Below are 57,671 nucleotides of genomic sequence, written 5' to 3'. Positions count from 1 at the left end.
TTTTTACTATCAATTAAACTATCATTTTGTATATAAATTACTGTAATTAGATGGCTACAACTACACATAGTTCAATATATATTTCACGTCCAAGTAATTACGAGGGAGATGGAACTGACGATAAAGAAGAATTTATTGAGACATGCAATATCCGTTTTAAAGATATGTTTAAAGATCAAAAATCAATCTCCACACTGTCTGAAATTGAAAAAAAATACTTTGAAAAGTGTGTTTCAGCTTCAAATGATAAATATGCTGCTGAGGAAGTTATTTATGATATTGGAGTTGGTTTTGTGGTACTAATTGTTTTGCTGGGTATAGGCTGGGGATTCTATGAGGCAAAAAAATCTTTAAATACCCCAATGATAATTAATCCCAAGGAAAACACTGAGAATGGTACCAATGGAGACCATATCACTAACGGAGTCATCATAGTCCTTTTTTCCATAATTATTGCTGCATTTATTTATCTAATTTTTAGTTTTGTTTCCGGAATATGGATATCAATTAAATATTAAAGTTTGCAGAGATGTATATGGGCTTGAAAAGGATAAGCCGATTAGTTCTAGTCTTGGTGTGGCTAAATAAGTAGAAGATAAGGTAAAGAAAATCACTATGAGGGTCGTGAAATCTTTTGTGGTCTCTATTGTAGGTATTGATGCATATCAAACATCTCATATTGGTTCAATCAGGTCTAGTGTGTATGGGGTAGGGCGCTATATGAACTGATAGTTTTTTATTTTCTGAACTGTTAAGTTTTAGTCATAATTAAAAGGAGTAATTTCATGAAAAAGATAATTTCATTAAGCTTAATTTTTTCATTAAGTGGATGTGTAAGCCCAACTACCCAAATGACTAATAATAAATTTAGCGAAATACAGCCTTCTATACCTTTAGTGTCAGGGGTATGGACGATTTCAATCGGCCCAAGCATATCAACCATAAAACTTGACGCAGATGGTAATGGAATACTTTGCGACGATACTAGTGGACATGTAGTATTCAATAAAGTTAAGTATTTTAATAATATAATTTATCTTCAAAATGGTATGGTTTTAGAAGTTAAGTTTCTTAACAAAGATATACTCGAAGCTAGAACAATTTTAAGTGCCTCTACTTCAAATATGATTTATAAAGCTGATAACGACTTAAAGGCAGCTTCACTAAAATGTGTTAAAGAAATATAGATACCACTTTATAAATTTGCTGCCATAAGGCCAAATAATCAACGGACCTTTTTCATCGCCCAGTCTGATACATCCATTTTTATCTGCTATAAGCTTTCCATGTGCTGAAGCCATCATTGAAATATTACTTTTCGTATTGCTTGTAATAAGTATCGGTTGAATAGAAACCTCTTCATGGTTAGTTATAGTAGGCTTTACCATGCAAGATGTTAGGCTAAAAGCAGTTAAAGAGGCTAAGATTTGAATTTTCATATAGGGGCTTTTTTCTTTAGTTTTTAGTAAGAGGTTCTATAAATTGATTGATAATAACGCCTTTACTTAAATCACATGTAGTATCAGGTTTAATTATCCATTTGTAGTTGTTCAAATTAACGGGATAAGCTTCTCCGCTGCCATAAGCAATCGTGTCACCATCTTTATATTCTTTTGAGTCAACAATTAAAAGATACTTATTGCTATTCCAATGAGCATCTTTAGTTGCAAAAATAGGAATCACTCGATCATTTGTATTCATTAAATAAACACAAGAGCCTTCAATCTTGATTTGTGCCTCACTATAGCTTTCATTATCAGCATTACCAGAGTAACCAATTTTTGGAACAATAACCTTATTTTGAGCCAGAGAAGTATCGGTACATCCATTAAGTAGGATGATCAATCCAGTTTGAAGAGTGAACAAAATATTTCTTTTATTCATAACTTATATACTAGTGAAAAGTCTAAATTATAAATTCTATCAGTAGACATGTAATAGTATTCATTACATTGTCTAACTCTAGTGACAGAAGTAGAAGTTATCTTTAATAAACAAGCGCCGTTTTCGAGTAAAGATGAGAATATTAAAAACACGACTCTATATTCCTGTTCTAATCTTTTGATGATTAAGCTTCAAATTGCTTTATTCAAATAAAGATAAAAAATTATCTGCGCAATATTTCAAAAGAATAAGATGAATTATATTTATCAAATTAATTTAAAAAATATATTATTTAATTGTCTTTATTAAATAATATAGAGATATTAATTTAATTTACTCAAGAATTAATAAGTTTTATTAAAAAATAAAGGCTTTTAAATGATGGTATTTTACCACCTAAATAAAGTAAGTTATTGTATTTTATTGGTATTTTAAAATTTAAATAAATTGCATTGTTTTTAAATATTTTAGTGATATTTTATTTTTAAGCTCATTTACCTATTACCACACATGGATATTGTGATTTTTATCATTATAGGTTTGGGATAACCTAAATATCTTTTGGTAATTTTATTGAACCTAATATCTATTCTTTAGGGAGAAGGAATATATGTGGGAATTATTTGTAATTCTACTTTCACTTGGGCTGTTAATGTATACAGCTTACAAGGGCTTTTCTGTCATTCTAATGGCACCAATTTGTGCCTTACTTGCTGTTCTTCTCATTAACCCTGCCAATGTCTTACCGTTTTATTCGGGTGTATTTATGCCCAAAATGGTGAACTTTATTAAAGATTACTTTCTTGTATTTTTACTCGGGGCAATTTTCGGTAAAGTCGTTGAGATGTCAGGAATTGCTGAGTCTATTGCACGAACTATTGTGAGATGGATTGGAGCAAAAAAAGCAATTTTAACCGTTGTATTGTTAGGTGCAATTTTAACATATAGCGGTGTAAGTTTATTTGTTGCTGTATTTGCCATTTATCCTTTTGCAAACCAGCTTTTTAGACAAGCGAATATTCCAAAACGTTTAATTCCGGGAACCATCGCGCTCGGTGCATTTACATTTACCATGGATGCATTACCAGGTACGCCACAAATTCAAAACGTAATTCCAACTACATTCTTTGGCACCAATATTTATGCTGCACCATTTCTAGGAATTATCGGTGCTATCTTTGTTCTATGCATGGGTTTGGCTTACTTAGAATGGCGTCGCCGAGCTGCTGCAAAAGCAGGCGAAGGGTATTCTGGTTTTGGTGTAGACCATACGCCGTCTCAAGAAATTGAAGCCGATATGAACTTGCAAAATAATGGAAGTACGGCACGTCAGTTCTTAGCATTTGTACCTCTTATTCTTGTTGCTGTAATGAACAAATATTTGTCTAAAGCAATCAAAGAGTGGTATCCAAATGGTTTTGATTTTGCCTCAGTTGGTCTAGCGGATTACACCGTAGATGTTGCAAAAACCGGTGCGATCTGGGCGGTAGGTCTTGCGCTGATTGTCGGGATTATTTCTGCAATTTTATTTGATTATCAACGTGTAGTGACGAACTTCAAAGAGGGCATTAATGCCAGTATTGGCGGCTCACTTTTAGCAGTGATGAATACGGCTTCTGAGTATGGTTTCGGTGCAATTATTGCGTCATTACCGGGCTTTGCTCTGATTAGCCATGCAATGAGTAGTACCTTCACAAATCCATTAGTCAATGGGGCTGTGACCACAACCGTTTTAGCAGGTATTACCGGTTCGGCTTCTGGTGGTATGAGTATAGCTTTAAGTGCGATGGCTGAACAATATAACGCCGCGATTTTAGCTGCGGGTATTCCACCAGAAGTCATGCACCGTGTGGTTGCGATGGCATCGGGTGGTATGGATACACTTCCGCATAATGGTGCTGTTATTACTTTACTTGCTGTTACAGGTTTAACCCATAAACAATCGTATAAAGATATTTTTGCAGTCACGGTAATTAAAACGTTAGCGGTATTTGTGGTCATTACGGTCTTTACCGTAACGGGTATTGTTTAAATCAGCACGTTATAAGTATTAAGGAGTAAATAAATGACAAAACTTTTAGACGGTAAGGTCGCTTTTATTACAGGTTCTGCAAGTGGTATCGGTCTAGAGATTGCTAAGAAATTTGCTCAAGAAGGTGCCAAAGTTGTCATTTCTGATATGAATGCTGAAAAGTGTCAAGAAACGGCGAACTCACTTAAAGAACAAGGTTTTGATGCATTATCGGCACCATGTGATGTAACTGATGAAGATGCTTATAAACAAGCAATTGAGCTGACTCAAAAGACCTTTGGTACGGTTGATATCTTAATTAATAATGCTGGTTTCCAACACGTTTCATCTATTGAAGAGTTTCCAACGGCAGTTTTTCAAAAGCTAGTTCAAGTCATGTTAACTGGGGCGTTTATTGGTATTAAACATGTTTTTCCAATCATGAAAGCTCAAAAATATGGTCGTATTATTAATATGGCCTCAATTAATGGCTTGATTGGATTCGCTGGAAAGGCAGGTTATAACAGCGCTAAACATGGCGTAATTGGCCTAACAAAAGTTGCAGCATTAGAATGTGCACGTGACGGTATTACGGTAAATGCTCTATGCCCGGGTTATGTAGATACACCATTGGTTCGTGGGCAAATTGCAGATTTGGCTAAAACCCGTAATGTAAGTTTAGATAGCGCACTTGAAGATGTGATTTTGGCAATGGTTCCTCAAAAACGTTTGTTATCTGTTGAAGAAATTGCTGACTATGCAATTTTCCTTGCAAGTAGTAAAGCGGGTGGAGTAACAGGTCAAGCTGTGGTTATGGATGGTGGTTATACCGCCCAATAAGTTAAGTATTTTACAAAGCCGCTTATTTTAAATAGGCGGTTTTTTTATTCGTTAAAATTTATCATAGTCTACTGTTCAAGATTATGATTTATCCCTAAGATATTTTTGATAAAAATCTAATAAAATAAGTTTGTTAAGGTATGAAATTATACTTTTAAGGTATTTAACTTATTTCCATTTTTAAAATTTAATAGAGTATGAGAAAGTAATCTTTACTCTCTTTCTTGATTCGATACTTTTCAGGAAAACTCGTCAATTAAAGGATATTAATTGGCATACAAGTTGCTTTTTTAGCAATAAGTTATTTAGCTAGGTGAAAAGGATATGATATCACTCAGCCAACAGATGGAACTCAATCATTATTCACGCAAAGCTGAATTTGCGCAGAATTTGATGTCCACAATTTGTGGGGAACACCGTCTAGATACAATTTACAAAGATACTCTCGATTTTCACTATGACGGAATGCGTTTGCCCAATAAAAAAATGGCAATCGGCACAATCAGTTATGGTGCAAACGTTGCCATTAACATCTCAAATTTAAAAGCTTATAGCATTAGTTTACCTATACAGGGGCGACAAGCTCTCAACATTCGTGGTGCACATTATCAATCTGATGAAAACAGAGGCCTAATTGTTTCAAATAATGATCAACAAGATTTGATTATTGATAAAGATTGCAGAAAATTTCAGGTGGTTATTCCTGAACGAAGTATGCAGATTGTTCTTGCCGATCTACTGAATAAACCTATAGAAACGCCTATCATTTTTAACCCTGAAATGCATCTGGACTCGGAGCAACTGATTGGTGCATGGTGGAAGAATATTCAGAATTTTTTACAGCTAAAATCGCAATATAGTAATTTTTATGGTTTGCAGATGTTATCTGAAGACTATGAAAATTTTGTAATTAAAGCCTTACTATTATCTCAAGAAAACAACTACTCTGAAGCCTTAAAGTCACTCTCACATCAAGATGAGCCAGCTTATATCCGTAAGGTTCGTAATTTTATTATTGAACATGCTCATGAAGAAATCTGTGCAGAAGACTTGCAGCGTCTGGCTGGGGTTTCAAAATCAAAATTGTATGACGAATTTCAACAGTACTACGGTACCAGTCCAATGTCATATTTGAAAAAATATCGTCTTCAACAAATTTATAAGATTTTGAGCACTACAGGAGCAGATAGAAAGGTTTCTATTTCAAAGCTTGCCTATGACTGGGGCTTTAACCATTTAAGTCGTTTTTCTCAAGAATATCGTGAAGAATTTGGTGAAAATCCAAGTGAGACCAAAGGTAAAATTTTCTGATATTTAACTTTCGAAATAAGAAACTGATTTAGGCAACTAAATCAGTTTTTTATTTATAGATTAATATTTATAGACTTTCTTCAAGCTTTAACACTTGTTTGTTTTTAGATTTCTCATAAATCACTTTGAGACTAAGTGCAATAAATGAGATGAAGGTTGGTATTGCTAGAATAAAGAAAATACCGCTTAAGCTTAGGTTAAAAGTGAAAATGAGCGATCCAAAGAAAGCGCCTAAAATTGCACCGATACGACCAATACCATGCATCCATGAAACGCCAACCGCACGACAGACCGCTGGATAGAATATAGCTGCAAGCGGCAGTAATGAAGACTGTGCACCAGCGAGTAAAGCACCAATTAAGAAGATAGTAAGACCTAACAAGAAAATATTTGAGCTTACTAGACCTGCCACAATAAATAGGGCGAAAGCAATCAGATATGAATATTTAATCACTGTAGTTGGGTTTAGTTTATCCATGTACCATCCCATAATGGTTGCACCAATCACTCCACCAAAAGGGAAAATCGCGGCAATTAAACTAAACTGTTGGGTACTGAAACCTGCTGTTTTTAAAATTGTTGGCATCCAGCTGGTTAAAAGATAGAACACCAATAGACTAGTAAAGCAGCAGAGCCAAAGCATGCTTGAACCCCATAGATATTTTCCTAGAACCACTTTAACTGGATTTTCATCTGAGACATTTTCTGCTTGAGTTAAAACAAGTTTTACAGGTTCTTGAAAAGAATGACCTTGAATATTTTCTAAAATACGTTGAGCTTTGTCTTGTTGATGACGTGTAATTAAGTATTGAGTTGATTCAGGCAATTTAAGCAATAGAGCAACCACTAAAATGAGCGGAATACTTCCGCCAATAATAATAACCTTAGCCCAGCCATAGCTTTCTAATAGATAAGCTGACAGCACACCACCACAGGAAATACCCAGCATAAACCCACAGCCAGCAAGACCTGTAAGGAATGCTTTGCGTTTTACAGGCATATATTCAGAGACAATCGTACTGATGTTTGGCATGGCTGCGCCTAAACCAATACCTGTAATAAAACGATAAATCATTAAGTCTTGGGTTGAATTGGCAAAGCCACACAAAATCGTAAATATTGAGAACAAAAGGCTTGTAAAAACAATAACGCCTTTACGGCCAAACTTATCGGCTAAGGGTCCTGAAATAATTGCACCAATCGACATGCCGACTAAAGCAGCACTTAAAACTGGGGCAAGTTGAGGCTTGGTAATTCCCCAATCATCGAGTAATGCGGGGGCGATAAAACCAATAACTCCTGTGTCTAGGCCGTCACAAAAGAAGACAAAAAAGCCTAGGATAAAAACCATCCATTGTAATGGAGACAGTTTTTCGCGATTGATAATCGTGTTTGCATCTATCGTTTTCATACGTATTCCTTATTCATTAAAATTTTTTGCTGTAATTGACGAAGAAACGGTTTTCGGAGAAATCATTTCCATGCTTAACGTCGTAATTGATGAAGATGTACTGAAGAGCTAAACCTTTGAGAAAAGGCTGTTGAAGGGCATAATTGACAATAACGTTTGCTTCACTTTCTTTGTTTTTTAAGCCATCTGCTGTTTTGAAGTGATCGCCGTATACATACTTCAAAGTGGTATTTAGGCCCGGCACATGATCTTTAAAGTCATAGCCATAAATGAAGTGATAAGACTTTTCATCTTGTTTGAAGAAACCAGTCGTGTTCCAGTTAATGAAATAAGTTTCAGGCAAGAAACCATCTGGTAACGGATAAGCAGACTCACCAATAATTTGCTGATAACCCACACCAAAGCTGTGATTTTTTACTTTAAGCGTTTCTAGTAACCCTATATTTTGTGCGTCGATGTCAAATAGATTTCCATTATCTTTAGCATTGAAATATTTGAATTTTGAATTAACTGAAAAATTAGAATTTTTCCATAGGTGGTCAACGCCGACATAATGTTTGTTATATAAATCCTCCATATTTCCAAAGTAATATTCACCCTTCAGCGTAGGCGTAAATTGATAGCGAAAATCTATATAGTTAAGGCCGTCGGAGTAACCAGTCACACCTTTTGAAGTAAAAGAAAATCGATGAAAGTCTTCTTCATTTCGCGGTGATACTTTTTCAATACGGCCAATTTCTGCGAAAAGCTTATCGTTTAGCTGGCTCTTAAGATTAGCTCCCCAATAAGACGTCAGGAGTTGCCGACTTGCATCTACTGTGGTTACGGGTAAATCCAGCCATAGTTCACCAATGCTGAGTAGTGTCTTGTTATAGCCTAACTTTAAGGTCGCGCCATATTTTAGATAATCAGGTGCTTGTGACTGCGTGGCTTTATCAAAAGGTAATACCGTATCTGCAACATGTTTATCTTGGCTTAAACGAACCGCATACTGTGCTGAAGCATTTGCGCCAATTTGAATCCGGGTTCCACCAATTTCTAACGGCGTATAATGCATATTTGAGTTGTAAAATAGAGAAACTGATTGCGACCAGCTACCTGTGTCTTTTACATCTGGATTGTCATAGTTTCTGTCTATATATGCATTTTTTAATGTAAATTTCCATTCTTCATCCGCTGAATAAGCCTGAGTAGAAAATGCACTACAACATAAAATATTGATGAGCATTAATGTTTTTTGTTGTCCGTAAATTGGCCATGGTCGATGCATAAATAAACGCCTTAATTTAGAAAATGACTGGGCTTTTTTTATGTAATCAAACGAATTACATGACTTGATTGAACTATTTTTAGCCAATCGTCACTATCCAATAAGTCCTAATCTTCATCCATTTTTTCCAAATTAGATAAAAAGCATTAATTTAATTTTTTTATTTAAAGCTATGAAATTTATTGGTTTTCTTATTCTTAGGGTTTTATCCAGTTTGATTGATTTTGATAATTGCGCAGAGATTGGATAGTGCTTGCAGCTTTTGGACAGTCTAAAAAAATATTCGGATAGAAGATAAAGCCATAACAATGTCAGGAGTTGACACTATGGCTGGTCAAACCGTTCAAATTAAAACAGCATCTGGAAAGCAGTTCAGTGCATATCTAGCGACACCAGAAACAGAAAAAGGACCTGGAGTGGTGCTTTGTCAGGAAATCTTTGGGGTTAATGCGGCCATGCGAGAAAAAGCAGAATTTCTTGCAGAAGAAGGCTATACCGTTTTAGTTCCTGATTTATTTTGGCGTGTAGCACCTAATATAGAACTGGGTTATACACCAGAAGATTTTCAAAAGGCTTTCGAGCTTTATCAGCAATATGATGAAAATCTTGGGGTTGAAGATATTCAGGACAGCTTAGCTTTTTTAAAGACTCGACCAGAATGTGACACCTCTACAGGCCTCGGTGTGGTGGGGTACTGTTTGGGTGGAAAGCTTGCTTATCTGGCAGGCTGCCGACTTCCTGATGTGGCATGTGCTGTAGGTTATTACGGTGTAGGCATTGAAAAATCGTTAGATGAGTTAGCCAACATAAAAGGACGTTTGGTTTTACATATTGCAGAACTGGACCAATTTACACCGCCAGATGCGAGACAAGCGATTGTTGATGCAGCTAACCAATATTCAAATGTACAAGCTTATGTTTATGAAGGTGTTGATCATGCTTTTGCACGCCAAAAAAGCAATCATTATCACAAACCTTCAGCACGTTTTGCCCACGAGCGTACAGTAACAGCTCTACATGACACGATTGGACCGAAATACGACCTAGTTGCCTTATGGGAAGAGCATATTCGTCATGAGTTTGATACGCGTGATGTGCCAGCAACCATGGCAACAATGGTTGCAGAACCTTATGTCAACCATATTCCAACGTTAACTGGTGGTGTAGGCCAAAGCCAGCTTGCTCGTTTTTATCAATATCATTTTGTTCACCAAAACCCGAAAGATATGAAGATCACCTCGATCTCTCGTACGGTTGGCTCAACGCAAGTAGTAGACGAGTTCATTATGAGCTTTACCCACGACGCTGAAATTGACTGGTTATTACCCGGTGTAAAACCAACCGGTAAATACGTCGAGATTCCAATGTTAGGTGTGATCCAGTTTAGAGGGGCAAAGTTGTGCCATGAGCATATTTACTGGGACCAAGCATCTGTACTTGTTCAAATTGGTTTATTAGATCCAACAGGCTTACCAGTTGCAGGTGTCGAGACAGCACGAAAACTTCTTGATGAAGATCTTCCTTCCAATACGTTGATGCCATCTTGGTCAAGTAGCGAAGGCAAGCCAATAAATTAAGGAGTATCTACAATGAATATAGATTTAAAAGGAAAAGTCGCTGTGGTGAGCGGCGGAGCAACACTCATTGGTAAAGCTGTTGTACAAGCTTTGGTGAGTGCGGGTGCTCATGTTGCTATTTTAGATATTGATGCCAAAGGCAAGGCGATTGCAGAAAGCTTTAACCATGATGTGATGTTTATTCAAACCGATTTAACCAGCGATGCGGCTATTCAACAAGCTGTTGCAAATATTCACCAACATTTAGGTGAAGTGAATTACTTGGTGAATTTGGCATGTACCTACTTAGATGATGGTTTTAAATCTTCACGTCAGGACTGGTTACAAGCACTAGATCTTAATTTGGTCTCTACAGTTGAGCTGAGCCGTGCTTTATACCATGACCTAAAAAAGCAGCAAGGTTCAATTGTTAACTTTACTTCCATTTCAGCCAAAGTGGCACAAACAGGACGCTGGTTATATCCAGTCTCTAAAGCTGCAATACGTCAACTCACACAAAGCATGGCAATGGATTTTGCTGCCGATGGTATTCGCGTCAATTCGGTTTCTCCGGGTTGGACATGGTCTCGTGTCATTGCAGAAGTCAGCGGTAATAGCCGTGAAAAAGCCGATAGCGTGGCAGCCGATTATCACTTGCTAGGCCGATTGGGACATCCCGAAGAAGTCGCCAACGTGGTTTTGTTTTTATTGTCACCCGCTGCGAGTTTTGTCACCGGAGCTGATTATGCGGTCGACGGTGGCTATTCAGTGATGGGCCCTGAAGGATCACAGCCTGCTATTCCGCGTTTAGCCGAATAGCACAGCGTTTTAAAAGCACATTTAGAAAATTATGGAGAATATTATGCGCCGTATTGCAATTGTTGGAGCAGGACAGTCTGGTTTACAGCTTGGTTTGGGGTTATTAGATACAGGTTACGACGTAACCATGATCACCAACCGAACTGCCGATGAAATCCGTCAAGGTAAAGTCATGTCAAGCCAGTGTATGTTTCATACCGCTTTACAAACTGAACGTGACTTAGGACTAAATTTCTGGGAAGAACAATGTCCAGCGGTAGAAGGCATTGGGCTGGCTTTAGTTAACCCTGAAAATGGTGGTAAAGCATTTGAATGGAGTGCTCGTCTTGAGCGCTACGCTCAATCGGTCGATCAACGCGTTAAAATGCCATATTGGATGGAAGAGTTTGAACGCCGTGGCGGTCAATTGGTGATTCAGGATGTGGGAATAGAAGAGTTAGAACAACTTGCAAACGACTATGAGCTTGTATTACTCGCTGCTGGTAAAGGTGAGGTTGTTAAACAGTTTGAGCGTGATGATGCACGTAGTGTTTTTGATAAGCCTCGACGTGCTTTGGCATTGACCTATGTCAAAAATATGAAGCCAATTTCACCATACTCTCGCGTGACTTTTAACATTATTCCCGAAGTCGGTGAGTACTTTTCTTTTCCGGCACTGACCATCAATGGTCCTTGCGACATTATGGTGTTTGAAGGAATTCCCAATGGGCCAATGGACTGCTGGCAAGATGTCAAAACACCTGAACAGCATTTGCAGTGCAGTTTGGACTTACTCAAAAAATTTGTGCCTTGGGAATATGAACGCTGCACAAATGTTGAGTTGACCGATGCAGGCGGATACTTGGCAGGGCGTTTCCCGCCGACAGTACGTAAACCCGTTTTAACCTTACCGTCTGGCAAGAAAATTTTTGGTATGGCAGATGCTTTAGTGGTCAATGACCCGATTACTGGTCAAGGCTCAAACAACGCTGCTAAGTGTAGCAAGATCTATTTCAATGCCATTTTAGCCAATGATAATCAAAGCTTTAGCGAACAATGGATGGTTCAAACTTTTGAACGTTATTGGGCTTATGCAGAAAAAGTGGTGGCTTGGACCAATAGCCTGTTAGTACCGCCGCAACCGCATGTGGTTGAACTATTAGCAGCCGCAAGCCAAAACCAAAGCATTGCTTCAATTATGGCCAATAACTTTGATGACCCGCGCTCTTTTGCCCCTTGGTGGTTTGACGCAGATCAAGCTCAAGCATTCTTGGCTTCAAAAACCGCAGCAAAAGTAGCCTAGGCCATAGTCAAAAGGAGATATGAAAAATGGACACAATTGAAACTTTAGTTTTACAAGCGATTAATGCTGAAAACCCAAGAGAAATTCGTAACTTGCTTGGGCAGTTTGCAACTGGGGTTACCGTGATTACAACTCGTGGTAAAGATGGTCGGAAAATAGGCATGACAGCCAATTCATTTTCGTCGCTGTCTTTAGACCCACCATTAATTTTGTGGAGTCTTTCAAAAACAGCGCCAAGTTTGTCTGATTTTGTAGAAGCTGAATATTTTGCCATTCACATGTTGGCACAAGAACATCATCAGCTTTCTGGACATTTTGCTCGAGGTGCTGAAGACAAATTTGCAGGCATTGCCCATCAACAATGCAATGCAGGCGTTCCAATTTTATCCGATGCACTCGCAACCTTGGTTTGCCGTAATGTAAATCAGTATGAGGGTGGAGATCACCTGATTTTTATTGGTCAGATTGAACAATACCAACAACGCCAAGGTGAACCATTGGTATTCCACGCAGGAAAGTATCGGATTGCCGCTGAGCATCCAGAATTAACACATTAATTCACCACAATCACGATCAATCCGGTCGTGATTTTTTTATAGGAAATAAGAAGATGAAAAGCACTTTAATTAAACATGGCTTTTTAGCTGGGACATTGTTGGGTTTGCCATTAGTTTCTCATGCCTATGATTTACCGACCGTAAATTTAGGTATGACCAGCTTTCTCGATGGCGGTTTACCCGCAGGGCCTGGCTGGTATGCTCAAACTTACTTTCAAAATTACGATAGTAATAAACTGGTCGATGCCAATGGACAAAAATTAGGTTTACCTAAAACAGATTTAAATTATCAAGTACTGGTTGAACAGATTAGTTATTTATCGAATGTCCGAGTAAAAGATAAAGCCAGTCTAGGCATGAATTTTTTAATTCCTTTTGTCAGTAAAATGGTCATGGATGATGGCTTGAATAATGCTGCTATTAAAGCCCAAAGCGGCTTTGGAGACATTATGATCGGACCTTTTATTCAGTTCGATCCAGTCATGGGTGCACAAGGGCCTAAGTTTGTACATCGTTTTGAGTTTCAGGTGAATTTACCTACTGGGGAATACGACCAGCAAAAAGATATTAACCCGAGTAATAACGCTGTTTCGTTTGATCCCTATTGGGCAGCAACATATTGGTTCAATCCAAAGTGGACAGCTTCAACACGCATCCATTATCTCTATAACTTTAAAAATGATGACCCAAGCTATGCTTTTGCTGGAGCAAATGATATGCAAGCTGGGCAAGCAATTCATGCAAACTTTGCAACGGACTATGCTATTACTGAACAGTTTCGCTTAGGACTGAATGGTTATTGGCTAAAACAAGTCACTGATACCGAAGTCGATGGTGAAAAAGTCAAAGGTCGACGTGAACAAGTTTGGGCAATTGGTCCGGGTGCGATGTATAGTTTTTCTAAAAATGATCACTTGGTTGCAAATGTTTATTTTGAGCAAGATGCTGAAAACCGCCCAGAGGGAACACGACTACAAGTTCGTTATGTCCATCATTTTTAAATTATAAAAAAAGCCTTTTATATCAATCAATATAAAAGGCTTTCGTCTATTTTAGTTTAAGAAAAAATTGAAGTAATTAAGCCTGAACCTTCACTGTGACCAGATCGACGAGTAGACGAAGGTAATTCCCCATAGCGGCGTTTATATTCTTGAGAAAAACGGCCTAAGTGAGTAAATCCCCATTTAAATGCAACGTCTGTGACCGATAGATTTTCATTATGCATGAGTTCTAAATGAGCTTGTTCAAAGCGTAATTCCTTTAGATAAGACATTGGGGTTGTCCCCAAATAATTTTTAAAACCGGTAAATAGGGTTCTCACACTCACGCCTGCATGTTCAGCCAGAATTTCGACGTTAAGCGGCTCATGTAAATGTTCTTTTATGTAGGCTTCTGTACGCTTCACAAAATAAGGAGAGACGGTTTTTTCTTTATATTGTTCAAGCTTATGCAATGCATTATTGGGTTGACCATAAATGAGTGCATTAAACAAATTTGACTCAAATTGTTTAAAGGCTAAAGGATGATGAAGCGGGTGCTGATCACATGCTAAAGCATCCATCAATGTTCTAACGAGCTGTAAAAAATAGGCTCCACTTTGTGTAGAAAAGTCTAATTTAGGGTCAAAAATGAGTAAGTTATTTTCTGAATCGGCAATGTGTTGACGGCAATGGTAAGTAAAATCATCTTTTGAAACTTTTAGAATGAGCTGTGGTGAGTTTGCATGCCAGCGCATACGTAAAGATTGCTGAGGAGAAATAAGAGAAGCAACTTGAGAATAAGAAATAAACTTTTGTGAACCAAATTCGATTTCTGCGTAGCCTTGAGTTGGAATTTGAATTAGGTAAAAGCTATCCAGATGATCTGGTTCAATAATGACATCCGCACCATATTCCAAGCGACTAATAGACAATGCGCCTGTTTTAACATGGTGCATGGTTGCACTGAAATCTCGCTTCTGCTGAGAGATTTTAAGATCATGTGGTTTAAAAATTTGCCCGACATTTCGGCAAGTTTCGCTTAAATCGTGGTGATCAAACACCAGATTATGATTGGTAAAGATAGACTCATTTTGAAAATGACGCCCACTGAGTTCTGGGGAGTTGGCTTGGTTCATATTTATCCCTTTTGGCTCACTCCTGTACTTACTTGTGTTGTAAAAGCTTTAAAACTTCGCTGCACAGCAAGTAAATACGGCACTTAAAAAATTAAGTTACTCGCAAATTACAATGAGATATAAGCAAAATACAGACCAATTTAGCCGCTAATTAATGTGATTTTCTCAAATTTTTACATCGGATTTTGTCCATCAATTTAGTAAATTCGAGAAATAGAATAGGGGGATATAAAAGGTGCTATAAGTTAATCTCATCATGACCTTATTCCTTAAGATCTATCAAAATTTATAGCAAATCCGAGTGAGCTGGTCAATTTATTTTGTCGGAATTAATTATTTTATGTTATTGATATATAAAAACTTTTAATTTAAATGCAAAAATTCAATATACCCCTTATAAGAGTATATTGAATGATTTCAGGTTTAGTGGTTTTTAAATTATTTTATACTTCAACGTGATGTATTGCTCTGTAAAAACTTCTCGCTGTAAATACGGTAGTTTTGCAGAGCTTGCTCATCTAACCAATTTTTAACGGCTTCAATCATTGGTGGTGGGCCACATAAATACATATCAAAAGCCTGCTCAGCCAGTTGATCTTTATTTAAGTGCTCGTGAATATAGCCTGCTTTACCTTGCCAAGCTTCCGTTGCCTTAGTCACAATCGGGTGATAACTAAAGTTGGGTAGCTGTTCAGCATAGGCATGTAAACGTTGTTGTTCACACAAGTCGGTTTCATTATTTACGCCGTAATACAACTGAACGGCAGGTGAGTTCGGTTGATCCACCAAGTTATCTAGCATTCCCAAGAAAGCTGATAAACCTGTTCCACCCGCCACAAAAACCAGTGGTCGTTCTACTTCACGTAAGTAGAAACTACCAAGTGGCGCTTCGATGAGTAGGGTCTGTCCAACTTTACAGCGATCACGCAAGTAATTACTCATAACACCATCTGGCAATAGACGAATTAAAAATTGCAATTGATTGGTTGCATTTGGTCTATTTGCAAAAGAATAAGAACGCCAATCTTCAGTATCTGGAATTTGCAAACGAGCATATTGACCCGGTAAAAACTGAAGTTGTTCAGTATGACTGCTTGCATCAAGATGTAAGATTGCTGTTGTTTCAGAAACCAGCTCAACCGCCGTCACTTTGGTTTCAATTTTTAAAGTATCACCAGCGTTACAGATAGCAGAATCATGATCGAAATAAAAAGCTGCATCGGATTTTACAAGCGTCTGGCAAGCTAACATTTTACGCTCAGCCAAATCACGTTCACTTAATGCATCTTCATCAACATATTCTTGTTCATAAATACCGGTTTCACACTGTCCCTGACAGGTACCACAAACACCTTCACGGCAGTCTAGCGGGAGGTTAATTCCTTGGCGAACTGCTGCATCAAGCAGCAATTCGTCGTTATTTACCGAAATGAAAAAGGTTTTGCCATCGGCAAAATTAAGTGCAACTGAATGTCCCATTTTCATTCCCCTTAAACGTGATAGAAGTCTAAAACGGAATCAATTTTGTCATTCAGCAAAATGCTATGCTGACGACGAATGCGGAAACCATCTGCTGTTTGGCGTAAAAGATAAGTAGCGTGTCCGTAAAAACAGCCTTCTAAACCTTGACGGTTATAGAGCGTTTGCCATGCAACTTTTGCTTCAATTAATCCATCATCCAATGTTTTAACTCGAATGTTATTCATGCTATGCAAAGTACGTGGTAACGGAGTAGCAGATGCTGCTTTACCTGTACGAATACGGAATACACGGTCTTCAAGTCCTGTACGGTCTGCATAATAAATATAAGACAAACCCTGATTTGGATCTTGAACATAGTTATGGTCATCAATCCACTGTGGAATATGATATTCACTATCTTCATCGTAAAGCTCTAGATAGGCATCCCAGTCATAAGCATCACAAAGCTCTGCTTTTTTGTACAAAAACTGAGATACAGCAAAATGTAGTTCTTGTGACATGGTTACACCTCATCCATTACGGCATTGTTTTCAAAAGTAATATCTTGCATTTTCAATGCTTTCTTATTTAAGCCATCAAGCATGAGACGTTGCCAATGTCCATGCTGGTTTACATAGAGTCCTTCATGGGTAAATTCACGGCCAGTAATGACGGGTTGAATGCCTAAGTCTTGCGAGTTTTTGGTCGCGCCATATTCCCAAGACTGACAACCACGCGAAATATCGCTCCAACGTTCAAGACGTGCTTGGAAACCTTTTTGCTGTTCACGGAATTCAACTAAATCGTCTGGTGTACCAAGGCCCGACACATTAAAGAAATCTTCAAACTGACGAATACGGTTACGGCGTGCTTCAGCAGATTCACCTTTAACCCCAATACATTGGCTGATGACTTCAGTTTTATTCCATGCCACAGGGCGAACAATACGAAGCTGAGAGCTAATTTGATCCATAAAAAATAGGCTAGGGTACAAGTTCAAGTTTCTTAAACGGTGCATTGCCCACTCAGCATATTTGTCGCCATATTTTTCGACCATATATGGCATAACTGTACTGTAACCCGGACGAACAGTTGGGTTCGGCATGTCACTAAACAATACGCTATGGCCATTTTTGAAGCTAAACCAGCCATCGTCAGTTTCTGAGTCACCGGCACCTAACTTGCTATAGTCAAGCGTATCGAGTTCTTCACCTTTTGATGCATTGACTTGTTGGCGATGTTGGACTGTAGAGACGTAGTTATAGTGAACGGTACTGACATGGTAACCATCTAAGCCATTTTCATTTTGTAGCTTCCAGTTACCTGCAAAAGTATAAGATGACTTGCCTTGAAGTACTTCGAGTTCACCGGTTGGGGACTGGTTAACCATTAAATCAAGAAACAGTTTTGCATCACCTAAAAAGTCTTCTAGAGAATCTATTGCTTGAGTATCGAGGCTTACAAATACGAAACCACGGTAGCTGGCAATACGGCCTTGTTTTAAGCCACGGCTTGATTTATCAAAATCTTCGCAATATTCACTAGGTGCTTTGACTTTCACCAAGCGGCCATCTGACTTATAACACCAAGCATGGAACGGACATGTAAAGGTTGACTGGTTGCCTTTAGCAACGCGTGTTAAGGTCGCTCCACGATGCTCACAAGCATTAACCATGGCATGTAGTTCGCCTTTACCATCACGGCTTACAATGATCGGTTGGCGGCCAATTTGAACGGTTAGGAAATCATGATTGTTTGGAATCTCACTTTCATGACATGCATAAATCCAAACCTTTTCAAAAATAAGTTCCATTTCCAAGTCAAATAGTTCAGGCTCGGTAAACATATTACGTGCAATACGAAACACGCCATCGTTAGGACGGAAGTCGATACATCCATCTACAAAATCATTCCATTGTTTTAAATTAGATGAGGTCATTGCTCAATCCTCCAATCAATCAGCTTTTAACTGATTGAACCGCGATTAGGCCTGAGCCTCTATCCGTTTTTTCCAGATCTTTATCCACTTTGTGCAGTTTTGATTTTTTAAATGAACTCTTTTTAAGAAAGAGTAGAGATTTAAATTTGTATGTGTTTTAAGCTATTAAAGTTTCCTATAATGTTAAGCAGCATAAAAATGAAACTTTGTGAACTAAGTCTATGAAAGAACAAAACTTAAAATTACAAATTAGAATTCTTTTAGAGCAAAACATCGCATTTGGTCCGGGTAAGGCAGACTTACTTGAAGCAATTGAGAGAACGGGATCGATCTCACAAGCTGCAAAATCTATGAATATGAGCTACCGCCGTGCATGGCAGTTAGTCGACACCATGAATCAGTGCTTTGAAACAGCGTTAGTGGAAACACAAACAGGTGGAACACATGGTGGTGGGGCAGCCGTTACAGCTTTGGGCCAGAAAGTCTTACAGCATTACCGCCAAATGGAAATCAATGCTCGACAAGCCTTAGAACATGATTATCAAATCATGAGTAGCTATTTAAAAGGTTAAGATAAAAGATTGTTTAGGCATGAAATCTTTTAATTTGGTATAGCTTTTGCTTAATTCAAATTACGTGCTGAAAAAGCACTGCTGCATTCCAGACATCTATAGTTAATGAATTATGCTTTTCATAATCTTCATGTAGCGCTATATTCTTGGGTATATATCGCTGCAAAAACGACAAAAGGTAAAAATAATGGTAAGTGATACGAAGATAAAAAAATTGGCTTTAGCCTGTTCAGTCCTCAGCATCGGATTGGTCTTTAATGTCTCAGCCAAGGCTGAATCGGTTACCGTTTATGCAGCAGCAAGTTTAACGAATGCAATTAACGATTTAGAAAAAACTTACGAAAAACAGAATAAAGTAGAAGTTAAAACTTCGTATGCAGGATCATCAAACTTAGCTAAACAAATTGAAGCTGGAGCACCAGCTGATATTTTTATTTCAGCAGATACCCAGTGGATGGATTATCTACAAAATAAAAAACGAGTTGCAGCAAATGACCGTATAAATTTATTAGGTAATCGTTTGGTGTTAATTACCCCAAAAGGGCAGTCATTAAACATAAAACTAGATAAAACGACTGATCCAAATAAAGTGTTTACAGGAAAGGTTTGTACAGGGGATACCAAAAGTGTGCCTGTAGGAAAATATGCTAAACAAGCTTTTACTAATTTAGGTTGGTGGAGTCGTATTGAGCCAAAACTAGTCGAAACAGAAGATGTTCGAGCTACATTAAACTTTGTTGCACGTGGTGAATGTCAGGTTGGGATTGTTTATGCAACCGACGCTGCAATTAGTAAAGATGTGAATGTAGCTGGTGTATTTCCGGAAAATACGCATTCACCAATTATTTATCCTGTAGGGATAGTTAAAAAGAATTCAAACTCAGCAAAGTTCTATCAATTTTTACAAAGCAATCAAGCCAAAGCTGTTTTTAAAAAATATGGCTTTAGCGTGTTGGCTCCAGTAAAACCATGATGTTTTCTTTAACCCCAGAAGAACTCAGCGTGCTGCAACTTTCTTGTAAGGTTGCAGCAAGTTGTCTTGTCGTCAGTATTATTCCTGCAATTTGTGTGGGATGGTTTTTGGCGCGTAAAGAGTTCTGGGGTAAGTCATTCATTGAAACTTTAGTGTTTTTACCTTTGGTGCTGCCGCCAGTGGTTCCTGGTTATTTGTTATTACAGGTATTTGGTAGCCGAGGCATTATTGGGCAATATTTGGCACCGATCGGAATTGATTTTGCATTTAACTGGAAAGGTGCCGTTCTTGCTTCGGCAGTAATGGGTTTTCCGCTATTGGTGCAATCTATTCGACTAGCGATTGAACTGGTCGATCAGCGTTTAGAAATGGCAGCAAAGACATTAGGAGCTTCATCTTTGGGGGCATTTTTTCATGTCACTTTGCCTCTTGCCAGCAGTGGCATTTTAGTTGGTGCTATTTTATGTTTTTGCCGTAGTTTAGGTGAGTTTGGGGCCACCATTACCTTTGTAGGTAATATTGCAAATGAAACACGGACTTTGCCTCTAGCCATGTATAGCTTAATGCAACAACCCGATACCGAGGCCGCTATTCAACGGCTTATTGTTTTATCGTTGAGTGTGGCTTTTTTAGCGCTATGGTTTGCACAGTGGTTTCATCGTTATCAAAAGAAGCGCTTAGGGCGGTAAAATTATGTTGATTGATTGCCGTTTTGAGCTACAAATGGGCCAATTTCATATTGAACCTAGTTTCCAGTCAGATGCTGCTGTTATTGGCTTATTCGGCGCATCGGGTTCAGGTAAAACATCGATTTTACATGCCATTGCAGGCCTGAATACTCCGCGTAATGGACTCATTAAAATACAGGATCAAACATGGTTTGATTCAGATCAAAACATTAATTTGAGTACCCAAAAGCGACATGTTGGATTGGTTTTTCAAGATGCTCAGCTTTTTCCGCATAAAACGGTAAAGCAAAACTTATTATTTGGTCTTAAGCATCTTTCCCAACAAGAACGTCACTTTGAAGCAGATTATATTATTGAGTTATTAAAGTTAGGGCACTTATTACAACGTATGCCCATTAAACTCTCAGGAGGGGAAAAACAGCGCGTGGCACTAGGTCGAGCATTGTTATATTCACCTAAACTGTTACTTCTAGATGAGCCTTTATCAGCATTAGATGCGAATCATAAAGCTGAAATTATTCCTTTTTTTCAGAAAGTAAAAGAGGAAATAAAAATTCCAATGATTTATGTGAGTCATGATATTCAAGAGATTAAACAACTGACCGAAACAATGTGGATTCTATAATTTTTCATTTTTTATACGCATTTCCAAACTTACAAGATTCAGGATTATCGAGAACTCATTCTTAGCCTGCTGGAGATTGAACCCTAAAAGTTACTAGGTTTGATAAACCATAAATCAGATTTTAGCCGAATAAATCAAAACCTGCCTTATTGAAAATGATTATTAACAATAAAATATTTCTGACCTTCTAATTTAATAAAAATAATATAAAACAACAATTTAATTTAAAATTTTAAGCTAAAGCTCATTTGCCTAAGATCATAAATTAATCTTGATACCTAATAATATAAATATATAAGAGTGATGAGATAATTGTGGGATTTTGTGGGATAAGATGGGATTGAGTGGGATGAAGTTTGAAAAGATTTTTCATAGTGTGAAATTGAAAAGCGGGCTAATTTTAGGTTCCCGCTTTTTCTAATTCTTGTACAAATTCAGAGAAAATTTTATCGGCTTTGCACTCTTTACCTTTTTCATGGCAACTAATGCAGCGCGATAGGTTAAATCTATAATCTGCTAGCATTGATGTTTTGATTCCCTCTAACTGCTCGAAACTCTCGCATTGAAAGTCAAACTAGGCCCTATTGGGAATGGCGACATATTACAATTAGCAATCCCCGTAAACAGCATGTTGCGCTGGATGGTCGATTATTCCGTTTTGATGATCCGTTTTGGAATGTTGCTTATCCCCCAAGTGAGTGGGGTTGTAAATGCCGGGTGATTGCACGTTCAGCCCGTGAGGTTGAGGGTAAGGAAATCTTATCAGGTGAAGGAAATGAATCTGACATATATGAACGTGTGGGCGTGGATCGTAACACTGGCGCCGATGTTATTGTTAAGCGCACTCAGTTTAATATTCCCACTAAAGATGGGAAATTAACTTTTGCTCCCGCAGCTGGTTTTAATGGTTCACCAGCTTCTAGCTATTTGTTGAATGATGTAATGATTAATCGAGCGACTAACCTGATGGGAGAAGCGCGTGGACTAATTCAATCACAGAAGTTAATGACTAATCATAATCTTACAAAGGTTAATGAAAGTTTTGTGAATCATGCCCTGAAGCTTTCAAAATCTCAAAAACAGTTTAGTCCAATTGGTGTGCTTCAGTATGATTCAGTAAAATTCTTAACAGCGGCAGGTCAATCATTTGAATCTAAAATGATATGGTTGAGCGATGAAGTACTTGTTAATAAAAAATACACTGATGTATCTGTAACTGAACTGATTGCTTTGCCAGATTTAATTGCCAATGTGGAGCAAAAGCTTTGGGATAAACAAACTCAGGCTTTGTTTTATGTATTGCCACATGACGTTGTCATTGAGTTCAAAGTGGTGTCAGGACATTTGCAAGTATCCCGTATCTTCAAAAATATGCCTCCAAATGATTTTGAGGTGATTGAATGAGCTTTATTCAAATCAAAAATGATGCTCTGGTTTCTCGTTTAGGCCAAGCAGCTGATCGTATGGATGACACCACACCATTATCGGCAGCGATTGCAAATACATTTGCAGCCATAACTGAAGATAACTTTGATGCAGGTGGACGTCCTAAATGGGCTGGTCTGGCTCCGGATAGATCACAACCTTCTTACCTATACCAATCAGGGAATTTGCGACGTAGTATCACGACTCAATATGCCCGTGACCAAGCAATCATTGGCACCAATGTTCCTTACGCACCCATTCTGCATAACGGTGGGCAAACTCGTCCGCATGTGATACGTCCCAGAAATAAACAGGCATTGTCATTCAATGGCAAGGTGTTTAAACAAGTCAATCACCCGGGAAGCAAGTTCCCGGCACGACCATTCTTGCCAATGGATGAGCACGGATTCTTACAACAAGAGGCAGAAGATGCAGTGTTAGATGACGTAGATTTTTATTGGCATAGAAGCTTTGAATAATAAATAAACTGGGCGGAAGTGTTTCCGCCTGATCTTTTTTATCCCCTCAATTTAATCTCATAACATCTTTTTAAAAGTAGATGTTATGCCTAAATCAATTCTTGTCGCTTCATGCTCAATTGACTTGAATGCCACATCGACTCATCTGGTACTTGTTCCTGAAGGAACATTCAATGGAGTTGATGGACGACCTTTTGATGCACCGCATTGGGTACTTACTCCAGAGCGTGGTGAGCAGATTGTTGCTGCATTAAATCAACGTAAGGTGGACATGGTTATTGATTATGAACATGCCACATTAAAAGCACAGGAAACTGGTGAACCAGCACCCGCTTCAGGATGGTTGAAGGCAGCATCTTTTTCATACATCAAGGGAGTTGGCATATGTAGTACTAATTTTAAATGGCTCGATAAGGCTAAAGAACATATCGAGAAGGAAGAATATAAGTATTTATCACCCGTTCTTTTTTATATCAAAAATACTGGTGAAGTCGTTGGGCTTCATAGTGTTGCATTAACCAATACCCCTAATCTGGATAATCTGCCCGAGGCTCAACTTGCTGCCTTGGCACAGGATTACTTTATCCAAAATTCACCACAGGATTCTGAAATGGAAGAGTTATTAGAACAACTCCGCTGGATGTTAAATCTGCCATTGTCTTCGACCCCTGAAGAAATTAAAGCAGAACTTGACAAGTTGTCAGCAAAAATTCAAGACCAAACAGGTGTGGCCGTTGCTGCAAATGGTCAGAACCTTTTTGACGCCATAGCTGCAATTGAACAAATCAAAGTAGCTGCAAACAGCCAAGCTACAGTAGATATGACTCAATTTGTGCCAATGGCTGTGTATCAAGAAGCTATTGCAAAGGCTGCTAATTCGATTGTAGCTACAAAAGAAAAAGAAATTGATGACCTGATCATGGCTGCATGCAGTGATGGCCGACTGACTGGTGAGGCAACGATTAAATACTACAAAGATCAGGCAAAAACCAACCCTGACTTTGTCAAAGCACAGATTGAAGGATTGCCAATCATCCCAGCTTTAACTCAACGTCAAACTGAGCAAGTGAATTTAGCAGCAAACCATCAGCAACAACCTGTTGTAGATGAAATTGCCACTAGCATTGCGACCCAATTAGGGCTTGACCCAGCAGCTTTAGGAGCTAATCCATGACATATATGCAAAATGGAATCGTCACTGAAATGCGTGACGGTGAGTTAATCCCTGTCCCATTAAAAGCTGGTGCAGTGGTTCTGGTCGGGACATTCGCATTGGTTGATGACACGGGATTTGCTGTTGCTTCAACAGCTGCAATTGCAGCAACTCAAAAGGTTATGGGCGTTTGGGACAGCTCGGCAGATAACACTGATGGCGAATCTGGCGACGTTCTAGCCTGTGTACGTCGAAAAAAACAATTCTTGTTCCGCAATTCAACAACTGATGCCGTTACGCAGGCTGAAATTGGTGAAGACGTTTTTGTGGAAGATAACCAAACCGTTGCTAAAACAACAGGTGCTGGTCTTCCGGTTGCTGGCAAATTTATGGGTTTTGATACGCAATTTACTGACTGCGTTTGGGTGGAGATTTAATTAATGGTTATTACTGAACAAAATGGTGCTCGTATTCTGAATGCTTTGAGTACAAGCCTTAAACTAGTATTCAAAAATGCATTTGATGCGGCTCCTAGCAACTATGCCAAAGTAGCAATGGAAGTGCCAAGTACTGGTGCATCTAACACTTATGCATGGACAGATCGCTTCCCGGCTTTGCGTAAGTGGATTGGTGATAAAGCAGTTAAAAAATTAACAGGTCATGCCTATATTCTGGTCAATGAAGATTATGAAGCTACAGTTGAAGTAGATCGTAATGATATTGAAGACGATAACTTGGGTATGTACACCATCGAAACCCAAGCTGCTGGTCAATCAGCTAAAGAATGGCCTGATGACCTTGTCTTCACTGTTTTAACAAAAGGCTTTGAAGAAAAGTGTTATGACGATAAGCCATTTTATTCAACTGATCATAAAGTCGGTGAAGGTAAAAATGCCAAAGTCTTTTCTAACAAACTTACCAAAGCATTAAGTGTATCAACACTGGCAGCTGCACAAGCAAGTCTTGGTGCTGCAATGACCATGATGCAAGAACTAAAAGATTCTGAAGGTAAACCACTCAACTTAAAAGCAAACCTTTTAGTTGTGCCTCCAGCATTACGAGAAATTGCTAATGCCTTGATGACTACAGATCGCCTAGAAGATGGGAAGGTAAACCCATATAAAGGCGAATTTGAAGTGTTGGTATGTCCTTGGTTAGAAACAAAAACTGAATGGCACCTTTTAGATGCATCACGTCCAGTTAAACCAATTGTTTATCAACCACGTAAAAAACCAAACTTTGTTGCTCAATTCGACATGAATAGTGACAGCGTCTTCATGCGTAAAAAATATCGTTACGGTGTAGAAGCGCGTGGTGTTGCTGGTTTTGGTTTATGGCAAATGGCTGTGGGTTCTACTGGTACTCAGGCATAAGGTGATTGGATATGTATGCAACGGCAGACGCGATGATCAAAAAGTTCGGTGAGCATGAGTTAATTCAACTCACTGATAATGTTCAGCCTTATCAAGATGTCATTAATTACGACAAGCTTAATGCAGCCTTGCAGGAAGCCAACTCTGAAATTGATGGTTACCTGATGAGTCGCTATAAGCTGCCGTTGCAAACTGTCCCTCCATTTCTTGAAAGTCTGGCTTGCCATATGGCGCGTTACCATGCATGCACAGGCGCAATGACTGATGATGATCCGATCCGCACCCGTTATGAAGATGCTGTCAATAAACTGAAAGATATTTCAAAAGGTATTGTTGGCGTGGGTGGTACGCCAGCTGGTCAATCTGAACCAGTAAAGACCTCATCGAATAATGTGATGTTCCAAGTTGGACGTCATGACTTTGGGGGTAAAGGCTGGTGACTAATTTAAGTGTTGTTGAGCAAGCCTTTAAAGATGTCATGTCTAAGCAGATTACTGACAAAAAATGGCCTTGGGTGCGTGAAATCAAGACTTATGCGGGTGAATTTGATGATGGTATAACGGCAATTATCAAAGCACTTCCTGCTGTTTGGGTGGTTTTTGAGGGTTCGGGAACACCAAAAAAGATTAGTTTTAACAAGACTCAATACCCTGTGAAATTTGTTGTGCTTGTCGGTGCACGTTCTGTGCGTAATGAGGAAGCTCGCCGCCAAGGTGCCGGGCGTGATATCGGGACATACGAAATGTTAGACCGTGTTCAGAAACTGCTGATTGGCAACAACCTATCTTCCGTTGGTGTAACTGGACTGGAACCTCTCGAACTTGGTCGCACAAAAACAATCTTTAACACCAAAACACGTGAACAATCAATTAGCGTGCTTTCTCAAGAATTTACAACGCAATACACAATTACTGCTTCTGATCGTGACCGTGAAGAAGATGAAACAATCGGTGAAATCCACCGTATCAATGTCAATTATTTCTTTGAGCCGGGTGATGACGTCGTTGACGCTTCTGATCTGGTTGAACTGAAGGAAAATAAATAATGAGTATTCCTGCGGGCATTAAAACACCGGGCGTTTATACAGACGTCAATATCAATACCCTCCGCACAGGGCTTCCAGCCAATGAGCAAAAAGTACTTTTTGTGACGCTAGATGTCTTGTCTGGACAATTCACCCCAGTTGATGTTTATGACACAGCTGGAGCCGATGCCAAGTTTGGTGCCAATTCGCAAGCTGGTCGCATGATTAAAGCTGCGGTTAAAACCTATCGTCTCGTTAATGCTCAGGCTGTTGCATTAACTGTTGAAAGTGTACAAACACAAACAGCTCTTCAAACTGAAGGCGGTACTGCACTTCAGACTGAAGGTGGCGCTTTGGTTGAACCGGAGTAGTAAGGTATGGCTCAACAAACAATCATCATTGACGTACCCGGAACTCCTATTAGTGAGCTTGAACAAACTTCAAGTGTTTCTCTTATTGATGTCATGCCAGTTGTTCAAGATGGAGAAACAAAAAAAGCTCCATTAGAGCAAGTGTCTGATCTTGTTAAGGCTGGACTCGGTTCTGCTGCATTAAAAAATGAGGAAGATTTTGCAACACCCGATACTGTTTTATCAGTAGCACAAGCGAGTCAGTTGCGTGATGATGCACAGAATGAACGTATTGATGAGATTGAGTTTAAAACGACTCTAGCTCAGAGCGGCTATGAGGCTTCATTTGATAGTTATGCCGCAATGCTTGCTTATACACCTTCAAAGCCTAATGTTTCTGTCCGTGTGAATGCTGATCCAGATTCAACAAAAGTTGGTACATATACATGGACTGGTACAGAGTATAAAAAAGGTACTGATTTACTAGCAGTTGCAAATCAAAATGCAATTGAATTAGTTGAATCAAAAAAAGATGCAGCTGATGGATTCGTAACTACTCTATCTTTTAATCTGGGTAAAGGTTTGCCTCAAGATGTGACGGATTCCGTCGAAAAAATCAACGGGCTTGTTTATAACTATAATGGCTCAGTTGAAAGTACAACGGCAACAGCTTGGGATGCTTTCTTTATTCCAGTTAAAGCTGGTGATGTGGTTGACGTTTCGGGTTGGTACGGCTCGGGCGGTACGGAGCTACAGGGTTTACTACTACAGTTTGATGCAAATAAGACTTTCATTGGTTCTTTATTTAATTTGGCATCTGTCGGTACTGTTAAACCATATACCCGTATTGCAACTGCAACTCACGATGGCTTTATTTATATGCGTCATCGCAAAGATGCTGGCCCTGCAAAAATCCTTTTAACTGCTCAATCAAATGGTTATGCAGTTAAAGAAGATATTGATGCTGTATTATTGAATAATGAACAGGATGTTACTCATAAATACAGACCAGCTGGTTATTTCGTAATAAATCCCGATCATTCTATCGCTTATTCAAACAACTGGCTTGCATTCTATATCCCTGTTAAAGCAGGTGATGTAGTGCGATTGACTGGGAAACTTGGGAACGCAACATCAACTGATCCTGTGCCTCATCTGGGTCAAACTGATGCTAATAAGAATCTTGTCGATTTCGTAGGTTGGTCAGAAAATCGGACACGATATACAGGAACTGTGGTTGGTACTGCAACACAAGATGGTTTCATGTATGTACGTGTTTTTTATACCATCGGTGTTGATGACTATAAAATTGAACTATTACCGAAAAATCGTCAACTCAATAACAAAAGCTTTAAGCGTTTTGCTACAGCTGAAGAAGTTCGTGAATTACGTGACGCACTGAATGCGACTGGTAAATTAAATATTATCGATGAATGTTTTATCTTTCCTGACCGCATTATGAAACCTGATGGACAAGTTCTTACTGCGTCATCTTATGGAATTGTATATGCTGCATTTGCTCCAGTTAAAGCTGGGGATGTAATTCAATTAAATGCACGTATGGGGTCAGGATCTGCTGAAACAATTGCGTATATTAACCAGCTAGATGAAAATTTAAATTTCATTTCAAATTTAAATTCATACGTATCAACTGGGTCAAATGTCATTGTCGCTGGTGAGGCTGTTGTAACAGCTACTCATGATGGCTTTTTATATCTTCGAATTGACTTGCGAAGTCCGTATGCAATTTATCGATTAACTGATGCTAAGAGCCAAGTTGTTGACACAAGCTCTTCAGTAGTTACTACAGCGATTCTTGAGAAATTGCCTGTACGCGCCGACAATCGCAATGGTTATAACTTTGCACCATTCTCACAAAACACAATCATTTCTCAAGATAATAAGCAGTATGTGATTGTTGTAGATGAAAATCGGAATCCGATTATTCTACAACGTAATGTGGGTGATTTAAGCTGGAATACATTTAATTTAGGTACATTGGAAGGAAATCCATTTGCTGTACCAAATGCATTAGATGGGCATAATAACTATGCTGTAACTGTGACAAAAGATGGCTACATCATTGTCACAGGCAATCACCATGGTCATCCATGCCGCGCCACAATCACGACAAATCCACATGATATTTCAACATGGCGTCAAATTAAATATACGCTATCAAATGCTGTCACTTATCCTCGTTTTGTGCGATATCACGATGGGACGACCCTAGCTTTCTGGCGTGAAGGTGCTAGTGGTAATGGCGCTTACTACACTTGTACATTTAATGATACAACGCTTGAATTCAATGAAAAGAAACTGATCATTGATGCAACAAACTCAAATCCGTATGAGCAATTTATTGGCATCGGACTAGACGGCTCATTGCATTTGTGCTGGGGATATCGCCAGTTATCGAGTTCTGCGAACACAAATTACGGCATGTTCTATGCGAAAAGTATGGACATGGGTGAAACATGGACATCTGCTGACGGTACAAAAACTTTTCCTGCTCCTCTCACCGAAACGAATAGCGAGAAAATTTTTAATGCTCCTCAAAATTCAGGTTACGTAAATCAAAATGGCGGGTGTTGTGATTTAAACAGTCATTATCACACTGTCATTTTTCAATATGACGCGAACAATAAGACACAAATCGTACACATCTGGTTTAACGGAACTGAATGGGACAGTGAAACAGTCAGTGATTTTGATTTTTACTACGACTTATCTGGTCCAGTTACAACAAACGAAATCAGCAGACCTTTGATTGGTTGTTCGGTGTCAGGAAAGATTTTTGTTGTTTATCACACGTCAAATATGAACCGTGAAAACGATATTCGAATTATTGATGTCACAACAAAGAATCGTCCGAAAGATTCATGTCTTGCAAAATTTAATACGTATTTGCTGGAGCTTACGTTTAATCCAGACTACATGCTGTTAGATAACGAGTTAGTCATGCTTGCATCAAAAGGCACAGGTGGTAGTAGTGCAGATGCTTTTGCTAACCAACCAATGTATTTACTTACAGCGCCATTACCTTAAGGAACAACATCATGACTCTTCAAAATACACTTGATACAATCAAACCACTCGGTCACACCATCATTGCCGTATCATCTCCTCCAGCAGCTGGAGCTGATACAACTGCATGGATCGACCACTTAACATCTGTCAGCGACTCAATTGAACAACGTCCAGCAATTCTAGTTGTACCTTTTTCAGATATTGAAGCAGCTGAAGCTTTTGCGGCACAAGCTCCAGTAAAAACCAATTATCGTGTGATCTGCCCTTGCTATCATGGTGCAACTGGTCAAGAACCTGAAATTGCCGCAGCAATCGCAGCAGCTTTAGCCGATTCTAACGACCCGGCATTGCCATTCAATGGTGTCAACTTAGGTGGTCTTACACCTGTTGCTGATGAGTTCAAGCTAACGTTTGAACGTATGGAAGCAGCAATGAATAAAGGCGTTTGTATGATCGAAACGGGTGCAGACGGTAAACCGGAAATTGTTCGTGCCATTTCGACTTATCGTATGAACCCGGATTCTGGTGAGTCTGACGATCTTATGCTTGATATTAACTGTGTATTGATTGTTGACTACACACGTAAAGTCGTGCGTCAGGACCTTAAAAAAGAACGTCGTCGTAAAAACACGGCTGCTCAACGCCGCAATATTAAATCTATTATTTCAGCCCGTTTGATTCAGCTTGAAGATGCTGAGATTCTTGAAAATGTGCGTGAAAGTCTAGATGAGATTGTTGTGACTCCGGATGCAACAGATCAGTACCGTGTTAATGTGAAAGCCCCAACTCATTTAGTACGTGGTATGCATGTCATTGGGACTACGCTTGATATCTATTGATTCACCTAGATCAGATCATACAAGACCGCTTAGTGCGGTCTTTTTTATTATTAGGCGGAAGTATTTCCGCCTGATCTTATTTAAATAGTTATTTGACAATGGGTCATCTTAAAAAAGAGTGTTGAACAATGTCTGAAGATGCAGTTGGTGCAATCGTCATGAGCTTTAACGGGCTTGATTATGACGTTGCTCGTTTTACATCATCAATTACTACGGGCAATCGCCCAGTCCCAACAATGAACCGAAAACAACGGGTGAAGTATAAATCAAAAGGAATCACAACCTATCAGTTGACGGCCTCAGTTGTAATTCCGAATGGAAAGGACACAGTTAATTGGTTGGCAGTTGAAGATGGTCGTCTTTCTGTTGAATCGCCTGATGGTAATTACCGTGAAACCTTTATTGATTGTAACGTGCAGTCAATTAGTAAGTCATATGAAGTAAATGGTGAAACCATGCGTGACTTGGAAATGTTCTGCTTAGATTATCTTGATGAAACACTATAGGTGTATGAAAAATGAGTGAAATTAAAGGTACTTTGCCCAAAGCTTTGAAAAAGTTAGTTGGTCAAACCGATATTAAAAGTCGAAATATTGTGATGCGCCAACCAACTGCAATTGAGTATCTTGAAGCCCAAGCAAAAATTGGAATTGGACAATTTGTTCATATTGCTGATTTGGCAGCGATGACTAAACTTGTTGATGATGAAGGTAATGAGCATGAAATCACTTATGACATGCTTGGCCATTCATCGCGTGCAAATTTGAAATATCTTGAAGGCTTACGTGATGCCTTAGATGCAAAGGAAGCAGCCGAGAGTTCCGAGCAAGAGCAAGAATCATCAGAAGACTGATAGATATTGGTATTCCCCCCGATCAAGCGTTGAATATCCCGCTTGATCTGGCTGTGGCCTTACTCAGTGATGAGCGGCTTGATAATACTCATCAACAAAATACACCCAAATCACAATCATCTGTCACCACTCAAACCCAATCAAACGGGTCTAGTTCAACAGTGACAAAAACTTATGTGACTAATGTCCGCAGACATTCAAAACCCAAGGGCTAAGCTATGAGCGGAAGCAACTCTACAGTTTCTTTGACATTGCAGATTAAAGGCCAGCAAGCTGCACAAGAGATGAAACGCATTTCTGACCAGCAAATTCAAGCCACCACTAAAATTAATACGCAATGGACACAGGTTGCCTCTGCTCAAGCTAAGTTTGTAAATACAGCTAAAGTTGGTACACGTGAGACTTTGAATACTGCCCGCGCAGGGGATCAATTACTACGTACAAACAAGATGCTTGAGGGGGTTTTACGTCAACAATCAATTCAGACAAAACTTCAAAGCCAGCTTTTAAAACAACAGGTTGGTTCAGCACAACAGTTAGCAAACTGGTCAAAGCAGGTTGAACAATCTAGTAAGCGTACACACCAATCAACTCAGCAGACAATGTCATTGTGGCAGAAAGTTTCAACCATTGGTGGAGCTGCAATTGGGGCTGGCTATGCTCTACAGCAACCCATTAAACGTACTGTGGATTATGACCGCGATTTGCATTATGCAGCTCAAAAACTATCAGATTCACCAACTGATTGGAATAGCACCAAAGATTGGATGAATAAGATTGTTGTAGGAAATGCGATTAATGGCGGTGTTGATCGTGATCAATCATTCCTCGCAATGGATGCATTAATTGCTAATGGTGCTTACAACGATAACGATCTTCAGAAAATGAAATCAAACCTAGCACGGGCACATTTTGAGGCTGGTAAGTCAGCACTTGCTTCAGGAGGTGATATTCTTGATTTTGCTCAAGTTGGTGTGGCTGCTAAATCTCGTAATCTGAATGAGTCTAAAGTTCAAGCTATGGTCATTAAAGCAGACGATTTAGGAGCAATGAGTGCAAAAGATATCGCAAAAGCTTTACCAGCGCAGCTTGGAAAGCTCTCTGTTGATAAGGTAAATAGTGAACGTGCTGTTGCTCAACTCATTGCTTTAAATGAGATTGCGATGAAAACTGCTGGTACCTCTGGTGAAGCTGACACCAACGTCCAAAACTTTCTAGGGAAAATGTATTCATCAGATACTATTGAGCGTCTAAAAAAGAAACAAAGTATAAATTTACCAGATCGTTATGCAGCAGGAAAAAATAATGGCAAAACAGATTTTGATGTTTTTTATGATGTTGCTGATGAAATCTTAGCTAAAGATAAGAGAATGCAAGCTATTGTAAAAAAAATGGTTGCAGCGAAAAATGATGCACAGGCTCAAGCAATATTAGAAACACAACAAGGTATTTATGAACAATCTGGTTTAGCTGCTATCTTGCCTGATCAACAATCTCTAATGACACTTGTTGCCATTAAGCGATATAAAAAACAATGGGATGAAATGACAGATACGGCCCTTACTAAGGGGGAACAAACCAGAGACCTTAAATATAATTACAATAAAACTGAATTAGCATCGGTTGGCATTAACTCCTTTGACGTTACAAGAAAAAATGCCGAATATCAGACTTTACAGGATTCAACTAAGCTGCTTGGAGATATGGGCCAGAAAGTCACTGAGATAACTAACAAATACCCGCAGTTAATTACTGCAATGGGTGCAACTGAATTAGCTTTGAAAGCTCTTGCAGTTGCAGCTGGTGGTGCTGCTTTGGGTCAAATTGTTGGCGGTAAAGGTGTGGTGGGTGCAGCTAGTGCTGGGGCAGCTGGTACAGCTACAAAAGCTATTGGGGGAGCATCTGCTGTTGGAGGGGTTGCAGCTGCTTATGCTGGCTCACAATTAATTAAACCCATTGATGATGCAGGATATAACCTTGTCAGCGGGCTTTTAGCAAAAATTGGTATTGGTTCAGGTGGAGAAAGTCCTGACTTTGTTCAACAAGCCATTGAGCAAAGCAAAGCCCAGCAAGCTTCAGCTGAAGAAAAAAGTAGCCAATTAATTGCTGAACAGCAGAAACAAAATCAATTGAGTCAAGAGATGATCAATAAGATCAATACATTAATTAATGTCACCGGGCAGAACAAAACTATTAATTTTAGTGGTGGTCTATTGGGAGCGATTTCTGAAAATGCAGCTGCTGAAGAAAAACGCCACGGTGCTTCAAATGTTCCTTTTTACCTACAACGGCACTAAATTAAGCGGAAGCGTTTCCGCCTGATATAAAAGTCTGATATTTCACATCATAACCTCACAATAGTGAGGTTATTTTTTCATGGGCTGGGATACAGATTTACAAGATGCAAGTTTTCGTGGTGTGCAGTTTGAATGCACATCCACCAAAGATACTGCGCCTAAAACTCTAGCTATCAAGCAGGCTCCATATTCAGATGAAGCTGAAATTGAAGATATGGGAAGTGACCCACGTCGAATTTCAATACAAGCGGTTTTTACTGGACCTGACTATTTAACTTGGGTTAATGCTTTAGAAGCAGCATTAAGTGCGACTGGTCCGGGTGAACTCATACATCCTGTCTTTGGTGTACAGCAAGTTCAAGTTGTTAATCATGAAATTGATCATGAGGCAACAACACCTGACTTCTGTACGATGTCGATTGAGTTTATCAAGGCAAAAGCTGAAAAACGTGAGCTGTTTGTACCTGTTGCTGTTCCTGAGAAAATTGCTACCACAACAATTATTGATGCTCCAGCTTCAGCATTGGAAAGTGCGCTAGAAAAACTCAAAATTGGCGACACTGATAAGTTATTTAATACAGTTAATACGATTCGCAACGGTATCGATCAGGCACGTAATTATTTAGGTGTTGCAAAACAAGCAATTGAGGATGTTTTATCACCTGCCGATTGGATTGTTGGGTTGGTTGATGACGTCACCAAGCTTGTGACCTTTGATACCAATATTTCAGCTTTATCGAAATGGCGTGATGTTGTTCATCGAGTTGAGCGTTTTGAAAACCTTTTTCAAAATGATGATACCTCTCCGGAGTTACAACGAGTTTGGCGCTCAACACTTGCTGCTAGCCAAGTGGCTATTGCACAGCAAGTTGTTGCAACTACACGTACAGAAATGGCAAACAACCAAGAAATCAGCTTTACACCAGTTGATTTAGCACTTGTACGTAAAAAAACACGTGAAGTACTTCAGCAAGCTATCCGTGAAGAACGTGCCATTAATACGTTTGAAAGCATCACCCAAATTCAGGTCTACAAAGACGTTGCTGCTCAGATTCAGGATCAAATCCAAGAACTTATTGAAACACGTCCCCCAATTACAGAAACTCAAATTCCAGTGCCTTGCACACTGCATTGGCTTGCACACTATTTATATGGTGATATGAGCCGTGCAGATGAAATTAGACGCTTAAACCCTGATTTGATTAACCCTGCTGCATTGCAGGTCGGCATGGAGCTAACCATCTATGCAAGATAATCAGGGTAATGAAATTCGCCTAGTGATTGCTGGCCTTGAAGCTAAAGGTTGGGATCAGGTTGAAATTGACAGTCAGATTGATACACCAGCAGAAAACTGGAGCTTTACGCTATTTGAAACTGGTGGGCAAGCCTTAAATCCTGCCATTAAAGGTGGGGCAAAAGTACAAGCTTATTATTCTAATCAACTCATTTTAACTGCTGTTGTAGATCGTATTTCTGAAGCTGTAAGCCGTGATGGTTATGGCCTACAGGTTTCTGGCCGTGACCTCGTTGGACAATTAATTGATTGCTCTGTGCCTATTTTCAATGGTCGTCAAATCACACTTGAAGAGTTGGTAGGTCGCTATGTATTAGGCGGTGACTTAGGTTCACTGTTTCAAGATGTCCGTATTCAGGATAATGCATGGCTAAAGAATAAAGTCTCTGTTGAGCCGGGTGAATCGCTATGGGATTCATTGACCAAGGCAGCACAAATCACTGGACAACATGTCTGGCTTGATCCAGACGGGACTTTGCAAATCGGTGACCCTTTTGCAAACCCATATCATGTGCAAACCCCATTGCGCCTGATGCGCCCTTTAAACAACAGCAATAACGTTTTAAGTCTTCAGTATGACAACGACGTTTCTAATGTCTTTAGCCATATCAAGGTTTTGAGCCAAGACGGCAACGCAAACTCAATATTATCTGAAACCACAGCTCAAACACAGTATGCCTATAACCGTTTGAAAATAGTCACTTTGGGCGATGTGGAAACTGAAGCTGAGGCAAATGCAGCATTAGAAAAAATCAAAAAAGACAACGACCTTGAAGCACATACGCTGACCGCAACCGTTTCTGGCTGGATGATTGACGGGAAACTTTGGTCCACAGGCTGGTATATCAATTTAGAAACCAATGTTTTATCAAGAGCGACAGCCAAATGGGCTGTTTATGGTCGCACGTTTCAGCTTGACCGTAAGAATGGAAAAACAACAAAACTTCTTCTGAAGCGTCAGGGTGATTGGGCAAATCCACTGGTACTGAAGGAGAAAAAATCATGATGAAAGCTGTAGCAGCACAGATAAATAAGGCAATGAAACAAATCCGGCAACCACTGTTCGCCCTGGTCGCACGTGGTGGCTCAAAAGTATTGCAGTTAAAAGGATTTGCCGATGAAACACTGCAAGAAGTTGAGCTTTTTCAGCAAGTCGGCTTCAACTCACACATTCCTGAAGGTGCCCGTGTTGTCGTCATCCCTTTGCATGGCAAGACTTCCCGTTCAATTGTTGTTGCAACGACTGGTGGAGCTGTTGTTGTCAACGTGAATGAAGGTGAAACCTGCGTTTATGACCAATTTGGACACAGCCTTTTGCTTAAAGAAGATGGTACGCATATCACTGCTGGTGACCTTTTTGTTGATGACGGTGATTTGCATGTGAGGAATGGTCAAGTCTTTGACCAGAAAGGCTCAATGCAGGAAATGCGCGATATTTATAACAAACACAAACACGGTAATACACCGACTCCAACTGAAGAAATGTAGGTGAATCATGGCGAATATTGATTTAAAAACGAAAGATTATGTGTTGATGAGCCTTGATGCTGCATTTAGCAAGGATGAGGTACAAGCAATTTGTCAGAGATTAAACATCCATCGGCGTAAGTACTGGGCGAATTCTAAAATTGGCAGCCGTTTTTATACGTTGAGACGCTCAAAAGATGTTTCTCGTACTATTCAAACAGTTAAGCAATATGCTGAAGAAGCCTTAGAAGGCTTGGTGCCGAATCGGTTTTCTTCAATTTTGGTAAATGCTTATCAGACAGTTAAAAGTCAGGTGGACCTAAATATTGAAGTTACACAGCTGTCAGGTCAAAAGCAAACAATCCTTTATTTTGTTAAGGTTGGAGGCTAAACAATGGCATATCCGATCAAGACATTTGACCAATTGCGCTCTGATATCATCCAAGAAATCCAGAATTTAACTGGATTAACACTAGATGATGAAGATGATGCAGCCATTCGCGCAGATGGTGAAGCTGCTGTAGTTGAGGGCCTTTATCATCATCAAAGTTATATTCAAAAACAGCTTTTTGTTGCTACAGCTGATGAGCCTTTCCTTTATATACATGCAAAACGTTTGGAATGTCCACGTAATGGAGGCTCTAAGGCTTCAGGTCGTGTCATAGCCACATCAAATACTGCTGTAACCGTACCAGCTAGCACTAAAGTCACAGATGGTAAAGGTCATTACTGGCTAACTTTATATAAAGAGACACTTACAGCAAATAAGCCCAAAGAAATCCAAGTTATTGCTGAGTTTGAAGGTGTGAGCTGGAATTTCGACGGTGAGCAGCTGCTTTGGGTAAGCCCTTTACCCGGTGTTGCCGCTCAAGTGGATGTTGTTGAAATATCTGCTGGTGTTGATGTTGAAGACGTTGAAGCTTGGCGTCAGCGTATGATGAATAAAGAGGCTTTAGGTCTTGTACGTGATCGTCAGGCAGACCTTGAACGTATTGTGAAAGATGTGCCGGGTGTTGCTGATGTATTTATTTTTCCTAAACGTCGTGGCCTTGGCTCTTTAGATGTCGCAATCACAGCAGCTGGCAATCCACCGAACTCTCCAAGCTCTGCACTTTTAGCTTTAGTACAAACGGCACTGGACGAATATGCTGGATTTTGGGGCGATGTAAGAGCCTATGCACCAACAAAAGAATATTTGAATATCACTGCTGTATTCACTGGCTCTACAAGCGAAACAGAGGTTGAAAAAGTCATTCGTGATTATGTTGGTTTACTAAAGCCGGGTGAAACTTATGTTGCTTCAACACTAGTTAGCAGAATCAAAGATTTGCAAGGTCTAACAGACATTCAACTTACACCAGCAGTAAATCAAACACCTACTTTGAGCGTATTTACTACTGGCTGGCTACGGATCGGCACACTCACGGTGACTCGTCATGACCTTTGATCAAACAGTAGAGCTTTATGCTTCAGTACTTCGCCAATTGCTGCCAGCTGGCGGTTATGACACTTCACCCAAAGGTGTGGTCGCAAAAGATGTATACGCTCATGCAAAAGTACTTGCACAAGCTGATGTTGATGCAAAGCGTATTTTAACTACGTTGGAATGTATTCCTGAAGAATTGCTAAATGAGTATGAAGCAGCTCTAGGACTCCCGCTGAAATGTTCGGTCAATGCCACTAAAACAATTGAAGAGCGTCTTCAGATTATTCAATGGATTCAACAAACCAAGAATGTTCTAAACCGTGCTTATCTGGAGCAGGTTTTAGCGATGTTTGGTGTTGAACTGATTAATCTTGTGAGATTTACGCCAATGCAATGTACAGAGCCATGCGACTCACCAGTTAATACAGAAAGCCTTCGCTATAAGGTCAAATTAATTCTAAAAGCTCCCGTACAAGCAAATATGGCTTGCATCATTGAGAACTATTTACCTGCTTATGTGAGATATGACATTGTTGAGGAACAACCATGAAACGAATTGATAGTGTAAACGCACGCCCAGATGTGAACGGAGCTGGTAAAGCTGGTTTCCATGCAAATGACGATGTACCCGGCCAAGATGCAACTTATCTCACTCCAGATTTTCTCAATACCGTACAAGAAGAACTGGCAAACCTACTTGAGCTTAGAGGTATTACTTTAAATCCAGAGAATCGTCGTCAACTATTTGATGCATTGGCAGGTAAAGATGACATAAATGCTGCTGTAGATCTTATTCAAACATTGCTTGATAATGAACGTAATGCGCGTATTAAAGCAGATCAAGATCACTTAGATGCGTTAAATCCACATCCGCAATATGTAATGAGAAAGGATTTTCGACTTCTATATAGGACGTTAACCCCTGAAACAACCGTAAATCCGAAGATTTATACGGATGATCCCCAAAACTGGCAGGTTAAGCATACAGTTGAGAATATCAGCGCTCACATCATGCCGAATGGAGTTATTAAACAGACTCTAAAGGTTAGAACGGTTTACGCAGACTATAATGCTCAGGTGTATCTACCAATTGGCATGTCTAATATCCTTAGTATTTCTGCCCAATATCAAGGACAGAAAGAAAATCCAAATGGTGAAGATGACACAACTATTCGCTTATTAGATACTTATAATGAAATAGTCCCATTAGAAGACGGCTTACAGGAATGTAGAACAGTCATCAACTTCCGTTTTGACTATGTAAGTCCAAATACACCGGGTCAACGCGAACGTTTTGCTTATTTAGAAGTTACTGGTTTTGGTGCTTCAAATACTGATCTTGAGAACTTAAACAGCTATCCTTATCCGTATTACAACAACCAGAATGATTTAGACGGTCAAGTTGTTTATATCGATCAGAATCTTACTAACGTAAGCTTACTTGAACTATTCATTCAGACTTACGGCGCGCCTACAGCGGCTACACGAGCTATTTTCGTTGTTTCAGCGAATGTCACTATTATAGCTGTCACTTCAGGAAGCTGGTTGGCTGGCTCTAGTCGTCAAATCATTAACTATGGTCATATATATGGTACTGGCGGTTCTGGTGGTTACTATGATGCTGATGTAGCTATGGTGGGTGATGGTGGTACAGCTATCATTGCACAGAATGACAGTAGTTTTATTGATGTACGTAACTATGGTTTGATTGCAGGCGGTGGCGGTGGCGGCGCAGCTGGTAAATCGCAATATTCAATTGGTGATCAAGAATACTATGCTGTTGGTGCAGGCGGTGGCGGTATTCCGCTGGGTACTGGTGGCAGTAACATCCGTCAAACTGCACCTGAAGGAAAGACTCTTGTAAACCTTGCTGGTACAACAGCAACATTATCTATTGTTGGCAATGGTGCAGATGGAACAGGTTTAGTAGCTGGTGATGGCGGCAACGTTGGTGAGAATGGTAAAGCTAGTGAATCAGACCTTGAAAACGGTATTGCTGGTTTAGCTGGGTTTATTTATCAAGGTAATGTTACGATCACAAATATTGGTGGTGGACAAGTGAAAGGCAGAACACCTTCTAATTGAAATAATTTTGCATAATGTGCAACGAGATGATGAGGCAATTATCTCAAAAAAAAGCCGAAATTATCTCGTCGCGCATCATAATCTTTTATTTTAATTTACTCTTGATAAGAATGATAATTATTTGCAATTATATTTATAGATTTCTTTATAATATAAATTGGAGTATCCACATGCGCTCTACCATCGTGGTCACAGGTGCTGCAAGAGGGATAGGAGCGGCTATTGCCAAGCAACTACTAGATCAGGGCTATCACGTTATTGGTATTGACCGACAAGAAAATCCTAAACAATGGGATATCAGCAAAACAATAACGCCAGATCAAACTTCACAATGGCAAGGCATCTCACAAGACATTACCCATCAACAAGAAACACAAACTTTAATTTCAGAGCTTTTAGAAAGATACGAAATTACGGGGTTAGTAAATGCAGCAGGAGTATTAATTATGCGCTCCATGCTTGAAGCCAAAACGGAAGATTGGGAAACACTTTTTGCGGTCAATGTCATGGCACCTATTGCGATTAGCCAACAAGTTGCTAAACATTTTTGTGCAAAAAGGCAGGGCAGTATTGTCACTATTAGTTCAAATAGTGCACGCATGCCGCGTATGCAACTTGGTATGTACGCCACCACTAAGGCCGCACTGAGTCATTTTTGTCGCAATCTGGCACTTGAAATTGCACCTTATCAAGTCAGGCTAAATATTGTTTCACCTGGATCTACTCTCACTCAAATGCAGCAACAACTCTGGACTGATAATACACCTCCACCTGCAGTAATTGATGGTGATTTGAGTCAGTACCGAACAGGTATTCCCTTAAGAAAACTCGCGCAACCAGATGATATTGCCAATACCGTGATCTTTTTACTTTCGGACCAAGCTGCCCAAATTACGATGCAAGAAATAGTGGTAGATGGGGGAGCGACACTTGGGGTTTAAAGATTACTTCAGCACAACAACCATCTGAAATTAAAAAATATTTTGAAAAATAGAAAAGGAAAATACTAATGAGTATTCCAAAGATTGCAAGTTACAGTATGCCCCAAGCCCATGAATTTACTCCCAACAAAACAAATTGGCCATTGCATACGAATCGAGCTGTTTTATTGGTTCATGATATGCAGCAATATTTTTTAGATTTCTATGACTTGACTCAGGAACCTATTCCAGAACTCATTAAAAATACCAAAGCATTAATTGACGCCGCTCATCAATCTAATATTCCCGTTGTTTATACAGCACAACCGGGTAATCAATCACCTGAACATCGACAGTTATTAACTGATTTTTGGGGACCTGGTTTAAAGAACGAGCCGAGCTTTACGCAGATTTTGCCAAAAATTTCACCTCAAAAAAATGATACGGTTCTTACCAAGTGGAGATATAGTGTTTTTAAATTTTCACCTCTCGAACAACTCATGCGGGAATCTGGTCGCGATCAACTAATTATCTGTGGGGTATATGCACATATTGGTTGTCTTATGAGTGCTGCTGAAGCTTTTATGCTAAACATCCAACCATTCTTATGTGGTGATGCATTAGCTGACTTTAGCCGAGAAGAGCACGATATGGCGTTAAAATATGCTAGTACACGATGTGCTCAAGTCATGACAACACAACAAGTGATTCATGCATGGATGCAAGAACAAGATGTACCATCCTTAGCATAATAGTCATTTAACTTATTCTATTTAAAATATAAAAAGCAGATCATCGATCTGCTTTTTATATGGGTGGAAATGAATACTTATAATAGAGAATTGATGCAACTCATCATCATTTAATCAGTAATATATAATGGTTATCATTATGTATTTGATAATTACTTAATATTGAATATTAAAACTTATATGTATATGATACACCGCTAAACATAAATGATAATATTTATCATGTGTTAATCATTATATAGAATAAGGTCGAAAAATGACTTAATGAAGAGGGTCGCAATATGGTTCAGCTCAAGAATTCTTTTATTCGCCAAGTGCGTACATGTAGATAGTGAATTAGGAATAATATTAAATTATTCAGAATCTTATAATCAGCTCAAAGCTTATTTATAGGGTAATAAGCTCTGATTTATACATCAAATCATTTCCATAATTTTCAAGTAAGTATAGACAAAATAATTTAAAAAATTTCTATATTTTTTCAACATTAAGGTTAATTAATCATGACAGCAACTTCAAAATCATTATTAAATGGACTACCCATAAAAAAATCAAGAATACAGGTTTTTGAAATTTTAAATCAAAATCCACAAGGCTTAAGTGCTGTGAGTATTTATACGCAAATTAAAAATGAACATAAAATAACGCTAGGAACGATTTATCGAATCTTGTCAGAATTTGAAAACCGTAAACTCATCAAAAGAGTATTCCTAGGGAAAAGCAAAAGTATTTATAAGCTTAGAAAAGACAAGATGAGTTGTAACCTTATTTCGCTCAAAACCTCTGAAGCATTGAACTTTGAAAATGACAAAGTTAAAGAATTACTTCATGAGGTTACGGATATTATTTTTGCAAATACTGGAGTCGATATCAGTAGTGTTGAGCTCAATCTATATACCGAATAAAAATCTTTTAAACTGCCATAGAAAATAAAGGACAGCATCATACTGTCCTTTATTCTCATTAAATCAGTTACTTGATAACTTTAATTCGAGTCGTAGCTGGAATAGTTAAAGGTGAATCTTTAGAGTTTTCAGCAACATAGTTTTCAAGCGCATCAATATCTTGACCACCACCGACACGGTTTTGGCCTTCTTTTAATACCGTAAAGTTGTCACCACCATCTGCCAAGAAGCTATTTACCGTCACGCGATACACTTTAGTGTCAACCAACGGTGAACCTGCAATCATAATGTTAGTTGCTCGTGGTGAAACAGATGTATTTGCTGCATATTGGTAACTCAACTCTTTAGACGGCTGTAAAATTCTAGGTGAATTTGCATTTGCACCAGACCATTGCTGTTCAAGCACATCTCTAATCTGTTTACCGGTTAAGCTCAACGTCACAATAGAGTTACCGAAAGGTTGAACCGCAAAAACATCACCAAAGGTAATCTGGTTACTACTATTAATCAGTAGATCCGCACGCACACCGCCTGGATTCATTAGCGTAAAATCTGAGCCTTGATTACTTGCTTTTAAGGCAGCCGCTTGCTGAGCATCGGCAATCATAATACCTAGCGGACTTTCACCACTTTCGACTTGAGTACGACTTATCACCGCTGTTGCAGTTCCAACCACACGACTTGAAATGGTAGTCACAGCTTGGCGGTATTTATCTAAGATTGCTTCAATGCTTGGAGTTTTACTAAATTTTTGATAGAGGTCTGTAAGACTTACCGTGGTTGTACCGGATGTATAGGCTTCACTTTGTACAGGAACCTGTTTCGCATCTTTTTTAATGACATCACCAGTTTTACCATCTAATTCAATCTTGATGTCAGTAATAAGCGTGCCATATTGTCCAGCTGAAGTAAGTAAGAATGGTTTAGCTGGATTTTTTGTCGCATAGTCACAAATATAAGATTGATGTGTGTGACCTGAAACAACAATATCAACTGCTGGATTAAGTTTATCCAAAATACCCAAAATTGGACCGCTTAAGCCATCACATGTTTTTTGATTGAGCTTGGTACTTGGCGCCGCACCTTCATGGACAACGACTACAATGGCTTCAATTCCTTGTTTTTTTAATTCAGGAATCAAGGCATTTACCGTATCTGCTTCATCACGGAACTCAACGTCTTTAATACCCGCCGCAGAAACAATACTTGGCGTCGCTTTAAGGGTTAAACCAATAAATGCAACTGGAATTCCACCATAAGTTTTGACTTTATAAGCAGGGAAGATTGTTTTACTGGTGTCGTTTTTCATTGCTACGTTAGCAGCGAGGAAATCAAATTTTGCACCACTAAAGTTTTTATTAATTTGACAAGGTACAGTGCTGGTATATTGCTGACATCCACCATTTTTTAAACGGCGTAATTCGTCTGTACCACGGTCAAATTCATGGTTACCTACAGCATTAAAGTCAATTTGAATATCATTCATGACTTCAATGGTTGGTTCATCTAAAAATAAAGAAGAGGTGAGAGGAGAAGCGCTAATTAAATCGCCTGCCGAAACCACAGCATTATTTGGATTCTCTGCTTTAAGTTTTTTAATCGCATCGGCGAAGTAACTCACTCCTCCTACAGGAATACGAACAGATTGAGCAGCATCATTTGGATTTGGTGCCTCGACATAACGCTTAGGTGGCTCAAGATTTCCGTGAAAGTCATTAAAAGCTAAAATATTTACGGTTTGATTGCTTCTTTGAGCAGGTGGTGCTGTGTCATTATCATCATCGTCATTACATCCCACCAATAATGCTACAGCCAGAGAAAGTGTTGTTACTTTAAAAAGTATTGTTAAATTTTTCATTTTTTATCATTTGATCAATTAAGACGCATAAAAAATACGCTTTTAGTGTGAATGTTTGATGAAACACCCAATAAGCAAATATGTTCGAAATATTAAAATTTGGACAAAAAACACAATTATCGAACAATATCTTAGCTAGGGGTGGTCTACAAACCCAATTTTTTTATTTAGAATAAATTTTTAATTGCCTTATAAATCTTAATCAAGTGATTCATTTCATAAGATTAATATGAACCGGAGATAATTTATGCAATGGACTAAACCAGCTTTTACTGATTTACGCATTGGTTTTGAAGTTACAATGTACTTTGAAGCACGTTAATCAGTTTCATCAAATATGTCATAAGCCCTAGTCTTGTTCTAGGGCTTATCTCTTTCTAATAAGATATTAATTTTATGTATATTTATGTTTTAGGTTCAGCTGCTGGAGGCGGGTTTCCGCAGTGGAATTGTAATTGCCCGAATTGTCATGGTGTGCGCACAGGTACAATCCAAGCCAAAGCCCGTACTCAATCATCGATTGCTGTTTCTGAAAATGGAACAGACTGGGTTTTATTAAACGCGTCACCTGACATCCGTCAGCAACTCTTCGAATTTAAAGCAGCGCAACCAGCGCGTAAATTGCGTGATACAGGAATAATAAGCGTTATTTTAATGGACAGTCAGTTAGACCATACCACTGGGCTTTTAACCTTACGTGAAGGTTGTCCAATGAATGTATGGTGTACAGAAATGGTCCACCAAGATTTAACGAACGGCTTTCCAGTATTTAATATGCTCAAACACTGGAATGGTGGTCTTCAATATCATGAGATTAACCCTAAACAAGCTTTTAAAATTGATGGTTTTGAAAATTTAGAATTTTTACCCTTAATTATTAAAAGTGCAGCTCCACCATATTCACCGCATCGAAATAACCCACATGATGGCGATAATATTGCTTTAATTATCAAAGATCATAAGACACAAAAACAGTTGTTCTATGCGCCGGGTCTTGGAAAAATTGACGATCAAATCATGCAGATTATGCAGAGTTCAGACTGTGTCATGATTGATGGTACGCTTTGGACAGACGATGAAATGCAACAAACAGGGGTTGGAACTAAAACTGGCCGCGAAATGGGGCATTTATATATTAGTGGCGAAGGTGGTTCACTGTCTTATTTAAACAAGCTGAGTACACCTAAAAAAGTGCTGATTCATATTAACAATACCAATCCAATTTTAAATGAAAACTCTAGTCAGTTTGCTGAGCTTAAAGCAAATGGCGTAGAAGTTGCCTATGACGGCATGCAGATTGAACTCTAAGGTGAAACATGACTCAAACACCTGAAGCTTTAACGACTGAACAATTCAAACAAGCCATTATCGATAAAGGCCAGTATTATCATATCTATCATCCATTTCATGTGATGATGTATGAAGGTAAAGCCACCCAGCAACAAATTCAGGCTTGGGTTGCAAACCGATATTACTATCAAATTAATATTCCGCTTAAAGATGCGGCGATTATGGCAAATTGCCCTGATCAGCGAGTCCGTCAAGAATGGATTCAACGCATGATCGATCAAGATGGTGAATATCCAGATGGCGGTGGTCGAGAAGCATGGCTACGCTTAGCTGAAGCTGTGGGCTTGAGTCGCGAACAAGTTATTTCTGAAGAGTTAGTTTTACCGGGCGTTCGCTTCGCGGTAGATGCCTATGTAAACTTTGCACGCCGTGCTTCATGGCGTGAAGCAGCAAGCAGCTCTTTAACTGAACTTTTTGCTCCACAAATTCATCAATCAAGACTTGATTCATGGCCACAACATTACCCATGGATTGATGATAAAGGCTATGAGTATTTTCGTTCTCGTTTGAGTCAGGCACGCCGTGACGTTGAACATGGTCTAACGATTACGCTTGATTCATTTACAACTTTTGAGCAACAAGAACGAATGCTTGAAATATTGCAGTTTAAACTGGATATTTTATGGAGCATTTTAGATGCTTTAACTTTGGCATATGTTCACAATGAAGCACCATATCACAGCGTGACAAGCAAACGAGTTTGGCACAAAGGACTATTTAAATGAATAAAGAGCAGTTTGATTTAAACCTTGTGCCAACATGGCGACAAGGTTACCGTTTTCAGTTCGAGCCAGCTCAAAATGGTTTTGTGATTTTATATCCTGAAGGCATGATTAAGTTAAATGAGAGTGCAGGGGCAATCGGGCAATATATTGATGGGCAGCAAAATGTTTCTGCAATTATTGCTCAGTTAAAGCAAAAATTTGGTGATATTTCTGAGATTGATCAAGATGTAGTGGATTATATGCTGGTTGCAAAACAGCAACACTGGATTGATTTAGTATGACAGAAGGTGTTGGCCTGCCTTTATGGTTATTAGCGGAGTTAACTTATCGTTGTCCGCTACAATGCCCATATTGCTCAAACCCCTTGGACTATGCTCAGCATAAAAATGAACTAACCACTCAAGAGTGGTTTGACGTTTTTGATCAGGCACGTCAAATGGGTGCTGTTCAACTCGGCTTTTCTGGCGGTGAACCACTGGTACGTCAAGATTTAGAACAACTCGTTGCACATGCTCATCAACAAGGGTTTTATACCAACCTCATTACCTCAGGCATGGGTCTTACCGAACAACGTATTGCTGATCTAAAACAAGCGGGTTTAGACCACATTCAAGTGAGCTTCCAAGCTAGCGATCCTGTGGTGAATGATGCCTTAGCAGGTTCAAAACATGCTTTTGAACAAAAATATGAAATGTGCCGATTGGTTAAGAAATACGATTATCCAATGGTGCTTAACTTTGTTATTCATCGACATAACATTGACCAGATTGAACAAATTATTGAACTTTGCCTTGAGCTCAACGCAGACACAGTCGAGTTGGCAATTTGTCAGTTTTATGGCTGGGCTTTTTTAAACCGCCAAGGTTTATTACCCACACAAGAGCAACTGACACGAGCTGAACGGATTACCAATGAATATCGAGAAAAATTAAAAGCGCAAAATCACCCTTGCAAACTCATTTTTGTTGTGCCCGATTATTATGAGGAACGACCAAAAGCCTGTATGAATGGCTGGGGTAAAATCTTCTTTACGGTTGCTCCAGATGGTATGGCGCTACCTTGCCATGCAGCACGACAACTGCCCATTTCGTTTCCGAATGTCCGCGAACATAAATTGTCAGATATTTGGTACAAATCAACTGGATTTAATCATTTCCGTGGCGATGCGTGGATGCCAGAAGGGTGCCGTAGCTGTCCCGATAAAGATCGTGACTTTGGCGGATGTCGTTGTCAGGCCTATATGTTGACTGGAGATGCGGCTAATGCCGATCCTGTATGTGGGAAATCGCCGTATCATCAAATGATTGAACAAGCACGGGCAGAAAGTCAGTTGGTTGCACCTCTACAAAATTTAGTCTTCCGTAATAGTAGAAACTCTAAATCTTTAAGCGCCACCCAAAATATTCCAGTCCACACGATTACAGATATATAGCAATTAACAGGAATACTCATGAAGCCCCGCCATATTCCAGTTTTTGATGGACATAATGACGCATTAACACGTTTATGGCTAAGTGACCATCCAGATCCTGTACATGCTTTTATTCATGAACGTTTAGTAGGCCATCTTGATTTAAAACGCTGTCAAGAAGCTGGGTTTATTGGTGGAATGTTTGCGATTTTTTTACCACCATATAGCTATGTGCAACAGCATCATTCCAATAAATTATTTGATCAGAATGCTTCTGATTTTACGCAACAGCAAATTGAACAAATTTGCTTGGAACAACTCGATTTAGCTCACCAACTTGCTCAGTATTCTAAAAATATTAAAATTTGCACCTCGGTTCAAGATATTCAAGATTGCAGAGCAGAGAAAAAGCTAGCAATTGTATTGCATATGGAAGGTGCAGAAGCTTTACAACAAAATCCTGATTTACTCGATGTATTTTATGAAAGAGGCTTGCGTAGTATTGGCCCCCTCTGGAATAGACCTAGCCGCTTTGGACATGGTTTAAATGCTAAGTTTCCTCACTCACCTGACACTGGAGCAGGTCTCACGAGTGATGGCAAAGATTTTATAAGACGCTGTGCCAATAAAAAGATGGTGATTGATGTTTCACATATGAATGAGAAAGCTTTTTGGAATACTGTAGATATATTGCAGCAGCCAATTGTAGCAACACACTCTAATTCACATGCTTTATGCCCTCAAGCTCGCAACTTAACTGACCCACAGCTTAAAGCAATACGCGAAAGTAAAGGGATGGTGGGGGTAAATTTCGATGTCGCTTTTTTACGGTCGGATGGACAACGAAATGCAGATACATCGATTGATGTAATTTTGGAACATTTAGAATATTTAATGGATCATTTGGGCGAAGAACATGTGGGCTTTGGTTCAGACTTCGATGGTGCACTTATAGGTACTGAACTTGAAGATGTGACAGGCCTACATCGCTTAATTGAACGTATGCAACAGCGTGGTTATTCAAAAACACTGATTGAAAATATATGTCTTAATAATTGGGTGAGGGTGCTTTATAGAATTTTTGGTCAATAATGAATGACTAAACAGAGTTAATCTACAGAATCATAACTATTTTTTTATTGGCCGAAATGACTAAAAAAAATACAAATAGTTTAATTGTCAACCATTCGGTATATTCACTACACTCAACCTTACTGAATGTAAGAACATTTGGTATTTCAGGTCTTTTGTGGTTTTCACATCACCCATTTCTTTATGAGAAGTAGAAATGGGTTTTTTCTTATCCTAATTATATAAATGTGACAGTCATCACAATAATCGCTAATTATTGGTAAAAACCCTCAATCCCATCTTGACTAAAAGTTCAGCATTAAATACATTTGTAATGTATTTTTAAAGATAATAAGATTGCATAAAGCGATTCATAATACTGCTTAATCCTGAAATACAGTGAAAAGCCTATTCTTTTTTAGAATAGGCTTTTTGCTTTGTATCAAAATTTATTTTTCGGGATTATTTTACTCTTCAATTAACATAAAAAATAAACACCTTACAAAAGCGGAGCAAATGAAAGCCGTTAAATAACAAATTTTATGCTATTAATTTAAGCTAATTTCTCAAAAGTTACTCCGTTAATCGAAGAGGTGCAAAATGTTAAAGTCAATTATAGTATTGGGAACAGGTATCGCGATTGGGATGTGTATGTACAAGAAAAAGCAAAAAAATAGCAAAAGCTTTACCACAGATAGTGATACAGACTCATTGATTAGTAAAGACACTGCTAAAAATAAAGATGATGGTTCGCTGGATAACGCAGTACAAGTTTAGAATTAAATAAAAAGGGTTCAGTTAATGAACCCTTTAATTTTGATTAAAAGTAAATTTTTTAATAAGTAATATTTACATTGAATAGATTAACTTAAAAATAATATTTAAATTAAATAATCACTCAACTATTCATTTAATTATTACAAAAATATGATTAGAACAAAGAAAACACTTTCATTATTAAAATTTACATATTGTATCAGTGCAATCTTTATTATTGTCGATGCGGATAATAAAAAAATGGAGACTAGTATGTCAAAACGCCATATCTTAAAAGAAGTGAATGCTAAAAGTATGTGTGGTATGGAAATCGTTGTCGAACAAATTTATGAAAATATCAATGAAAAAAACTTTATAGACGTTGAACTGGAACAGAGCTGGTTACCACTTTCTAAAATTGTGATTTCGGATAAAGTCATCAATTTAGATCCAGATAATAGCTTTGCTCATCCTAGAACAGGTAAAGTCTTTAAAGTCCTTAATTCTTAATCGTTTTTCTGTAAGTACATTTTTCATATTTCTAAGTCATTGAGGCGAAACATAGATACGTTTCGCCTCAATGTATTTAACTAAGAATTAATTTTCTTTTTGGAAAATAGTTTCTCTGCGGCTCCCAACACAAAAATAAAGAACACGGGAACAAAAAAGATGGCCAAGATGGTGGCAGATATCATGCCTCCAAATACTCCTGTACCTAATGCATGCTGAGTTTCCGAACTTGCTCCAGTTGCAATGACCAATGGGATAACACCACAAGTAAAGGCAAGGGAAGTCATCAAAATTGGGCGTAGGCGTAACTTTGCTGCTGCAACGGCTGCTTCAATTAAAGTCATGCCTTCTTCTTTGAGCATCTTTGCGAACTCAACAATTAAAATCGCATTTTTGGCAGATAAACCAATAATAGTGATAAGACCAATTTTGAAGAAAATATCGTTTGGCATTCCTCTTAACATAATGGCCATTACCGCACCAAAGATTCCTAAGGGAACAACAAGCATGACAGATAATGGAATTGACCAACTTTCATAAAGTGCAGCTAAAACTAAAAACACGACTAACATCGATAAAGCAATAAGGAATACCATTTGAGATTCAGATTGCTTTTCTTGTAATGAAATACCTGTCCACTCATAACCAATACCTTGAGGAAGTTTGGCAATCAGCTTTTCCATTTCTCGCATCGCATCACCTGAAGATACCCCTATGTTAGGCACTCCAGCTATACTTAATGATGGTCGGCCATTGTAGCGGTTATATTGCTGTGGCAACTTATTCCACTGAGGAATCACGACCTCAGATAAAGACACCAGTTGTCCGTTTGCGCCTGCAACCTTCAAACTCAAGATATCTTTTAAATGCATTCGTGATTTTGCATTGGCTTGAACAATAACTTGCTGCATTCTGCCTTGATTTGGAAAATCATTGATATACATCGATCCCATTGAGGTCGAAATAATATCCGAAACAGAAGCAAAGCTTACTCCTAGAGTATTTAATTTCTCGCGGTCGATCTTCAAGCTAATATTGTCACCTTGAGGTAAACCTTCTGGGTAAACCATATAAAACTTTTTGTTTTGGGCCGCCATTTCCATAAGCTTTTCTTGGGCCGAAATTAAAGCAGGCATTCCTAAATTTGCTTTGTCTTGTAAACGCAAACTAAAGCCTGAAGATGTACCCAATTCATCAATTGCTGGAGGAAGTACAGACATAGTTGTACCTTCTTTACTGTTTGCCATTTCAACATTTATGAAGTTGGTATAGTCAGTAGTAGATTTATCACGCTCACCAAAATCTTTTAAGGTTGTAAAAGCGAGTGCAACGTTTTGGCCAGCGCCACTAAAACCCCAACCCATAATTGAAATATTGCTTTTAACATCCGACTGCTCATTTAAATGGTTTTCAAAATCTTTCACAATTTTTGTCGTACGTTCAGCAGTCGCATCTGAAGGTAATTGGAACGACGTTAAAAACCAGCCTTGATCTTCCTCGGGCATAAAAGCAGTTGGCCAATATTTCATACCTGCAAAAGTTAAACCTGTAATCACCACAAAAATAATTAGAGTCGGAATAGCATGTTTAACGACTTTAAGTAAAATCGCTTCATATTTTTTTGTGACTTTATCAAAGCTACGATCAAACCATGCATAAAAACCTTTCTTTTGATGATTTGCATCAACAGGTTTTAATAAGGTTGCACAAAGTGCAGGGGTGAGTGTTAAAGCTAAAAATGCCGAGAATAAAATTGAGACTGACATCGTAATGGTAAATTGGCGGTAAATAATACCGACTGAACCACTTGCTAAGGCCATTGGTAAAAATACGGCTGCCAGTACCAAAGTAATACCAATAATCGGGCTGGTAATCTCTGTCATGGCTTTTGAAGTCGCTTCTTTAGGCGATAGACCTTCGGTTGCCATAATTCGTTCTACATTCTCAACGACTACAATCGCGTCATCGACGATAATCCCGATCGCAAGCACCATACCGAACATGGTTAACACATTAATTGAGTAACCTGTTAAAAGCATGATGGTAAACGTACCAAGCAGGGCAATTGGAGCGACAATCGCAGGAATTAAGGTATAGCGAACATTATGAAGAAATAGATACATCACAATGAAGACCAAAACCATGGCTTCAATTAATGTATGAACTACTTTTTCTATCGAAATTTTAACAAAAGGTGCAGTATCGTAAGGAACGCTAAATTGCATGCCTTCAGGTAAATTTACTTTTAGTTCTTCGAGTTTCTGTTTTACCGCATCTGCTGTTTTTACTGCATTTGCACCAGGGCTCAACTGAATGGCCGCAGCTGTTGCAGGTTTACCATTTTCTAAAATCGCAAAATTATATGACTGAGCTCCCATTTCTACGTCGGCTACATCCGACAACTTAATATTGGCACCACTAATATTGCTCTTTAGACTAATATTTTTGAACTGCTCTACATTTTCAAGCTGTCCTTGAGCGGATAAAGGTATAGTAATTAATTGACCATTAACGAGAGGACGGTCACCAAGTCGTCCTGGTGCAATATCGATATTATTGTTACGAATTGCATTATTTACATCACTAATCGATAGACCATAAGAAACTAATTTATTTGGGTCTACCCAAATTCGCATCGCTTTTTCGGCACCAAAGGACTGAATTTTTCCGACACCGTCAACACGTTTAAGCTCTTCGACCACATTACGAACCAGATAATCGCTTAAATCGACTTCTGAATAACGATGGTTAGGTGAGTTTAAACCGACAAGCATTAAAAAGCCTGAGGACGATGCCTCTACAGCTAAGCCTTGTTGGCGGACGACTTGGGGTAAGCGTGCTTCAACCGCTTTAATTTTGTTTTGTACGTCGACTTGTGCCATATCCACATTAGTACCGGGTTTAAACGTCGCGGTAATTTCAGCGGTTCCTGACGAATCTGTTGTAGCACTATAGTAGAGTAAGTTTTTTACTCCTGACATTTCCCGTTCAATAAGGGTAATTACACTATCATTAATCGTTTTGGGAGTAGCGCCAGGATAACTTGCTGTAATGTTCACTTCGGGTGGTGCAACACTCGGAAAGCGTGCAATGGGTAACTTTGGAATACTCAGTACACCAAATAGAATAATAAAAATTGCAATTACCCATGCAAAAACAGGACGGCGAATAAAGAATTGAGACATCATTTAGCATCTCCTTGCTTCACCGTATTTTTTGTTGAGGCTGCTTTCCATGCTGAAATTGCCAGTTTTTGGTTGGGTTGGATACGCTCTATGCCTTCAACAACAACTTTGTCGCCTGCTTTCAGCCCTTTATTGATGAGATAAAACTGCTCATATTGTTGCCCTAACTCTATTGAGCGAACATCTGCGCCACCTTTGGCATTCACTACATATACTTGAGGATCGCCATTCATATTGCGCTGAATAGCTTGTTCTGGCACGAGTAAGGCCTGAGGAACCGAAGCACGCTCAATATTAACGCGGACATACATACCCGGCAGTAATTTTCTTTCAGGATTGTTCACTTCAATACGGATGGTGACATCCCCAGTTTCAGGGTCCACATTTATATCTTCAAACAGCATTTTTGCTGTAACGTTATAGGGCTGTCCCAAACTATTCAAAATCTGTACAGCTTTTTGATTGTTGGCTGATAACTCACCACTTTGTAGAGCCGCCTGTAGGCGCTCATATTCTCCAATAGACTGCTTTACATCGACATAAACGCGGTCAATTTGTTGAATAGTCGCCATAGTGTTGCTATCAGCCTGACTAACCAAAGCGCCTTCCGTTACGAATGATTTACCAATACGTCCGGAAATCGGTGCTCGCACTGTCGCATACTGTAAATTAAGATTTTGACGAGCCAATAACGCTTTCATTTGAGCAACATCTGCAATCGCTTGTCGATATTGCGCTTCGACATTACTTACTTCTTGCTTGCTAATCGCATTACTTGGTAAAAGTTGCTGGTAGCGCTCAAGTTGTATTTTTAAGCGGTTTACTTCTGCTTCAGCTTTATTTAAACCAGCTCGATTACTATTTACATCAGCCTCAAATGTTTCTGAGTTTATTTTATATAGAGGTTGTCCAGCTTTAACTTCACTACCTTGAGCGAATAAAACTTTTTCGATAATACCGCCAACTTGAGGACGAATTTCAGCAGTTCTGAAAGCTTGAACACGCGCTGGTAGATTTTCACTAAAGTTAATAGACTGCGGTTGAATTGAAATAACTGTAACCTTAGCCGTAGGTACTTGTGTTTGATCACTTACTTGTTCATTGCCACAGCCATGTAATACAAGACCGAAAGATAAAACGAATGGAACTAAAAAATGCTTTTGCACTTTTATAACACCTAATGGACTTCTAGATGCTGGCATTATTTTTGATGTGTGTGTAACCAAAATCACGAATATGTGGAAAAAGTGTGGAGATCTATCAAAAAATACGCGTATGATAAATCAAATTTTTCCCGCGTCTTATTGCTATGTTCGAGTCAACCTTTACGTTTAATTGTCAGGATAAGCTTATTCTTGTTGTAGAAGATGAATATGATATTGGCGATATTATTGAACATTATCTTAAGCGTGAAGGTATGCGTGTTGTACGGGCCATGAATGGTAAGCAGGCAATTGAAATACACGCAGCGCAGCCTATTGATCTGGTGATTCTCGATATAAAAATGCCGGAACTGAGCGGGTGGGAAGTACTGAATAAAATTCGGCAGAAAGCAGCAACACCAGTCATTATGCTTACGGCTTTAGATCAAGAAATTGATAAAGTCATGGCTTTAAGAATTGGAGCAGACGACTTTGTCGTAAAACCGTTTAATCCAAATGAAGTGGTCGCACGTGTACAAGCAGTACTAAGACGTACTCAACAAAATCAGCAAGCTCCTAACCGAAATCTGATTTATAAAAATATTGAGGTGAATACCGAAATTCATACTGCTTATATCCATTCGGGGGATCAAAAACAAGCACTCAATTTAACTCTAACTGAGTACAAAATTTTATTACTGATGTTGCCTCATCCTCATAAAGTCTTTACCCGTTCAGAACTCATGAATCAGTGTCTACCAGATCGAGATGCATTAGAACGTACGGTCGATAGTCATGTCAGTAAGCTACGAAAGAAAATAGAAGATCTAGGTTTACGAAATATGCTCATCAATGTTCGTGGTGTAGGCTACAGGTTGGATCATCCACATGAAAAATAAAACAGGCATTAGTAAACAACTGATTATTGCACTGAGCTTTACCAGCCTAAGTGTTACGCTGAGTTCGCTAATTTTAGGTTATGGCACCTACTATGTTGCAATTGAAGTAGGGCTTATATCTCTCGAAAAGCTGAAAGAAAGTGATGAGTTTTTCCACTATCTAGATGGTATATGGTTATTCGCCGTGCTTTTGTTTGGCACAGCATTATCAATTATTTTAGGCATCAAGCTTGCTCAACGCTTTATTGTGCCTATTAATCTATTAGCAGATGCAGCCAAGAAAATTAGTCATGGGAATTTAAGTGCACGAGTTGAAAAACCGACGCATCATTCTTCTGAAATTGGTGAGCTTATGGATAATTTTAATGATATGGCTCAAAAACTAGAGACCTCAGTTGAAAATGCTCATGTCTGGAATGCCGCAATTGCACATGAGTTAAGAACGCCAGTCACCATTTTGCAAGGTAGGTTGCAGGGGATTATTGATGGTGTTTTTGAAGCTGACCCCATTTTATTTAAAAATTTACTAAATCAAGTAGAAGGTCTTTCAAACCTAGTCGAAGATTTACGTACATTGAGTCTTTTTGAAAACCAACAGCTTAGACTTAACCTCGAAACGATTTGTTTTAATGAAACTGCTCACAAAGTCGTGCACATGTTTGAAGAAAAATTAGAAAAAGCTCAGCTTAAAGTCATTTTCGATATTGAAGCGCCAAAAGTTGAGTGTGATCAACGGCGAATTGAACAGATTTTAATTGCTTTACTGGATAACGCTACACGTTATGCAAATCCGGGAAAGTTAATTGTTTCAACGAGACAAGAACAAACTAACTGGATTCTTGAAATAGAAGATGAAGGACCAGGCATTTCAGCTGAGCATCGTAAAGATTTATTTAACCCTTTTTTCAGGTTAGAACAATCAAGAAATAAAGAATTAGGCGGCACTGGGTTAGGTCTTTCGGTTGTACAAGCCCTTGTCATTGCCCATAAAGGTCAAGTCGATTATTTAAATCAACACTCACATAGCATTTTTAAAATAAGTATTCCTCAATAATGATCGCTTTTGTACAACCTTTAACGCTTTAATCTAGAGAAATTGCATTTCATGACTCGTGATTAACTAAAAAATAGGTTAATTTGTTTATAAAATTTTTTAAGTAAATACTGATTTTTTATGATAATTGAGATAGAAACCCATCCACTTGAGCCATTTTTACCTGAGAATGCCCGTTTATTAATATTAGGCAGTTTTCCACCACCACGTAATAAATGGAAGATGGATTTTTACTATCCCAATTTCCAAAATGATATGTGGCGTATTTTCGGTTTGATCTTTTTCCAAGACAAAACTTACTTTTTAAGTGAAAGCCAAAAAAATTTTAATGAAGAACGTATTCGAAACTTCTTGATTGAAACTGGTATTGCAATCTTTGATACCGCTTATCAAATTAAGCGGTTGAAAGGGAATGCCGCAGATAAATTTCTTGAAATAGTAACACCAACAGATCTTGCAGTTTTACTTCAGCAAATTCCTCTATGTCAAACCATTATGACCACAGGCGATAAAGCGACTGATACTTTAATTTCAGTTTTACCAGAGCACACCGAAAAACCGCTTATAGGAATGTCTACCTCGACTTACTTTGCTGGACGAAATATTAATTTATATCGTCTACCATCTTCTTCTAGAGCATATCCATTAGCGCTAGAGAAGAAAGCAGAGGCTTATCAAAAATTCTTTAAAGAGATAGGCATTTTATAAGTAAACTTGAAATG

Annotated in this window: 60 protein-coding genes and 1 pseudogene; 51 read left to right on the top strand and 10 right to left on the bottom strand. The window is 38.8% G+C overall.

Features of this window, described 5'->3' with window-relative positions:
• Positions 1-164 precede the first annotated feature (164 nt).
• The 3 genes from F928_RS13135 to F928_RS22765 all read left to right on the top strand — a co-directional run bounded on the left by F928_RS13135 (position 165) and on the right by F928_RS22765 (position 1,187).
• A complete protein-coding gene (locus F928_RS13135; RefSeq protein ID WP_078210417.1) occupies positions 165-518 on the top strand; it encodes a hypothetical protein in 354 nt (117 codons plus the stop codon).
• Positions 519-615: 97 nt separating this feature from the next.
• Entirely contained in the window at positions 616-729 is a 114-nt protein-coding gene (locus F928_RS22360) for a hypothetical protein (protein WP_103254438.1), read from the top strand.
• A gap of 56 nt (positions 730-785) precedes the next feature.
• Positions 786-1,187: a J517_1871 family lipoprotein gene (locus F928_RS22765; RefSeq protein ID WP_005069291.1), complete on the top strand. Its 402-nt coding sequence runs from the start codon at positions 786-788 to the stop codon at positions 1,185-1,187.
• Between the two features lie 268 nt (positions 1,188-1,455).
• Here the strand turns inward: F928_RS22765 and F928_RS13120 are convergent, their stop codons facing one another.
• The gene (locus tag F928_RS13120; RefSeq protein WP_002113545.1) at positions 1,456-1,884 is read right to left on the bottom strand and encodes a hypothetical protein; all 429 of its coding nucleotides are present in this window, start codon (positions 1,882-1,884) and stop codon (positions 1,456-1,458) included.
• 81 nt (positions 1,885-1,965) lie between these two features.
• Between F928_RS13120 and F928_RS22030 the strand changes: the two genes are divergently transcribed.
• The 4 genes from F928_RS22030 (at position 1,966) to F928_RS13105 (ending at position 6,046) form a co-directional block, all read left to right on the top strand.
• Complete coding sequence (locus tag F928_RS22030) at positions 1,966-2,097, top strand: hypothetical protein (protein ID WP_002113882.1); 132 nt, start codon at positions 1,966-1,968, stop codon at positions 2,095-2,097.
• 397 nt (positions 2,098-2,494) lie between these two features.
• A complete protein-coding gene (locus F928_RS13115; protein WP_005076093.1) occupies positions 2,495-3,916 on the top strand; it encodes a GntP family permease in 1,422 nt (473 codons plus the stop codon).
• Positions 3,917-3,949: 33 nt separating this feature from the next.
• Positions 3,950-4,735, top strand: a complete 786-nt coding sequence (gene bdhA / locus F928_RS13110) for a 3-hydroxybutyrate dehydrogenase (RefSeq protein WP_002113866.1) — start codon at positions 3,950-3,952, stop codon at positions 4,733-4,735.
• A 324-nt stretch (positions 4,736-5,059) separates the two neighbouring features.
• On the top strand, positions 5,060-6,046 hold the full coding sequence (locus tag F928_RS13105; RefSeq protein WP_005076090.1) for an AraC family transcriptional regulator: 987 nt from the start codon (positions 5,060-5,062) through the stop codon (positions 6,044-6,046).
• A gap of 67 nt (positions 6,047-6,113) precedes the next feature.
• On the opposite strand, the gene F928_RS13100 is transcribed toward F928_RS13105, so the two are convergent.
• Positions 6,114-7,457, bottom strand: coding sequence for an MFS transporter (locus F928_RS13100; protein WP_002113844.1), 1,344 nt, complete (start codon positions 7,455-7,457; stop codon positions 6,114-6,116).
• A gap of 16 nt (positions 7,458-7,473) precedes the next feature.
• A complete protein-coding gene (locus F928_RS13095) occupies positions 7,474-8,685 on the bottom strand; it encodes an OprD family outer membrane porin (RefSeq protein WP_151292289.1) in 1,212 nt (403 codons plus the stop codon).
• A gap of 368 nt (positions 8,686-9,053) precedes the next feature.
• On the opposite strand from F928_RS13095, the gene tcbE reads away from it, so the two are divergent.
• The 5 genes from tcbE to F928_RS13070 are packed head-to-tail and all read left to right on the top strand — an operon-like array spanning position 9,054 to position 13,942.
• On the top strand, positions 9,054-10,304 hold the full coding sequence (gene tcbE / locus F928_RS13090) for a dienelactone hydrolase family protein (RefSeq protein ID WP_002113702.1): 1,251 nt from the start codon (positions 9,054-9,056) through the stop codon (positions 10,302-10,304).
• 12 nt (positions 10,305-10,316) lie between these two features.
• On the top strand, positions 10,317-11,102 hold the full coding sequence (gene bacC, locus F928_RS13085) for an SDR family oxidoreductase (protein WP_002113827.1): 786 nt from the start codon (positions 10,317-10,319) through the stop codon (positions 11,100-11,102).
• 43 nt (positions 11,103-11,145) lie between these two features.
• Entirely contained in the window at positions 11,146-12,384 is a 1,239-nt protein-coding gene (locus F928_RS13080; RefSeq protein ID WP_005076084.1) for a styrene monooxygenase/indole monooxygenase family protein, read from the top strand.
• A 26-nt stretch (positions 12,385-12,410) separates the two neighbouring features.
• Positions 12,411-12,941, top strand: coding sequence for a flavin reductase family protein (locus tag F928_RS13075; protein ID WP_002113783.1), 531 nt, complete (start codon positions 12,411-12,413; stop codon positions 12,939-12,941).
• Positions 12,942-12,994: 53 nt separating this feature from the next.
• The gene (locus F928_RS13070) at positions 12,995-13,942 is read left to right on the top strand and encodes a SphA family protein (protein ID WP_005076081.1); all 948 of its coding nucleotides are present in this window, start codon (positions 12,995-12,997) and stop codon (positions 13,940-13,942) included.
• A 56-nt stretch (positions 13,943-13,998) separates the two neighbouring features.
• Here F928_RS13070 and eutR read toward each other — a convergent pair whose 3' ends face one another.
• The 4 genes from eutR to antA form a co-directional block, all read right to left on the bottom strand.
• The gene (eutR, locus tag F928_RS13065; protein ID WP_005076077.1) at positions 13,999-15,057 is read right to left on the bottom strand and encodes an AraC family transcriptional regulator; all 1,059 of its coding nucleotides are present in this window, start codon (positions 15,055-15,057) and stop codon (positions 13,999-14,001) included.
• A 450-nt stretch (positions 15,058-15,507) separates the two neighbouring features.
• A complete protein-coding gene (antC, locus tag F928_RS13060) occupies positions 15,508-16,542 on the bottom strand; it encodes an anthranilate 1,2-dioxygenase electron transfer component AntC (protein ID WP_005802222.1) in 1,035 nt (344 codons plus the stop codon).
• A 5-nt stretch (positions 16,543-16,547) separates the two neighbouring features.
• The gene (antB, locus tag F928_RS13055; RefSeq protein ID WP_002113729.1) at positions 16,548-17,039 is read right to left on the bottom strand and encodes an anthranilate 1,2-dioxygenase small subunit; all 492 of its coding nucleotides are present in this window, start codon (positions 17,037-17,039) and stop codon (positions 16,548-16,550) included.
• A 2-nt stretch (positions 17,040-17,041) separates the two neighbouring features.
• Positions 17,042-18,457, bottom strand: a complete 1,416-nt coding sequence (gene antA / locus F928_RS13050) for an anthranilate 1,2-dioxygenase large subunit (RefSeq protein ID WP_002113705.1) — start codon at positions 18,455-18,457, stop codon at positions 17,042-17,044.
• A gap of 221 nt (positions 18,458-18,678) precedes the next feature.
• Here antA and modE point away from each other — a divergent pair, with 221 nt between their 5' ends.
• The 28 genes and pseudogenes from modE (at position 18,679) to F928_RS12915 (ending at position 42,988) form a co-directional block, all read left to right on the top strand.
• Positions 18,679-19,029, top strand: a complete 351-nt coding sequence (gene modE, locus F928_RS13045; protein ID WP_000664122.1) for a winged helix-turn-helix domain-containing protein — start codon at positions 18,679-18,681, stop codon at positions 19,027-19,029.
• Positions 19,030-19,216: 187 nt separating this feature from the next.
• Positions 19,217-20,002, top strand: coding sequence for a molybdate ABC transporter substrate-binding protein (gene modA / locus F928_RS13040; protein WP_002113540.1), 786 nt, complete (start codon positions 19,217-19,219; stop codon positions 20,000-20,002).
• Positions 19,999-20,691 (top strand): molybdate ABC transporter permease subunit, encoded by a 693-nt coding sequence (gene modB, locus F928_RS13035; protein ID WP_002113786.1) that lies wholly within the window; start codon positions 19,999-20,001, stop codon positions 20,689-20,691. Before modA ends, modB begins: the two co-directional genes overlap by 4 nt.
• 4 nt (positions 20,692-20,695) lie before the next feature.
• On the top strand, positions 20,696-21,316 hold the full coding sequence (modC, locus tag F928_RS13030; protein ID WP_002113565.1) for an ATP-binding cassette domain-containing protein: 621 nt from the start codon (positions 20,696-20,698) through the stop codon (positions 21,314-21,316).
• Positions 21,317-21,877: 561 nt separating this feature from the next.
• Positions 21,878-22,027, top strand: a pseudogene (locus F928_RS22705) (phage minor head protein); the annotation flags it as partial.
• Positions 22,028-22,033: 6 nt separating this feature from the next.
• The gene (locus tag F928_RS13025; RefSeq protein WP_005076070.1) at positions 22,034-22,720 is read left to right on the top strand and encodes a hypothetical protein; all 687 of its coding nucleotides are present in this window, start codon (positions 22,034-22,036) and stop codon (positions 22,718-22,720) included.
• The gene (locus F928_RS13020; protein ID WP_005076068.1) at positions 22,717-23,220 is read left to right on the top strand and encodes a phage virion morphogenesis family protein; all 504 of its coding nucleotides are present in this window, start codon (positions 22,717-22,719) and stop codon (positions 23,218-23,220) included. Before F928_RS13025 ends, F928_RS13020 begins: the two co-directional genes overlap by 4 nt.
• 85 nt (positions 23,221-23,305) lie before the next feature.
• On the top strand, positions 23,306-24,394 hold the full coding sequence (locus F928_RS13015; protein WP_005076065.1) for a phage protease: 1,089 nt from the start codon (positions 23,306-23,308) through the stop codon (positions 24,392-24,394).
• Positions 24,391-24,810: a hypothetical protein gene (locus tag F928_RS13010; RefSeq protein WP_005076062.1), complete on the top strand. Its 420-nt coding sequence runs from the start codon at positions 24,391-24,393 to the stop codon at positions 24,808-24,810. Before F928_RS13015 ends, F928_RS13010 begins: the two co-directional genes overlap by 4 nt.
• A 3-nt stretch (positions 24,811-24,813) precedes the next feature.
• Entirely contained in the window at positions 24,814-25,746 is a 933-nt protein-coding gene (locus F928_RS13005; protein ID WP_005076059.1) for a Mu-like prophage major head subunit gpT family protein, read from the top strand.
• Between the two features lie 11 nt (positions 25,747-25,757).
• Positions 25,758-26,186 (top strand): gp436 family protein, encoded by a 429-nt coding sequence (locus F928_RS13000; protein ID WP_005076057.1) that lies wholly within the window; start codon positions 25,758-25,760, stop codon positions 26,184-26,186.
• Positions 26,183-26,791: a phage protein Gp37 gene (locus F928_RS12995; RefSeq protein ID WP_005076055.1), complete on the top strand. Its 609-nt coding sequence runs from the start codon at positions 26,183-26,185 to the stop codon at positions 26,789-26,791. The genes F928_RS13000 and F928_RS12995 overlap by 4 nt, the downstream gene beginning before the upstream one ends.
• On the top strand, positions 26,791-27,141 hold the full coding sequence (locus F928_RS12990; protein ID WP_005076054.1) for a hypothetical protein: 351 nt from the start codon (positions 26,791-26,793) through the stop codon (positions 27,139-27,141). Before F928_RS12995 ends, F928_RS12990 begins: the two co-directional genes overlap by 1 nt.
• 6 nt (positions 27,142-27,147) lie before the next feature.
• Complete coding sequence (locus F928_RS12985) at positions 27,148-30,168, top strand: BNR-4 repeat-containing protein (RefSeq protein WP_005076051.1); 3,021 nt, start codon at positions 27,148-27,150, stop codon at positions 30,166-30,168.
• Positions 30,169-30,179: 11 nt separating this feature from the next.
• The gene (locus F928_RS12980) at positions 30,180-30,989 is read left to right on the top strand and encodes a phage tail sheath C-terminal domain-containing protein (protein ID WP_005076049.1); all 810 of its coding nucleotides are present in this window, start codon (positions 30,180-30,182) and stop codon (positions 30,987-30,989) included.
• 128 nt (positions 30,990-31,117) lie between these two features.
• Positions 31,118-31,495, top strand: coding sequence for a hypothetical protein (locus F928_RS12975; protein WP_005076046.1), 378 nt, complete (start codon positions 31,118-31,120; stop codon positions 31,493-31,495).
• An 11-nt stretch (positions 31,496-31,506) separates the two neighbouring features.
• Complete coding sequence (locus F928_RS12970) at positions 31,507-31,842, top strand: hypothetical protein (RefSeq protein WP_005076044.1); 336 nt, start codon at positions 31,507-31,509, stop codon at positions 31,840-31,842.
• A 218-nt stretch (positions 31,843-32,060) separates the two neighbouring features.
• The gene (locus F928_RS12965) at positions 32,061-34,139 is read left to right on the top strand and encodes a hypothetical protein (RefSeq protein WP_005076043.1); all 2,079 of its coding nucleotides are present in this window, start codon (positions 32,061-32,063) and stop codon (positions 34,137-34,139) included.
• A 79-nt stretch (positions 34,140-34,218) separates the two neighbouring features.
• Positions 34,219-35,394: a DNA circularization protein gene (locus F928_RS12960; RefSeq protein WP_005076041.1), complete on the top strand. Its 1,176-nt coding sequence runs from the start codon at positions 34,219-34,221 to the stop codon at positions 35,392-35,394.
• Positions 35,384-36,439 (top strand): phage baseplate assembly protein, encoded by a 1,056-nt coding sequence (locus tag F928_RS12955; RefSeq protein WP_005076039.1) that lies wholly within the window; start codon positions 35,384-35,386, stop codon positions 36,437-36,439. Before F928_RS12960 ends, F928_RS12955 begins: the two co-directional genes overlap by 11 nt.
• Positions 36,436-36,921, top strand: a complete 486-nt coding sequence (locus tag F928_RS12950; protein WP_005076037.1) for a phage baseplate assembly protein domain-containing protein — start codon at positions 36,436-36,438, stop codon at positions 36,919-36,921. Before F928_RS12955 ends, F928_RS12950 begins: the two co-directional genes overlap by 4 nt.
• 7 nt (positions 36,922-36,928) lie before the next feature.
• Entirely contained in the window at positions 36,929-37,291 is a 363-nt protein-coding gene (locus tag F928_RS12945; RefSeq protein WP_005076035.1) for a phage GP46 family protein, read from the top strand.
• A 3-nt stretch (positions 37,292-37,294) separates the two neighbouring features.
• Positions 37,295-38,347 (top strand): baseplate J/gp47 family protein, encoded by a 1,053-nt coding sequence (locus tag F928_RS12940; protein WP_002122207.1) that lies wholly within the window; start codon positions 37,295-37,297, stop codon positions 38,345-38,347.
• Positions 38,337-38,876, top strand: coding sequence for a putative phage tail protein (locus F928_RS12935; RefSeq protein WP_002122282.1), 540 nt, complete (start codon positions 38,337-38,339; stop codon positions 38,874-38,876). The genes F928_RS12940 and F928_RS12935 overlap by 11 nt, the downstream gene beginning before the upstream one ends.
• On the top strand, positions 38,873-40,411 hold the full coding sequence (locus tag F928_RS12930; RefSeq protein WP_005076032.1) for a hypothetical protein: 1,539 nt from the start codon (positions 38,873-38,875) through the stop codon (positions 40,409-40,411). Before F928_RS12935 ends, F928_RS12930 begins: the two co-directional genes overlap by 4 nt.
• 170 nt (positions 40,412-40,581) lie before the next feature.
• On the top strand, positions 40,582-41,352 hold the full coding sequence (gene entA / locus F928_RS12925) for an SDR family oxidoreductase (RefSeq protein ID WP_002113769.1): 771 nt from the start codon (positions 40,582-40,584) through the stop codon (positions 41,350-41,352).
• Positions 41,353-41,420: 68 nt separating this feature from the next.
• Positions 41,421-42,083: an isochorismatase family protein gene (dhbB, locus tag F928_RS12920; RefSeq protein WP_002113807.1), complete on the top strand. Its 663-nt coding sequence runs from the start codon at positions 41,421-41,423 to the stop codon at positions 42,081-42,083.
• A 503-nt stretch (positions 42,084-42,586) separates the two neighbouring features.
• Positions 42,587-42,988: a transcriptional repressor gene (locus F928_RS12915; RefSeq protein ID WP_005076029.1), complete on the top strand. Its 402-nt coding sequence runs from the start codon at positions 42,587-42,589 to the stop codon at positions 42,986-42,988.
• Positions 42,989-43,055: 67 nt separating this feature from the next.
• Here the strand turns inward: F928_RS12915 and F928_RS12910 are convergent, their stop codons facing one another.
• Positions 43,056-44,846, bottom strand: a complete 1,791-nt coding sequence (locus F928_RS12910) for a bifunctional metallophosphatase/5'-nucleotidase (protein WP_005076028.1) — start codon at positions 44,844-44,846, stop codon at positions 43,056-43,058.
• Between the two features lie 247 nt (positions 44,847-45,093).
• On the opposite strand from F928_RS12910, the gene pqqA reads away from it, so the two are divergent.
• From pqqA to F928_RS0103830, 8 genes are all read left to right on the top strand, one after another.
• Complete coding sequence (pqqA, locus tag F928_RS22020) at positions 45,094-45,168, top strand: pyrroloquinoline quinone precursor peptide PqqA (protein ID WP_001982218.1); 75 nt, start codon at positions 45,094-45,096, stop codon at positions 45,166-45,168.
• Positions 45,169-45,242: 74 nt separating this feature from the next.
• Positions 45,243-46,154 carry a pyrroloquinoline quinone biosynthesis protein PqqB gene (gene pqqB, locus F928_RS12905; RefSeq protein ID WP_002113742.1) on the top strand — a complete coding sequence of 304 codons (912 nt, stop codon included), beginning with the start codon at positions 45,243-45,245 and terminating at the stop codon, positions 46,152-46,154.
• An 8-nt stretch (positions 46,155-46,162) separates the two neighbouring features.
• The gene (gene pqqC / locus F928_RS12900) at positions 46,163-46,921 is read left to right on the top strand and encodes a pyrroloquinoline-quinone synthase PqqC (protein ID WP_002113690.1); all 759 of its coding nucleotides are present in this window, start codon (positions 46,163-46,165) and stop codon (positions 46,919-46,921) included.
• On the top strand, positions 46,918-47,202 hold the full coding sequence (gene pqqD / locus F928_RS12895) for a pyrroloquinoline quinone biosynthesis peptide chaperone PqqD (RefSeq protein WP_002113640.1): 285 nt from the start codon (positions 46,918-46,920) through the stop codon (positions 47,200-47,202). The genes pqqC and pqqD overlap by 4 nt, the downstream gene beginning before the upstream one ends.
• Entirely contained in the window at positions 47,199-48,353 is a 1,155-nt protein-coding gene (gene pqqE / locus F928_RS12890; protein WP_002113586.1) for a pyrroloquinoline quinone biosynthesis protein PqqE, read from the top strand. Before pqqD ends, pqqE begins: the two co-directional genes overlap by 4 nt.
• 18 nt (positions 48,354-48,371) lie before the next feature.
• Positions 48,372-49,424, top strand: a complete 1,053-nt coding sequence (locus F928_RS12885) for a dipeptidase (protein ID WP_005076023.1) — start codon at positions 48,372-48,374, stop codon at positions 49,422-49,424.
• 579 nt (positions 49,425-50,003) lie between these two features.
• Positions 50,004-50,180: a hypothetical protein gene (locus F928_RS12880; protein ID WP_002113575.1), complete on the top strand. Its 177-nt coding sequence runs from the start codon at positions 50,004-50,006 to the stop codon at positions 50,178-50,180.
• A gap of 252 nt (positions 50,181-50,432) precedes the next feature.
• On the top strand, positions 50,433-50,669 hold the full coding sequence (locus F928_RS0103830) for a hypothetical protein (RefSeq protein ID WP_016806236.1): 237 nt from the start codon (positions 50,433-50,435) through the stop codon (positions 50,667-50,669).
• Positions 50,670-50,749: 80 nt separating this feature from the next.
• Here F928_RS0103830 and F928_RS12875 read toward each other — a convergent pair whose 3' ends face one another.
• On the bottom strand, positions 50,750-53,857 hold the full coding sequence (locus tag F928_RS12875; RefSeq protein WP_005076020.1) for an efflux RND transporter permease subunit: 3,108 nt from the start codon (positions 53,855-53,857) through the stop codon (positions 50,750-50,752).
• The gene (acrE, locus tag F928_RS12870; protein WP_025469671.1) at positions 53,854-55,020 is read right to left on the bottom strand and encodes an efflux RND transporter periplasmic adaptor subunit; all 1,167 of its coding nucleotides are present in this window, start codon (positions 55,018-55,020) and stop codon (positions 53,854-53,856) included. Before acrE ends, F928_RS12875 begins: the two co-directional genes overlap by 4 nt.
• Positions 55,021-55,163: 143 nt before the next feature.
• Here acrE and adeR point away from each other — a divergent pair, with 143 nt between their 5' ends.
• The 3 genes from adeR (at position 55,164) to F928_RS12855 (ending at position 57,657) form a co-directional block, all read left to right on the top strand.
• Positions 55,164-55,895: an efflux system response regulator transcription factor AdeR gene (gene adeR / locus F928_RS12865; protein ID WP_005076017.1), complete on the top strand. Its 732-nt coding sequence runs from the start codon at positions 55,164-55,166 to the stop codon at positions 55,893-55,895.
• Positions 55,885-56,949: a two-component sensor histidine kinase AdeS gene (gene adeS, locus F928_RS12860; protein WP_005076014.1), complete on the top strand. Its 1,065-nt coding sequence runs from the start codon at positions 55,885-55,887 to the stop codon at positions 56,947-56,949. The genes adeR and adeS overlap by 11 nt, the downstream gene beginning before the upstream one ends.
• Before the next feature lie 120 nt (positions 56,950-57,069).
• Positions 57,070-57,657: a uracil-DNA glycosylase family protein gene (locus tag F928_RS12855; RefSeq protein WP_005076012.1), complete on the top strand. Its 588-nt coding sequence runs from the start codon at positions 57,070-57,072 to the stop codon at positions 57,655-57,657.
• Positions 57,658-57,671 lie beyond the last annotated feature (14 nt).

Source organism: Acinetobacter pittii ATCC 19004 = CIP 70.29, from assembly GCF_000369045.1.
Taxonomy (GTDB): Bacteria; Pseudomonadota; Gammaproteobacteria; order Pseudomonadales; family Moraxellaceae; genus Acinetobacter; species Acinetobacter pittii.
The sequence above is the reverse complement of the archived record's forward strand: the minus strand, read 5'-3'. Positions and strand labels throughout refer to the sequence as shown.

Coding starts and splice junctions, on each gene's coding strand:
- F928_RS12955 (WP_005076039.1), top strand. CDS start 35,384: ATGCAAGATAATCAGGGTAATGAAATTCGCCTAGTGATTGCTGGCCTT.
- modB (WP_002113786.1), top strand. CDS start 19,999: ATGATGTTTTCTTTAACCCCAGAAGAACTCAGCGTGCTGCAACTTTCT.
- F928_RS12875 (WP_005076020.1), bottom strand. CDS start 53,857: ATGATGTCTCAATTCTTTATTCGCCGTCCTGTTTTTGCATGGGTAATT.
- F928_RS12935 (WP_002122282.1), top strand. CDS start 38,337: ATGACCTTTGATCAAACAGTAGAGCTTTATGCTTCAGTACTTCGCCAA.
- F928_RS13105 (WP_005076090.1), top strand. CDS start 5,060: ATGATATCACTCAGCCAACAGATGGAACTCAATCATTATTCACGCAAA.
- F928_RS12975 (WP_005076046.1), top strand. CDS start 31,118: ATGTCTGAAGATGCAGTTGGTGCAATCGTCATGAGCTTTAACGGGCTT.
- F928_RS13115 (WP_005076093.1), top strand. CDS start 2,495: ATGTGGGAATTATTTGTAATTCTACTTTCACTTGGGCTGTTAATGTAT.
- F928_RS12965 (WP_005076043.1), top strand. CDS start 32,061: ATGAGCGGAAGCAACTCTACAGTTTCTTTGACATTGCAGATTAAAGGC.
- F928_RS13005 (WP_005076059.1), top strand. CDS start 24,814: ATGGTTATTACTGAACAAAATGGTGCTCGTATTCTGAATGCTTTGAGT.
- F928_RS13080 (WP_005076084.1), top strand. CDS start 11,146: ATGCGCCGTATTGCAATTGTTGGAGCAGGACAGTCTGGTTTACAGCTT.
- antC (WP_005802222.1), bottom strand. CDS start 16,542: ATGAAAATGGGACATTCAGTTGCACTTAATTTTGCCGATGGCAAAACC.
- pqqE (WP_002113586.1), top strand. CDS start 47,199: ATGACAGAAGGTGTTGGCCTGCCTTTATGGTTATTAGCGGAGTTAACT.
- pqqC (WP_002113690.1), top strand. CDS start 46,163: ATGACTCAAACACCTGAAGCTTTAACGACTGAACAATTCAAACAAGCC.
- dhbB (WP_002113807.1), top strand. CDS start 41,421: ATGAGTATTCCAAAGATTGCAAGTTACAGTATGCCCCAAGCCCATGAA.
- eutR (WP_005076077.1), bottom strand. CDS start 15,057: ATGAACCAAGCCAACTCCCCAGAACTCAGTGGGCGTCATTTTCAAAAT.
- modE (WP_000664122.1), top strand. CDS start 18,679: ATGAAAGAACAAAACTTAAAATTACAAATTAGAATTCTTTTAGAGCAA.
- F928_RS13120 (WP_002113545.1), bottom strand. CDS start 1,884: ATGAATAAAAGAAATATTTTGTTCACTCTTCAAACTGGATTGATCATC.
- F928_RS13135 (WP_078210417.1), top strand. CDS start 165: ATGTTTAAAGATCAAAAATCAATCTCCACACTGTCTGAAATTGAAAAA.
- F928_RS12960 (WP_005076041.1), top strand. CDS start 34,219: ATGGGCTGGGATACAGATTTACAAGATGCAAGTTTTCGTGGTGTGCAG.
- modC (WP_002113565.1), top strand. CDS start 20,696: ATGTTGATTGATTGCCGTTTTGAGCTACAAATGGGCCAATTTCATATT.
- F928_RS12885 (WP_005076023.1), top strand. CDS start 48,372: ATGAAGCCCCGCCATATTCCAGTTTTTGATGGACATAATGACGCATTA.
- F928_RS12990 (WP_005076054.1), top strand. CDS start 26,791: ATGAGTATTCCTGCGGGCATTAAAACACCGGGCGTTTATACAGACGTC.
- bdhA (WP_002113866.1), top strand. CDS start 3,950: ATGACAAAACTTTTAGACGGTAAGGTCGCTTTTATTACAGGTTCTGCA.
- tcbE (WP_002113702.1), top strand. CDS start 9,054: ATGGCTGGTCAAACCGTTCAAATTAAAACAGCATCTGGAAAGCAGTTC.
- antB (WP_002113729.1), bottom strand. CDS start 17,039: ATGTCACAAGAACTACATTTTGCTGTATCTCAGTTTTTGTACAAAAAA.
- antA (WP_002113705.1), bottom strand. CDS start 18,457: ATGACCTCATCTAATTTAAAACAATGGAATGATTTTGTAGATGGATGT.
- F928_RS12880 (WP_002113575.1), top strand. CDS start 50,004: ATGTTAAAGTCAATTATAGTATTGGGAACAGGTATCGCGATTGGGATG.
- entA (WP_002113769.1), top strand. CDS start 40,582: ATGCGCTCTACCATCGTGGTCACAGGTGCTGCAAGAGGGATAGGAGCG.
- pqqB (WP_002113742.1), top strand. CDS start 45,243: ATGTATATTTATGTTTTAGGTTCAGCTGCTGGAGGCGGGTTTCCGCAG.
- modA (WP_002113540.1), top strand. CDS start 19,217: ATGGTAAGTGATACGAAGATAAAAAAATTGGCTTTAGCCTGTTCAGTC.
- F928_RS13000 (WP_005076057.1), top strand. CDS start 25,758: ATGTATGCAACGGCAGACGCGATGATCAAAAAGTTCGGTGAGCATGAG.
- F928_RS12940 (WP_002122207.1), top strand. CDS start 37,295: ATGGCATATCCGATCAAGACATTTGACCAATTGCGCTCTGATATCATC.
- pqqD (WP_002113640.1), top strand. CDS start 46,918: ATGAATAAAGAGCAGTTTGATTTAAACCTTGTGCCAACATGGCGACAA.
- F928_RS22360 (WP_103254438.1), top strand. CDS start 616: ATGAGGGTCGTGAAATCTTTTGTGGTCTCTATTGTAGGTATTGATGCA.
- F928_RS12950 (WP_005076037.1), top strand. CDS start 36,436: ATGATGAAAGCTGTAGCAGCACAGATAAATAAGGCAATGAAACAAATC.
- F928_RS12970 (WP_005076044.1), top strand. CDS start 31,507: ATGAGTGAAATTAAAGGTACTTTGCCCAAAGCTTTGAAAAAGTTAGTT.
- adeS (WP_005076014.1), top strand. CDS start 55,885: ATGAAAAATAAAACAGGCATTAGTAAACAACTGATTATTGCACTGAGC.
- F928_RS12985 (WP_005076051.1), top strand. CDS start 27,148: ATGGCTCAACAAACAATCATCATTGACGTACCCGGAACTCCTATTAGT.
- F928_RS22765 (WP_005069291.1), top strand. CDS start 786: ATGAAAAAGATAATTTCATTAAGCTTAATTTTTTCATTAAGTGGATGT.
- F928_RS0103830 (WP_016806236.1), top strand. CDS start 50,433: ATGTCAAAACGCCATATCTTAAAAGAAGTGAATGCTAAAAGTATGTGT.
- F928_RS12855 (WP_005076012.1), top strand. CDS start 57,070: ATGATAATTGAGATAGAAACCCATCCACTTGAGCCATTTTTACCTGAG.
- F928_RS13075 (WP_002113783.1), top strand. CDS start 12,411: ATGGACACAATTGAAACTTTAGTTTTACAAGCGATTAATGCTGAAAAC.
- adeR (WP_005076017.1), top strand. CDS start 55,164: ATGTTCGAGTCAACCTTTACGTTTAATTGTCAGGATAAGCTTATTCTT.
- F928_RS13070 (WP_005076081.1), top strand. CDS start 12,995: ATGAAAAGCACTTTAATTAAACATGGCTTTTTAGCTGGGACATTGTTG.
- F928_RS12945 (WP_005076035.1), top strand. CDS start 36,929: ATGGCGAATATTGATTTAAAAACGAAAGATTATGTGTTGATGAGCCTT.
- F928_RS13100 (WP_002113844.1), bottom strand. CDS start 7,457: ATGAAAACGATAGATGCAAACACGATTATCAATCGCGAAAAACTGTCT.
- F928_RS13095 (WP_151292289.1), bottom strand. CDS start 8,685: ATGCTCATCAATATTTTATGTTGTAGTGCATTTTCTACTCAGGCTTAT.
- F928_RS12930 (WP_005076032.1), top strand. CDS start 38,873: ATGAAACGAATTGATAGTGTAAACGCACGCCCAGATGTGAACGGAGCT.
- F928_RS12910 (WP_005076028.1), bottom strand. CDS start 44,846: ATGAAAAATTTAACAATACTTTTTAAAGTAACAACACTTTCTCTGGCT.
- F928_RS13010 (WP_005076062.1), top strand. CDS start 24,391: ATGACATATATGCAAAATGGAATCGTCACTGAAATGCGTGACGGTGAG.
- F928_RS13015 (WP_005076065.1), top strand. CDS start 23,306: ATGCCTAAATCAATTCTTGTCGCTTCATGCTCAATTGACTTGAATGCC.
- F928_RS12980 (WP_005076049.1), top strand. CDS start 30,180: ATGACTCTTCAAAATACACTTGATACAATCAAACCACTCGGTCACACC.
- F928_RS12915 (WP_005076029.1), top strand. CDS start 42,587: ATGACAGCAACTTCAAAATCATTATTAAATGGACTACCCATAAAAAAA.
- bacC (WP_002113827.1), top strand. CDS start 10,317: ATGAATATAGATTTAAAAGGAAAAGTCGCTGTGGTGAGCGGCGGAGCA.
- F928_RS13020 (WP_005076068.1), top strand. CDS start 22,717: ATGAGCTTTATTCAAATCAAAAATGATGCTCTGGTTTCTCGTTTAGGC.